The sequence below is a fragment of the Mesorhizobium sp. 1M-11 genome, from assembly GCF_001303895.1.
Lineage (GTDB): Bacteria > Pseudomonadota > Alphaproteobacteria > Rhizobiales > Rhizobiaceae > Mesorhizobium.
The window spans coordinates 112,478-170,148 of the sequence record NZ_LJSD01000017.1 but is presented as its reverse complement, the minus strand read 5'-3'; the positions used below and the strand labels follow the sequence as shown (position 1 = coordinate 170,148).

Annotated in this window: 54 protein-coding genes and 1 pseudogene (2 of these 55 running past the window's edge); 35 read left to right on the top strand and 20 right to left on the bottom strand. The window is 61.6% G+C overall.

Going from position 1 to position 57,671, the window contains the following annotated elements:
- The 5 genes in view from AO692_RS10440 to AO692_RS10425 are tightly spaced (at most 2 nt apart) and all read right to left on the bottom strand, a layout consistent with a single transcriptional unit that may run on beyond the window.
- Nucleotides 1-12 carry the beginning of a ParB/RepB/Spo0J family partition protein gene (locus AO692_RS10440; RefSeq protein WP_054309989.1) on the bottom strand. The gene continues 915 nt to the left of window position 1, outside the view, so the window shows 12 of its 927 coding nt (coding positions 1-12); the start codon lies at nt 10-12; the stop codon falls past the left edge of the window.
- Complete coding sequence (locus tag AO692_RS33120) at nt 5-373, bottom strand: hypothetical protein (RefSeq protein ID WP_054309988.1); 369 nt, start codon at nt 371-373, stop codon at nt 5-7. The genes AO692_RS10440 and AO692_RS33120 overlap by 8 nt, the downstream gene beginning before the upstream one ends.
- A complete protein-coding gene (locus AO692_RS10430; RefSeq protein WP_054309987.1) occupies nt 370-696 on the bottom strand; it encodes a MarR family transcriptional regulator in 327 nt (108 codons plus the stop codon). The genes AO692_RS33120 and AO692_RS10430 overlap by 4 nt, the downstream gene beginning before the upstream one ends.
- Nucleotides 696-854, bottom strand: coding sequence for a hypothetical protein (locus tag AO692_RS33115; protein ID WP_161808060.1), 159 nt, complete (start codon nt 852-854; stop codon nt 696-698). The genes AO692_RS10430 and AO692_RS33115 overlap by 1 nt, the downstream gene beginning before the upstream one ends.
- Before the next feature lie 2 nt (nt 855-856).
- Nucleotides 857-1,147, bottom strand: coding sequence for a helix-turn-helix domain-containing protein (locus AO692_RS10425; RefSeq protein WP_244483314.1), 291 nt, complete (start codon nt 1,145-1,147; stop codon nt 857-859).
- A gap of 234 nt (nt 1,148-1,381) precedes the next feature.
- Between AO692_RS10425 and AO692_RS10420 the strand changes: the two genes are divergently transcribed.
- From AO692_RS10420 to AO692_RS10390, 7 genes are all read left to right on the top strand, one after another.
- Complete coding sequence (locus AO692_RS10420) at nt 1,382-2,062, top strand: S24 family peptidase (RefSeq protein ID WP_054309986.1); 681 nt, start codon at nt 1,382-1,384, stop codon at nt 2,060-2,062.
- 79 nt (nt 2,063-2,141) lie between these two features.
- Nucleotides 2,142-2,396 (top strand): hypothetical protein, encoded by a 255-nt coding sequence (locus AO692_RS10415; RefSeq protein WP_054309985.1) that lies wholly within the window; start codon nt 2,142-2,144, stop codon nt 2,394-2,396.
- 643 nt (nt 2,397-3,039) lie between these two features.
- A complete protein-coding gene (locus AO692_RS10410) occupies nt 3,040-4,242 on the top strand; it encodes an amino acid ABC transporter substrate-binding protein (RefSeq protein ID WP_054309984.1) in 1,203 nt (400 codons plus the stop codon).
- Nucleotides 4,243-4,387: 145 nt separating this feature from the next.
- Nucleotides 4,388-5,125, top strand: coding sequence for an ABC transporter ATP-binding protein (locus AO692_RS10405; RefSeq protein ID WP_054309983.1), 738 nt, complete (start codon nt 4,388-4,390; stop codon nt 5,123-5,125).
- The gene (locus AO692_RS10400) at nt 5,118-5,831 is read left to right on the top strand and encodes an ABC transporter ATP-binding protein (protein ID WP_054310037.1); all 714 of its coding nucleotides are present in this window, start codon (nt 5,118-5,120) and stop codon (nt 5,829-5,831) included. The genes AO692_RS10405 and AO692_RS10400 overlap by 8 nt, the downstream gene beginning before the upstream one ends.
- Nucleotides 5,831-6,721 (top strand): branched-chain amino acid ABC transporter permease, encoded by an 891-nt coding sequence (locus AO692_RS10395; RefSeq protein ID WP_054309982.1) that lies wholly within the window; start codon nt 5,831-5,833, stop codon nt 6,719-6,721. The genes AO692_RS10400 and AO692_RS10395 overlap by 1 nt, the downstream gene beginning before the upstream one ends.
- Nucleotides 6,718-7,701, top strand: coding sequence for a branched-chain amino acid ABC transporter permease (locus tag AO692_RS10390; protein WP_054309981.1), 984 nt, complete (start codon nt 6,718-6,720; stop codon nt 7,699-7,701). Before AO692_RS10395 ends, AO692_RS10390 begins: the two co-directional genes overlap by 4 nt.
- A 127-nt stretch (nt 7,702-7,828) precedes the next feature.
- Here AO692_RS10390 and AO692_RS10385 read toward each other — a convergent pair whose 3' ends face one another.
- Nucleotides 7,829-8,776 (bottom strand): helix-turn-helix domain-containing protein, encoded by a 948-nt coding sequence (locus tag AO692_RS10385; RefSeq protein ID WP_054309980.1) that lies wholly within the window; start codon nt 8,774-8,776, stop codon nt 7,829-7,831.
- Between the two features lie 183 nt (nt 8,777-8,959).
- Nucleotides 8,960-9,733 (bottom strand): IclR family transcriptional regulator, encoded by a 774-nt coding sequence (locus AO692_RS10380; RefSeq protein WP_054309979.1) that lies wholly within the window; start codon nt 9,731-9,733, stop codon nt 8,960-8,962.
- A 157-nt stretch (nt 9,734-9,890) separates the two neighbouring features.
- Between AO692_RS10380 and AO692_RS10375 the strand changes: the two genes are divergently transcribed.
- The 9 genes from AO692_RS10375 to AO692_RS10335 are packed head-to-tail and all read left to right on the top strand — an operon-like array spanning nt 9,891 to nt 20,175.
- Entirely contained in the window at nt 9,891-11,285 is a 1,395-nt protein-coding gene (locus AO692_RS10375; RefSeq protein ID WP_244483313.1) for a transaminase, read from the top strand.
- A 3-nt stretch (nt 11,286-11,288) separates the two neighbouring features.
- Nucleotides 11,289-12,086 (top strand): SDR family oxidoreductase, encoded by a 798-nt coding sequence (locus AO692_RS10370; protein ID WP_054309978.1) that lies wholly within the window; start codon nt 11,289-11,291, stop codon nt 12,084-12,086.
- Complete coding sequence (locus AO692_RS10365; protein WP_200911723.1) at nt 12,083-12,856, top strand: SDR family oxidoreductase; 774 nt, start codon at nt 12,083-12,085, stop codon at nt 12,854-12,856. The genes AO692_RS10370 and AO692_RS10365 overlap by 4 nt, the downstream gene beginning before the upstream one ends.
- A gap of 43 nt (nt 12,857-12,899) precedes the next feature.
- Nucleotides 12,900-14,564, top strand: a complete 1,665-nt coding sequence (locus AO692_RS10360; protein ID WP_054309976.1) for an amidohydrolase — start codon at nt 12,900-12,902, stop codon at nt 14,562-14,564.
- Nucleotides 14,551-15,642 (top strand): GTP-binding protein, encoded by a 1,092-nt coding sequence (locus tag AO692_RS10355; RefSeq protein ID WP_054309975.1) that lies wholly within the window; start codon nt 14,551-14,553, stop codon nt 15,640-15,642. Before AO692_RS10360 ends, AO692_RS10355 begins: the two co-directional genes overlap by 14 nt.
- A 30-nt stretch (nt 15,643-15,672) precedes the next feature.
- Complete coding sequence (locus AO692_RS10350; RefSeq protein WP_054309974.1) at nt 15,673-16,857, top strand: ABC transporter substrate-binding protein; 1,185 nt, start codon at nt 15,673-15,675, stop codon at nt 16,855-16,857.
- Between the two features lie 60 nt (nt 16,858-16,917).
- Nucleotides 16,918-17,787, top strand: a complete 870-nt coding sequence (locus AO692_RS10345) for a branched-chain amino acid ABC transporter permease (RefSeq protein ID WP_054309973.1) — start codon at nt 16,918-16,920, stop codon at nt 17,785-17,787.
- Nucleotides 17,774-19,486 carry an ATP-binding cassette domain-containing protein gene (locus AO692_RS10340; protein ID WP_054309972.1) on the top strand — a complete coding sequence of 571 codons (1,713 nt, stop codon included), beginning with the start codon at nt 17,774-17,776 and terminating at the stop codon, nt 19,484-19,486. Before AO692_RS10345 ends, AO692_RS10340 begins: the two co-directional genes overlap by 14 nt.
- Nucleotides 19,483-20,175, top strand: coding sequence for an ABC transporter ATP-binding protein (locus AO692_RS10335; protein ID WP_054309971.1), 693 nt, complete (start codon nt 19,483-19,485; stop codon nt 20,173-20,175). Before AO692_RS10340 ends, AO692_RS10335 begins: the two co-directional genes overlap by 4 nt.
- 55 nt (nt 20,176-20,230) lie before the next feature.
- Here the strand turns inward: AO692_RS10335 and AO692_RS10330 are convergent, their stop codons facing one another.
- The 10 genes from AO692_RS10330 to AO692_RS10285 all read right to left on the bottom strand — a co-directional run bounded on the left by AO692_RS10330 (nt 20,231) and on the right by AO692_RS10285 (nt 28,885).
- Nucleotides 20,231-20,794 (bottom strand): PRC-barrel domain-containing protein, encoded by a 564-nt coding sequence (locus AO692_RS10330; RefSeq protein ID WP_244483312.1) that lies wholly within the window; start codon nt 20,792-20,794, stop codon nt 20,231-20,233.
- A gap of 86 nt (nt 20,795-20,880) precedes the next feature.
- Nucleotides 20,881-21,921, bottom strand: a complete 1,041-nt coding sequence (locus AO692_RS10325) for an EscU/YscU/HrcU family type III secretion system export apparatus switch protein (RefSeq protein WP_054309970.1) — start codon at nt 21,919-21,921, stop codon at nt 20,881-20,883.
- 27 nt (nt 21,922-21,948) lie between these two features.
- Complete coding sequence (locus AO692_RS10320) at nt 21,949-22,746, bottom strand: tetratricopeptide repeat protein (RefSeq protein WP_082407292.1); 798 nt, start codon at nt 22,744-22,746, stop codon at nt 21,949-21,951.
- Between the two features lie 77 nt (nt 22,747-22,823).
- The gene (locus AO692_RS10315) at nt 22,824-23,258 is read right to left on the bottom strand and encodes a hypothetical protein (RefSeq protein WP_054309968.1); all 435 of its coding nucleotides are present in this window, start codon (nt 23,256-23,258) and stop codon (nt 22,824-22,826) included.
- A 10-nt stretch (nt 23,259-23,268) separates the two neighbouring features.
- On the bottom strand, nt 23,269-24,624 hold the full coding sequence (locus AO692_RS10310; RefSeq protein ID WP_054309967.1) for a type II and III secretion system protein family protein: 1,356 nt from the start codon (nt 24,622-24,624) through the stop codon (nt 23,269-23,271).
- 80 nt (nt 24,625-24,704) lie between these two features.
- Nucleotides 24,705-26,858: a type III secretion system export apparatus subunit SctV gene (gene sctV / locus AO692_RS10305; protein ID WP_054309966.1), complete on the bottom strand. Its 2,154-nt coding sequence runs from the start codon at nt 26,856-26,858 to the stop codon at nt 24,705-24,707.
- Complete coding sequence (locus AO692_RS10300; RefSeq protein ID WP_244483311.1) at nt 26,855-27,094, bottom strand: hypothetical protein; 240 nt, start codon at nt 27,092-27,094, stop codon at nt 26,855-26,857. The genes sctV and AO692_RS10300 overlap by 4 nt, the downstream gene beginning before the upstream one ends.
- Nucleotides 27,095-27,183: 89 nt before the next feature.
- Nucleotides 27,184-27,453 (bottom strand): hypothetical protein, encoded by a 270-nt coding sequence (locus AO692_RS10295; RefSeq protein ID WP_244483310.1) that lies wholly within the window; start codon nt 27,451-27,453, stop codon nt 27,184-27,186.
- 158 nt (nt 27,454-27,611) lie between these two features.
- A complete protein-coding gene (locus tag AO692_RS10290; RefSeq protein ID WP_054309963.1) occupies nt 27,612-28,583 on the bottom strand; it encodes an EscD/YscD/HrpQ family type III secretion system periplasmic domain-containing protein in 972 nt (323 codons plus the stop codon).
- Nucleotides 28,584-28,702: 119 nt separating this feature from the next.
- Complete coding sequence (locus AO692_RS10285) at nt 28,703-28,885, bottom strand: hypothetical protein (RefSeq protein WP_054309962.1); 183 nt, start codon at nt 28,883-28,885, stop codon at nt 28,703-28,705.
- A gap of 214 nt (nt 28,886-29,099) precedes the next feature.
- Here AO692_RS10285 and AO692_RS10280 point away from each other — a divergent pair, with 214 nt between their 5' ends.
- Nucleotides 29,100-29,960, top strand: a complete 861-nt coding sequence (locus tag AO692_RS10280) for a MurR/RpiR family transcriptional regulator (RefSeq protein WP_082407305.1) — start codon at nt 29,100-29,102, stop codon at nt 29,958-29,960.
- Nucleotides 29,961-30,034: 74 nt separating this feature from the next.
- Nucleotides 30,035-40,075 (top strand): LysM peptidoglycan-binding domain-containing protein, encoded by a 10,041-nt coding sequence (locus tag AO692_RS10275; RefSeq protein WP_152979788.1) that lies wholly within the window; start codon nt 30,035-30,037, stop codon nt 40,073-40,075.
- A 16-nt stretch (nt 40,076-40,091) separates the two neighbouring features.
- Here AO692_RS10275 and AO692_RS10270 read toward each other — a convergent pair whose 3' ends face one another.
- Nucleotides 40,092-41,027 carry a LysR family transcriptional regulator gene (locus AO692_RS10270; RefSeq protein ID WP_244483309.1) on the bottom strand — a complete coding sequence of 312 codons (936 nt, stop codon included), beginning with the start codon at nt 41,025-41,027 and terminating at the stop codon, nt 40,092-40,094.
- Between the two features lie 38 nt (nt 41,028-41,065).
- A complete protein-coding gene (locus AO692_RS10265; protein ID WP_244483308.1) occupies nt 41,066-41,737 on the bottom strand; it encodes a L,D-transpeptidase in 672 nt (223 codons plus the stop codon).
- 189 nt (nt 41,738-41,926) lie between these two features.
- Between AO692_RS10265 and AO692_RS10260 the strand changes: the two genes are divergently transcribed.
- The 13 genes and pseudogenes from AO692_RS10260 to AO692_RS10200 all read left to right on the top strand — a co-directional run bounded on the left by AO692_RS10260 (nt 41,927) and on the right by AO692_RS10200 (nt 52,802).
- A complete protein-coding gene (locus AO692_RS10260) occupies nt 41,927-42,589 on the top strand; it encodes a type III secretion protein (RefSeq protein ID WP_244483307.1) in 663 nt (220 codons plus the stop codon).
- Between the two features lie 56 nt (nt 42,590-42,645).
- Nucleotides 42,646-43,209 carry a hypothetical protein gene (locus tag AO692_RS10255; protein WP_210168294.1) on the top strand — a complete coding sequence of 188 codons (564 nt, stop codon included), beginning with the start codon at nt 42,646-42,648 and terminating at the stop codon, nt 43,207-43,209.
- Between the two features lie 9 nt (nt 43,210-43,218).
- Nucleotides 43,219-44,055, top strand: coding sequence for a type III secretion inner membrane ring lipoprotein SctJ (gene sctJ, locus AO692_RS10250; protein ID WP_244483306.1), 837 nt, complete (start codon nt 43,219-43,221; stop codon nt 44,053-44,055).
- Nucleotides 44,052-44,675, top strand: coding sequence for a SctK family type III secretion system sorting platform protein (locus AO692_RS10245; RefSeq protein ID WP_054309957.1), 624 nt, complete (start codon nt 44,052-44,054; stop codon nt 44,673-44,675). The genes sctJ and AO692_RS10245 overlap by 4 nt, the downstream gene beginning before the upstream one ends.
- A 4-nt stretch (nt 44,676-44,679) precedes the next feature.
- Nucleotides 44,680-45,297 (top strand): type III secretion system stator protein SctL, encoded by a 618-nt coding sequence (sctL, locus tag AO692_RS10240; RefSeq protein WP_054309956.1) that lies wholly within the window; start codon nt 44,680-44,682, stop codon nt 45,295-45,297.
- A gap of 41 nt (nt 45,298-45,338) precedes the next feature.
- Nucleotides 45,339-46,643 (top strand): FliI/YscN family ATPase, encoded by a 1,305-nt coding sequence (locus AO692_RS10235; RefSeq protein WP_054310031.1) that lies wholly within the window; start codon nt 45,339-45,341, stop codon nt 46,641-46,643.
- Nucleotides 46,630-47,118: a hypothetical protein gene (locus tag AO692_RS10230; protein WP_152979786.1), complete on the top strand. Its 489-nt coding sequence runs from the start codon at nt 46,630-46,632 to the stop codon at nt 47,116-47,118. The genes AO692_RS10235 and AO692_RS10230 overlap by 14 nt, the downstream gene beginning before the upstream one ends.
- Nucleotides 47,119-47,147: 29 nt before the next feature.
- Complete coding sequence (gene sctQ, locus AO692_RS10225) at nt 47,148-48,239, top strand: type III secretion system cytoplasmic ring protein SctQ (protein WP_161808058.1); 1,092 nt, start codon at nt 47,148-47,150, stop codon at nt 48,237-48,239.
- Nucleotides 48,232-48,887 (top strand): annotated as a pseudogene (gene sctR / locus AO692_RS10220) (type III secretion system export apparatus subunit SctR). The gene sctQ and the pseudogene sctR overlap by 8 nt, the downstream one beginning before the upstream one ends.
- 16 nt (nt 48,888-48,903) lie before the next feature.
- Nucleotides 48,904-49,173, top strand: a complete 270-nt coding sequence (locus AO692_RS10215) for a flagellar biosynthetic protein FliQ (protein ID WP_054309953.1) — start codon at nt 48,904-48,906, stop codon at nt 49,171-49,173.
- A 9-nt stretch (nt 49,174-49,182) separates the two neighbouring features.
- Entirely contained in the window at nt 49,183-49,998 is an 816-nt protein-coding gene (gene sctT, locus AO692_RS10210) for a type III secretion system export apparatus subunit SctT (RefSeq protein ID WP_054309952.1), read from the top strand.
- Between the two features lie 130 nt (nt 49,999-50,128).
- Nucleotides 50,129-50,950, top strand: coding sequence for a DUF1445 domain-containing protein (locus AO692_RS10205; RefSeq protein WP_054309951.1), 822 nt, complete (start codon nt 50,129-50,131; stop codon nt 50,948-50,950).
- Between the two features lie 76 nt (nt 50,951-51,026).
- Nucleotides 51,027-52,802 (top strand): SLC13 family permease, encoded by a 1,776-nt coding sequence (locus tag AO692_RS10200; protein ID WP_054309950.1) that lies wholly within the window; start codon nt 51,027-51,029, stop codon nt 52,800-52,802.
- A 116-nt stretch (nt 52,803-52,918) separates the two neighbouring features.
- Here the strand turns inward: AO692_RS10200 and AO692_RS10195 are convergent, their stop codons facing one another.
- A complete protein-coding gene (locus tag AO692_RS10195; RefSeq protein WP_054309949.1) occupies nt 52,919-53,545 on the bottom strand; it encodes a dihydrofolate reductase family protein in 627 nt (208 codons plus the stop codon).
- Between the two features lie 186 nt (nt 53,546-53,731).
- Here AO692_RS10195 and AO692_RS10190 point away from each other — a divergent pair, with 186 nt between their 5' ends.
- The 4 genes in view from AO692_RS10190 to AO692_RS10175 are tightly spaced (at most 27 nt apart) and all read left to right on the top strand, a layout consistent with a single transcriptional unit that may run on beyond the window.
- Nucleotides 53,732-53,968 carry a hypothetical protein gene (locus AO692_RS10190; RefSeq protein WP_054309948.1) on the top strand — a complete coding sequence of 79 codons (237 nt, stop codon included), beginning with the start codon at nt 53,732-53,734 and terminating at the stop codon, nt 53,966-53,968.
- An 8-nt stretch (nt 53,969-53,976) separates the two neighbouring features.
- Nucleotides 53,977-56,427 (top strand): DNA ligase D, encoded by a 2,451-nt coding sequence (ligD, locus tag AO692_RS10185; protein ID WP_054309947.1) that lies wholly within the window; start codon nt 53,977-53,979, stop codon nt 56,425-56,427.
- A gap of 27 nt (nt 56,428-56,454) precedes the next feature.
- Nucleotides 56,455-57,315 (top strand): Ku protein, encoded by an 861-nt coding sequence (locus AO692_RS10180; protein WP_054309946.1) that lies wholly within the window; start codon nt 56,455-56,457, stop codon nt 57,313-57,315.
- Nucleotides 57,312-57,671, top strand: the 5' end (the start) of a protein-coding gene (locus AO692_RS10175) for a tetratricopeptide repeat protein (protein WP_054309945.1). The gene runs 723 nt beyond the window's last position; 360 of the gene's 1,083 nt are visible here — the first part of the coding sequence; it begins with the start codon at nt 57,312-57,314; its stop codon lies off the right edge, out of view. Before AO692_RS10180 ends, AO692_RS10175 begins: the two co-directional genes overlap by 4 nt.

Sequence of the window (57,671 nt, the reverse complement as noted above, 5' to 3'; positions counted from 1 at the left end):
GAGTTCAGCCATGGACATACTCCGATTTGGAGAAACGGCGTGCGGCATCGGCCGCGATCGCATCGAACCAGTCGGCGAAACGATCGGACTGGCGGCGGCGCTCGATGGAGCGGCAGGCGCTCTTGATCTTCGGCAGGCCGGCGTTGCCCCAGACGGCGAGGCGCTTTTTCGGCAGGCGGAAGGTGTTGACCAGGATGTGCAGGAAGCACTGGCGGGCGAGACCGGCCAAGCAGTTGCCGCGTCGCGGAAACAGGATCTCGGAAAGCTCGAAATACGGAAAGGCAGACCAGACTGCGTTGAACGCCGCATCGATCTGCGCGTTGATACGCGGGTCGCTGGTCATCCAGGGCGAGACGGCGGCAGGCTTGCTCATGCTGACCTGCCGAGAAAACGCGTCGCCTCGTTCGTCGCCCGTGTCATCGCGCGCCAATCATCGGACTGGATGGCATCGACGAGCCGGCGCAGAAGTCGCTCGGCGCCTTCGTTCTCGATGATCTCAAGGCTGCGCTTCAGTCCCTTGCGGCGGCGGATCGCACCCCGAGCCTGCAGCGCATCGACCATGCGATTGACGCTGCTCCTGGTATTGAGGCCGAGGTGTGCGGCGATCTCCGCGTAGCTGGGGCTGAAGCCGTTCGCCGCCTGATAGGCCTTGAGGAACGCGAGCAGCTCCGATTGCCTCCGGGTCAGGCCGGCCATCAGAAAGCCCCCATCAAAGAGAGGCCGACGAGCACGAAACCGGCGATCAGGATGCCGACCAGGACGGAGCCGAGCAGAAAGCGGGGGTCAGGTTCCAGCCGGACGAAAAAGGGGTTGCCGTCGAGGTGACCAGGACGTGAGGATTTGACAGGCGGCATGTCTAAGCGGCCCTGCGGTTTCTACGTTGCGCCATCGTCGGGGGGCGGCGATAGTTTGCGGAGGGTTGAGGCGAAAGCCGCTGGCCGCTGGCGTCGTAGCGCTCGGGCCACAGCTGATGGGGTTCACAAGCGAGAGCAGCGGCGAGCGCCTCTTCCCCGCGCGAGTTCGGTTCGCGCAACGTCGTACGGGCTGTGCCATCGGTCAGCCCGAACCGGCGGTCGACATCGGAAAGGGTAATGCCGCGGACGAAGAGGGCGTCCTTGATCTTGCTCGCCCGTTCGATCGGGTCCATCATCTGCTCCGGTGGTGAAGGGAGGCCCTGCCAGGCCTCCCTTCTTTCGGTGGTGAACGTCCACGAACGTGGAAGCAAAGCGAAAGTAGGACAAATTTGTCCGATCAGCAAGCCAAATCCGTCCATATCGGGCGAGGAAAAAGCTCGAAAGCTCCAGGGATCCCAACGCCGGCCGGAATGCGTGAGCAATTTCGGGAGCTTGCGGAAAGGGGCGAGCTCCCAAAAGGGACAAATTTGTCCGTTCCTGACCGCATTCGGTTCGGGTATTTCAGGGCTCGCTATCTGCTGGGGAATGAAGGTCTAGTCGAATCACTCGGGAAGTCCGTCAAGCAGATCCAACGTTATGTAGAAGGCGACGACTTCCCCTTCGGGTTTGTGCAATCTCTTGCGGAAGCGACGGGTATCCCGGTCGCGTGGTTTGTGGGTGGGGAAACGGCGGATCGCTCGTTGCCGGCGCCCCATTGGGCGAACGGGATCACGGTTCCTCGCTACGATATCCGCGCCTCGGCCGGCGCCGGTGCCTTGGTCGTCTCGGAGAACATCGACGAGTATTTCGCTGTCGGGCGCGACTGGCTTCGGCGCAATCTCCCACCTTGGGCGCCGCCGAACGCCGTTGTCGGGATGCTGGAAGGGATGGGTGATTCAATGGAGCCCACCATCATGGACGGCGACCTGATCATGGTGGTCCAGGATGTGGAGTGGCGCGTCGTCGAGCGCGGCGGCATCTTTGTCTTTTCGCTGGACGTGGACCGGCTGTTGTTGAAGCGCCTGCAGGTGCTCAACAACGGCGACCTGAAGATCATCTCCGACAACAAGGCATATGAGCCCGACCTCGTCCCGTTCGACGATATCCCCAACCGCGTAAGGGTGCATGGTCAGGTGTTCTTCGCCGGCGGCAAGCCGAGAATGCGTTAAGGATTATTTTCCTGCCCTATTGACTTCCCGATTGGCGATGTGAACAAAATGGGAACATTCCAAGGGCAGGGAGCGTTCCATGAAGAGAAGCCAGAAGTTCATCATCATCCCTTTCCGCTCGATCAAGGGGCGGTTTCACGTCGGTGAAATGCGGCCGGCGTCAAGCGAGGGCGGGGCCGTCCGGATCGCCGAGCTGATGGCCGAGCGGTTTGCCGGCGCCGCGGCGTTCGAGGTTCATGTTGACGAGGAAAGCGGGGAGATGTTCTCGCCCAGGCTGATCGCCAGCTTCGGCAAACTGCCGGATCTGGAAGAGGCGATGCGCGACGCGGCATGATGGTGGAGATCTCGCTCTGCAGGAGACCAGTATGGTTGGCTCGTGAGTAGCGACGTGTGCGATCGGGCGAGCATCCAAGTTCGCCCGACCTGCCATGTGATCACTATCCTTTTGTTTTTCCGTCAAAAATCGCCCTTTTTGTCGAACTTGGATGCATCATCCAAGTTCGATTTGACTTTTCGCCCCTTTTTCCGCACCAAAGCGCTGGCGAGGCCGCTTCCGGAAGATGCTCTAAAGGGCGGTTTTCTGCGGGGTCGAGAGTGTTTCGAGGGTTTCTCAAGCGCCCCTCAAGGTTCCGCCTTTCCGGCGGCTCTTTTTGATCGGCGGTCTCTCGCCGCGGCCTTCTTTCTAAAACCGCGCGTCACGACGGACCCCGCTTTCGAGCACAGTCGATTTCTGCTATCATCCTGTTTTTCCGTGGGTATTCGCCCGTTCCCACCTAATCCCGGCTGTTCCCGCTAATTTCCAATACCGTGTGTCAAACTACACGCGTGTTGTTCACGTCTGGGACGTTGAGGACGGCAAGGTGCTGCGGTTCGAGCAATTCACCGACACCAAACTGGTCGCGCAGGCGACCGGCTGACGATTTGGGGCAGGCCCGACCGGTATCCGGCGGGAGTGGAATTGGGAGGAGAACATGGGAATGAGCCTGAAAGGAATGCTGGCAGCGCTCGCGCTGTCCACGGTACTGACCGGCGGCGCAACCGTCATTGCCAATGCCGCGGGTGACGAGATCGTCATCGGCGCGCCGGTTTCGCTGACCGGTCCGTTCGCCGGCGACGGCAAGGAACAGGAATGGGCCTACAAGCAAGCTGTCGCCGATATCAACAAGGCTGGCGGCATCATGGTCAAGGAGGCCGGCAAGAAGCTTCCTGTCAGGCTTGTCATCGCCGACGATGAAAGCACGGAAGCCAAGGTCGCTTCGGCGATCGAGAATCTGGTCAAGGTCCAGAAGGTCGATATCCTGCTTTCGACGCACTCCGGCCCGCTCAATGTCGCCGGTGCGATCGTCGCCGAGAAGTACAAGAAATTCTACATGATCACCGCGGCTTTCCCGTTCGAGTGGCAGCCGCTGAAGATGAAATATTCGGCGCTGTTCTTCTTCCATCCCGGCCCTGGTGCCGAGGTGCCGTTCGAAATCTGGCAGAAGCTGCCGGAGAATGAACGTCCGAAGCGTCCGGCTCTCGTCACAGAAGATTCGCCAGACGGCAAAGGCTTCGGCGGCGCTTTCGAGGCCGCAGCCAAGAAATATGGCTATACCTTCGCCTTCAACGATCCGTGGGCGACCGGCTCGACCGACTATTCGGCGATGATCACCAAGCTGAAGGCTGCCGACGCGGACGCCATGCTGGTGTTCGGCTCTCCGGCAGACACCGTCACGCTGATCCGCCAGATGAAGGAGCTCGGCTTCAGCGTTCCCTATTTCCATGGCTGGAAGGGCACTTGGACCGGCGAATTCCATGACGCGCTGGGCAAGGATTCCGACTACGTGCTGACCGACGGTTTCTGGTCGGCAAGCTATCCCTACAACGGCGCCAAGGAATTGGGCGAGCGCTACGAGGCCGAATACAAGAAGGACTCCGTCACGGTCGGCGCCTTCTACGCCAACGCCCAGGTGCTGTTCCAGGCCATCGAACGCGCCGGGTCGACCGATGCAGCGGCGGTGCACGATGCCATCTTCAACCAGGAATTCAACGATACCGTGGTCGGCCCGCTGAAATTCGACGAGACCGGCTTCGCCTTGATCCCATCGGTCGCCACGCAGTGGTGGGAAGGCAAACACCAGTTGCTCTTCCCGAATGGAACCTGGACCTACAAGCCGGCTCCCGCCTGGGACAAGCGCTAAACGTTGGGGGTGCCGTCGGGACGACGTCTGGCTTTGTGCCGACGCCGTCCCGTCGTGCACGCAGTTACCGACACGCCGTAGTTATGGCCACATAAATCCACGCAATCTTTCCCCTGAAGCCAGCGGGCAAAGGAACCGACCAAGCATGCAGTCAGACGAAACCGTGCTCAGCCTGGAGGCGGTGACCAAACGTTTCGGCGGCCTGGTGGTGCTCGACGGCATCGATCTGGTCGTCGGCCCGGGCGAACTGGTTGGCCTGATTGGTCCCAACGGCGCCGGCAAATCGACGCTTTTCAACGTGATGACGGCCATCTACGCCCCGACACGCGGTAAGGTCCGCTTCAAGGGCAAGGATATCACCGGCGCGGCGCCACATCATATCTGCCGCTTCGGCATCGCCCGCACGTTCCAGCTTGTCCGCACCTTCCTGACCATGACGGCCTTCGAGAACGTCATGGTCGGCGCCGTCTACGGTTCCGGCGGGCGGGTGCGGCATGCGAAGGAAGCGGCTGAAGCCGCGCTCGAGTTGGTCGGCCTCAGCGCAAAACGCGATGTGACGACGGCGCATATGACGTTGTCCGATCGCCGGCTGCTGGAAATCGCGCGCGCGGTAGCGTCAGAGCCATCGCTCCTTCTGCTCGACGAGCCGATGGCCGGCCTCAATCCGACGGAGATCAGGCAGATGGTCGAGGTCATCCGCCGAACACGCTCCGAAAAGGGCATTTCCATCCTGTGGGTGGAACACAAGGTGGATGCCATCATGAAAGTGTGCAGCCGGGTCGTCGTGCTCGACCACGGTGTCAAGATCGCCGACGGCACACCCGCCGAAATCGTCGCCAACCGCAAAGTCATCGAGGCCTATCTTGGCGAACCGGCTGCTTGAAGTAACAGATCTTGAGGTCGCTTATGGCGACGTGCGTGCGCTGTGGGGCGTGTCGATCCATGTCGATGCAGGTTCGGTGGTGGCCATCGTCGGCGCCAATGGTGCAGGCAAGACCACGCTGCTGAAAGCCATATCCGGCCTAGTCCCCGCGAAACGCGGCGAGATCAAGCTTTCGGGCACCTCGCTGCTTGGGCGCGCTCCTGAAGATATCGCCCGCATGGGTATCGCCCACGTGCCGGAGGGGCGAGGGCTGTTCCGCCAGATGACGGTATTGGAAAACCTCGAGCTCGGTGCTTTCCAGCCCAAGGCACGGGCGAACATGAAACATGCGCTGGAAAAGGCCTACGATCTGTTCCCGCGCCTCAAGGAAAGGACAGGCCAGAAGGCCGGCTCACTTTCGGGCGGCGAGCAGCAGATGCTGGCGATTGCGCGTGCCACCATGTCCGAACCGTCGCTGCTCATTCTCGATGAGCCTTCGATCGGCCTGTCGCCGCTGGTGGTGCAGCAGATGTTCCAGCTGATCGAGGCACTGCACAAGCAAGGCGTCACCATCCTGCTTGTCGAGCAGAACATCCACCAGGCGCTGAAGATCGCAGACTACGCGTTCGTGCTGAAGACCGGCGAGCTTGCGATGCAAGGCACGGGTGCAGAACTCATCGCCGACCCCGAAGTCCAGAAAGCCTATATGGGCGTATTGGAGCTGTAATGACCCTGCCATCGCCGGAGATCCTCCTGCAGCTTTCCATCAATGGTGCGCTCGGCGGCGCCATGTACGGCGTTGCCGCCGTCGGCCTCAGCCTCATTTTCGGCACCATGCGACTGATTTTCCTGGCGCAGGGCGCCATGATCATCCTCGCCGCCTATCTGGTGCGCGCGCTGTTCCAGCATCTTGGCATCGATCCGTTCCTGTCGCTCATCATCATGGTGCCGGTCGGGCTGGCAGCCGGCTGGCTGATCTATCAGGGTCTGTTCCGCAAAGCGGCGGCCGAGGAGGATCGCAACATCTCGTTGCTGATCGCCGTCGGCGTCATGTTCCTGGTGCAGAACCTGATGACTGTCATATGGGGCGGCAACACCGCTGCCGTGGTCACCAGTTACACCGCGAGCGGTATCGAATTGCTCGGCGTGCGGGCCTCTTTCACGCGCTCCATGGGATTCCTGATCGCTCTGGCAGGCACCGCCCTCGTTGTGCTCTTTCTGCGCAGGACCCTGGTCGGCAAGGCGGTACGGGCGGCGTCGGAGGACATGACAGCGGCCACCCTGATGGGCATCAGCCCGCACAAGGTCAATGCGATCGCCTTCGCCATCGGCATCGCGCTGGCGGGTGCGGCAGGCGTCGCGGTCGCGACGACCTTTCCCTTCAATCCCTTCGCCGGCTTCATCTTCAGCCTCAAAGCGCTGGTGGCGCTGGCGCTTGGCGGCATCGGCAACGTTGCCGGCGCACTCGCAGGCGGCATTATCCTTGGTCTTATCGAGGCTTACGTTCAGTTCTTCATCTCCGGCGGCTGGACCAACGCCATCGCCTACGGCGTCTTCCTGGCTGTCTTGATGTTCAAGCCGGAAGGGCTGTTCAGCCGGCCCTACAAGAAAGCATGACCGCCATGGCCAATTTTTCCTGGAAATGGGCGGCAGCGCTCCTCACCATCATCCTCGCATTGGTGCCATTCTGGCCGGGTGCGCTCGACAGCTATCTGTTTTCGTTCCTGTTCTTCGTCTTCATCTATGCGGTGATGGCGCAGGGCTGGAACCTCGTCGCCGGCTTTGGCGGACAGATCAGCCTCGGTTCACATGCCTTCTTCGGGCTCGGCGCCTACACCACGGCGATCCTGTGGAGCGGCAACTATCTGTGGGGTTCGCTCTACGAGACGTACCCGCGCATCTACTATTTCGATCCGGTGACCATGGTGCTCAGCGGGCTGGTAGCCGCGCTGGCCGCCGCACTGATCGGCCTGCCGCTGCTCTCCAAGCTGCGTGGCGACTATTTCGCTCTGGGTACTCTGGGATTCGGCGAAATCCTCAAGGTGATTTTCGTCAACGGCGGCGACTTCACCGGTGGTGCATTCGGCCTTGTGACGCCTTCCAGCACCTTCGAAACGCTGATGCCACACTACTGGACAGGGCTTGGCCTCACCGCTGGAACAGCACTGGCGATCGGCTGGCTGATGCGTTCGCGTTACGGGCTGGCGCTCATCGCCGTGCGTGACGATGAGATGGCCGCTTCCGCCAATGGCATCAACACGCTGAAGGTCAAGGTCGCCGCATTCGCAGGCAGTGCGTTCATCGCCGGTATCGCCGGAAGTCTCTACAGCTATTACATCTTCCACGTCGGGCCCGACTCCGTCTTCAACCTCGACTGGATGCTGTTGCCTCTGATGATGACGGTGGTGGGGGGAACCGGCACGGTGCTTGGACCGATCCTCGGTGCCTTCATCATGTATGCGGTGTTCGATATCGCCCGTATCTTCGTGCCGGATTACCACCCCATCATTTCGGGGCTGACCATCATTTTGGCAATGCTGTTCCTGCCGAAAGGCCTGGTGCGCAAGATCCTGCCGATGTCGCTCGCGCGCAACTAGAGGCTGTCGCCAGGGAAGTGGAACCACGAGGCGATCTCACTCGACCTCGCGCCGGTTCTTCCTGCGACCGGAACGGCAACTAGGCCAGCCCCACGCAATCGTCTCCTCCTTTTGGGAGGCAAAACCGTCAATGCAGCCGGCTAAGCACGGTGTCGCGCAATTCGCGTGGCGAGACTTCGTACTTCGCCTTGAAGGCACGTGAGAAGTGCGCGCTGGAATTGAAGCCGCAGGCGAAGGCGATCTCGGAGACCGATACGCCGTTGCCTGCCATCAGCGCTTCACGGCTGCGCTCCAGCCGGCGATCCCAGATAAAACGCTCCAGCGTGATATCCTCGCTTTCGAAAGCACGGTGCAGATAGCGGCGCGAGCAACCCATGTGCCGCGCGATCTCGTCGGCCGAGAGGTCACTGCGTGACAGGTTGGCGTCGATATAGGCAATGATGCGCTCGCGCAGCGCTTCCAGCGGCGAGCGGCGCTGGTCGACGAGTTGAGGCTTGGAGCAGATCAAGCCGTTGACAAGCTGAATAAGGCTTTCGCCAACCCGTCGGCAATTGGCTTCGTCCAATCTGCGACCGTCGTCGATGGCCATGCGCATCAGCCCTGACACGATGTGCGTAAGGCTGTCGTCGTCGCCGGGCAGGGGCAGGGGAGCCGCCAGCCGCGCCAGCGTGTCGTCGCTGAACGTTGATCGCGGCACCTGCAGGATGAGCTGGTCGACGCCGGTCAAATTCTGCAGGGAATAACTGCGCACCGGGTCGTAGATGATGGCCGAACGCGGATTGAGGTCGACGGCCACCGAATGCTGCTCGAAATGGCTGCGGCCGGCGACCTGCACCAGGATCTTGATGGCATCGGGGTCGAAGCTGCGCCAATGGGCGCGGTCGTTGACCACGACATGCGCCTTTGCCCGGATTTCGGAAAGCCGGCACGGGCCGAGATTGACCGAAAGCAGCTTGGGGATCGATTCGACCGAACCGCGCGCGAAACGCTGTGTGATCGGGCCGAACAGCAGGCGGGACGTGGACAGGAAAGCTTCGCCGTCGGCGATGCTGACATGACGGGCGGCATGCTGCATGGGGTTCCTCCTCGGTGGTGCCTCCCGTCTTGGCGCGGGCTGGCATGACAACGCCGCAGTCAGCGGGTGACATATTTTGAAACGGAACTTAACACGCTAATCATTCTTTTCGCAACGCTCATGCAAGCGGTCGCAAGCAAGCCGGTCAAGTGAAATCAGCATCCATCCGCGTCGCCGGAAACTTCAAGCCGACAGTCGTCCCGCCGGTTCGACTGCCTCGCCGATGAGCCGCGTCGTGATCAGCCGTGTAGCTTCGATCAGTATCGCTCCCTGGGTCGCAGCCACGGAATCGTCGGCGCGTGACACCGGCGAGGCAATCGCCACCGTGCCGATCGGGTAGCCGTCGGAACCGAGGATTGGCGCGGCCACCGAGTGAACGCCTTCCTCATAACCCTGTGCGCTGCGTGAATAGCCTCGCTCGGCCGCCAGTCGCACAGCTTGCAGCACCTTGTTCGCGTCGGTCATCGTGTGAGGGGTGAAAGTGGCGAGCGGCGCCTCAAGATAGTCGCGGCGTATCTCTTCGCGCGCGAAGGCGAGCAGCGCGATGCCCGAGGCGGTGCCGTGCAACGGCAGGATCTGGCCGACATTGACATTGACGCGATTGGCCTTGGCCGAGAGCTCGACATGAATGGTGAGCAGGGCGCCGGCGCTGTACTCCGAAAGATGCACGGTCTCGCCGGTCTGCTGTGACAGCTCACGCAGAATAGGCACCGCGACAGGCACCAGAGGCAGTTGCGCGTCGCGGATGCGGGCGAGCCGCGTCAGGCCGGCACCGAGGCGGTAACGGCGGCTCGCCGGCTCCTGTTCGACCAGGCGATGTTCGGCCAGCGCCACCAGCAGGCGACGCGCCGTCGCCTTGTCGAGACCGGCCTTGCGGGCGAGGTCAGAAAGGCCGATTTCCGGCTCTTCCAGCGTAAACAGTTCCAACAGGGACACGGCCTTGCGCACGGTGCTCATGATCAGCTTTCAAAACGATACTTAGCGTGTGAATTAACTTGACAGGGGGCAATCTAGCTTGCAGTTTGTCTACAACAAATAAAACGATGGTTCAAATAATGAACCGATGGGAAGCATGATCATGCCTTTGATGGCATGTACAGGGAGATTTCACGGCTTGACGCTTGCTGCACGAACAGACCGCAACACGGCGACCATCGCGGAATTGCTCGACCAGGAGCAGGAGCGCTTCCGGCTCACCCATCCGCGTTCGGCTGAAGCCTGGGAAGAGGGACAGCGGCATTTCCTCTATGGCGGCCCGTCGCACTGGATGCGGCGCTGGGCGGGCGGTTTTCCAGTCTATGCGGCCGAAGCCAAAGGCGCACATATCCGCGACATCGACGGCCAGGACTATGTCGACTTCGCGCTCGGTGACACCGGCGGGATGTGCGGGCACGCACCGGAAGCGGTGACGTGCGCCGCACTTCGCCAGTTGCAGAACGGCACCACGATGATGCTGCCGACCGAAGACAGCTTGTGGGTCGGTGCGGAACTGACCCGTCGCTTCGGCTTGCCTTACTGGACGCTGACCACGTCGGCCACCGACGCCAATCGCGGCGCTATCCGCATTGCCCGGATGATCACCGGCCGCCCCAAGGTGCTGGTGTTTTCCGGCTGCTATCACGGCGGCGTCGAGGAGGCGCATGTCGAGATCCGCGACGGTCGCGTCGGCCTGCGCAACATGATCCATCCCAATGGCGTCGATCATTCGACCGTGTCTCGGGTGGTCGAGTTCAACGATGTCGAGGCATTGGATCAGGCCCTTTCTGCTGGCGATGTCGCCTGCGTGCTCACCGAACCGCTGATGACCAATTTCGGCATGATCCCGGTTGCCGATGGTTTCCACAAAGCGCTGCGCGAGATCACGCGCCGCACCGGGACGGTGCTGATCATCGACGAGACGCACACCATTTCGAACGGTCCCGGCGGCTACACCGGCCAGCACGGCCTGGAGCCTGATATCCTTGTGGCCGGCAAGGCGATCGCGGGCGGCATTCCGGCCGGTGTCTTCGGCGTGTCGCAGGAAATCGCCGAGCGGCTGTGGGCGATCGTACCCAAGGTCAATCCGCGTGTGCGCCAGTCCGCCCATCTCGGCATCGGCGGGACGCTCGCAGGCAACGCACTGACGGTGGCCACCATGCGCGCGGTACTGGAAGAGGTACTGACGCCTGCGAATTTCGAACTGATGACCGCGAATGCAACCCGGCTTGCCGAAGGTGCACGCGACCTCATCAAGGCCCGTGAATTACCCTGGCATGTCACCCAGATCGGTGCGCGCGCCGAGGTCATGTTCATGCCGAAACCGCCACGCAATGGCGCCGACGTGATCGCCAGCCGGCGTGGTGATCTCGAGACGCTGCTGCACGCCTATTACATGAACGAAGGCATCTTGGTGACGCCGTTCCACACCATGTTCCTGATGTGTCCGGCGACGACCGCCGAACAGGTCGATCGCCACACCGAGGTGTTCGGGCGTTTCGTCGACCTCCTCGCCGACGCCGGAGTATCCTGAGCAATGGGTACGCCGGGCTTCGATCTGACCGGACGGATAGCGTTGGTGACAGGCGGTGGGCGCGGCATCGGTGCCGCGATCGCCACGCGTTTTGCCGAGGCCGGAGCCTCCGTCGTAATCGCCAACCGTACCTTTGATGTGGCGGAGGCGCTTGCTGCGGAGCTCACCGCCCGCAGCCTGTCGGTCCGTGCCGTGCCGCTGCCCGGTCTCGGCCGTTCGGAACTCCACGAGGTCGTCGGCAATGCGGCTTCGGGAGCAGGGCGGCTCGATATCGTCGTGCACAATGCCGGCGGCTGTCCCTGGGCTTCGATCGATGAGCTCGACGAAGACAAGCTGGAGCAAGCGCTGTCGCTGAACCTCAAGGCCTGCTTCTGGCTGGCTCAGGCGGCGGCACCCATCATGCGCGGGCGCAATTTCGGCCGCATCCTGGTAACGTCGTCGGTCTCGGCGCGGGTCGCCATGGCCGGCGGGGCGCATTATTCGGCGGCCAAGGCTGGCGTGAATGCCTTCATCCGTGGCGCCGCCTTCGAATATGCCCGCGACGGCATCACCGTGAACGGCGTCGAGCCTGGCTTCATCGCCAAGGACCGTGGCTCGATGAGCAAGCCCGAAGTGGCAAACAGGCTCAGCCAGTTCATCCCTGTCGGGCGCTACGGCGAGGCCGACGATATCGCCTATGCCATGCTCTATCTGGCGTCCGTCGAGGCCAAGTACACCACGGGGCAGACCATCGTCGTCGACGGCGGCTCCACGCTGCCCGAGACCGGCTTCGCGGTCGAAAAGTATTGGGGGCTGTCGTGAGCGGGCGTTTGCAGGGTCGCAAGGCGCTGATCACCGGAGCCGCTACCGGCATGGGGCGGGCGACGGCGGAGCTCTTCAGCAAGCAGGGCGCTGAAATTGTCCTGTTTGGCCTGGGGGGCGACGCGCTTGACGACGCAGCCAAGGCCAGTCGTGGCAAGGCCGTGCATGGCGACATCACCGACAGTGCCGATGTGACGCGCGCCATCGATGCCTGCGGCGGCCAGGTCGATATCCTCGTCAATGCAGCCGGATTGCTGATTCCGGACGAACCGGAAACCGTGTCCAACGAGGTCTGGGAGAAGACCTTTGCCGTCAACGTCACCGGCACGATGATGATGTGCCGGGCCGCGCTGCCGTTGTTGAAGAAAAAAGGCGGTTCTGTCGTCAACATCGCCTCGGTCGGCGCCTTCAATGCCAGCGCACAGAACGCCGCCTACTCGGCGAGCAAGGCGGCGCTGGTGTCCTACACACGCTCACTTGCCTACTCGCATGGACCTGATGGCATCCGCGCCAACGCGCTGGCGCCAGGCTGGGTGCGCACGCCGATGAGCGAGGAGGAGATGGAGGCTGCGGCAACCGCCAACGGTTCGACGCCGGAGCAGGAATTCGCGGCGCTGACCGGCCGCATTGCTTTGCGGCGCATCGCCGAGCCAGCCGAGATCGCGTCCTGCTGTCTGTTCCTGGCTTCCGACGAGGCGTCGTTCGTGACGGGCGCGGTTTTGGTTGCTGACGGCGGAGGGCGGGCACCGACCCAGAATAGGGCGGTGTGAGAGGAATACGGCAGCGGCCGAATGAATGGGTGGAGGAAATAGAATGCCTGACAAAAGTGCCGATCTGGTTCTCGGGAACGGCCGCATCTACACGATGAACCGCAAACAGGCCTGGGCATCGCATGTGGCGGTGAAGGGCGGCCGCATCGTAGCGGTCGGCGATGCGGCGAGCGTCGCAGCTTTTACCGGAAGCAGCACGCGCTCTATCGACCTCAAGGGTGCGATGCTGATGCCGGGCGTCGTCGACGTTCACGCCCATCTGATGATGGGTGGCCAGGCGGAGCTGTTCGAATTGCGCTATGCCTCGACGTCCAGCTTCGAGACCATTGTCGAGAAGGTGCGCGAGAAAGCGGCTTCCACAGCGCCGGCCAGCTGGATCATCGGCGGCCAGTGGGGCAGTGACCTGCATGGGAAGCTGAACAGCCTGGAAGCGCTCGCCAAGCTGGATGCCGCGGCTCAAGGCCGGCCGGTGATGCTACGCGACGACAGCTACCACAACCGCTGGGTCAATTCGGAGGCGATGCGGCTGGCAGGCGTCACCAGGGACACACCCGATCCCGACCAGGGTTCCATCGGCCGAGACCCGACAACCGGTGCGCCGACAGGCCTGATGATCGAATCCGCCTCCGGTCTGGTTGAAAGCGTGATCGCCAATTCCGGCTACTACACCGAGGAAATGGACCGGTCCGCTATGGCGCAGTCCATCTCCACTCTGAATTCCTATGGCGTGACGGCGTTCCTCGACGCGGCCGCCATGCAGCCGATCCTGGCTGCCCTCAAAGGGCTGGACGATCGCGGTGAACTGACGGCCTGGTCGGTCTCGGCGATGCCGGCCGTCGAGCCATCCTTCATGTTCGGCATTGCCGGCGACGAGCTGATCGCCTTGAAGGATCAGTATCGCAGCGCCCATGCCAAGCCGGATTTCGTCAAGGTCTTCCTGGACGGCGTGCCGGGCGCCAAGACCGCCGCCTTCCACGAGCCTTACGTCGCCGATCCGATCCTCGGCTGCTGCTTCCGCGGCTCGACCATCGTTACGGTGCCGGACCTGATCCGCTGGGTTGGCAAGTGCGAAAAGCTCGGGCTTGCGGTGAAGATCCATTGCGCCGGCGATGCCGCCGTCTCCCAGGCGCTGGATGCCATCGATGTCGTGCGCTCCTTCAACGGCCCGACCAGGCTGATCCATCACATCGCGCATGCCAGCTATATCGCACCTGGCGACATTCCGCGCTTCGCTGAACTTGGCGTCGCCGCCGACCTTTCGCCGTTCCTCTGGTATCCGACCAGCTTCCTGGAGGGCCATAAGCAGGCAATGGGCGTGGAGCGTGCACTGCGCTTCTGGCCGAACAAGCAGCTGCTGGCTGCCGGGGCGCTGCTGGCAGGCGGCTCCGACTGGCCGGTCATGCCCAATCCCGACCCATGGAACGGCATCGAAGGCCTGGTCACCCGCCAGAACCCGAACGGCGAATTCGCCGGTGAGGCACTTTGGCCGGAAGAGGCGATCGACGTTGCCACCGCGCTGGAGATCTTCACCATCAATTCGGCCCGCGCCATCGGGCTTGGCGAGACGATCGGCTCGATCGAGGTCGGCAAGTCGGCGGACTTCATCGAACTTGACCGTAACGTGCTTGAAATCCCGGCCGACGAGATCGCCGACATCAAGGTCATGACGACCTGGTTCGAGGGAAGGGTGGTGTATGAGCGAACCTGATCCTGCCCACCGGCTTGTCCCGGTCACCATCCTCACCGGCTTCCTCGGCTCCGGCAAGACGACGCTGCTCAACCGGCTGCTCAAGGAACCGTCGCTCGCGGGTGCGGCCGTCATCGTCAACGAGTTCGGCGAGATCGGGCTCGACCACCTGCTGATCGAAGCCAGCGAAGAACAGTTCCAACTGCTCGACAATGGCTGCGTGTGCTGCACGGTGCGCGGTGATCTGGTCGAGACGCTGAAGGCATTGCACCGGCGCGCCGCCGATGGCGAATTGCCTCAGCTCAGCCGTGTCGTAATCGAGACGACCGGTCTGGCTGATCCGGCACCGATCCTGCACACGCTGATTGCGGAACCGGAACTCGCCGGTCGCTACCGGATCGCAGGCGTGGTCACCACGGTTGATGCCGTCAACGGCCCGGCGACGCTGGAGCGTCACGCCGAGGCCGCCAAGCAGGTGGCCGTGGCAGACCGCCTGATCATCACCAAGGCCGATCTTGTCGACGGCTGGACGGTGGATGCGCTTCAGCACAGGCTTGCAGCGCTTGCACCGGCAGCAGAGCGCTGTCTCGCGGCGGACGCGGCGCTGGAAACCCTTCTCGATGCCGAAACGCCAGGTTCTGAGGCGCGCGCCGATCAGGTCGCTGCCTGGTTCGACAGAGCCGCGCAGTCGATCCACGATCATGAATGCGGGCCGGACTGCGATCACCATGATCACCACCACCATCATGATCAGGGTCTCCATCACGGTATCCAGTCCTACAGCTTTGTCATTGACGAACCGGTGGAATGGGCAGCCTTCGCAACATGGTTGGACTACATCGCGGCATTGAAGGGAGAGGACCTTCTTCGCCTCAAAGGCCTGGTCTGCGTCGCCGACGACCTCGATCGGCCGCTGGTGCTGCATGGCGTGCAGCATGTGTTTCATCCGCCGGCCAGGCTGGAGTCATGGCCGTCGCCGGATCGCCGCACCCGGCTTGTCTTCATCGTGCGCGATATCGCGTACGAAACCATTGAACGGACGCTTGTGAAATTCGCCGGAGTTCGCCCCGCCAAAGGGCCCGAAAGGCATGCAGCGTAACAATCAACCAAACCAAGGGGAGAGAGAAAAATGCATTGGAAATCAGCTTTGCTTTCTGGCGTCTTTGCCGCGATCGGTATCGGCGCACTGACGGGAGGCGCCGCGGCCGCAGGCCCGACCTGCGCCAATGGCACCATCAAGGTCGGCGCGGTTTCGACCATCACCGGCCCTGCCGATTTCAGCGAGGTACCAAAGGCGACACAGGCTGCGTTCGATGCCGTCAACGCTGCCGGCGGCATCAACGGCTGCAAGATTGAATACACCATTGCCGACGACAAGGCCGACCCCGCCGTTGCCGCCCAAGCCGCACGCGACCTGATCGACAACAAGGAGGCCGTCGCCCTTGTCGGTTCGGGAAGCCTGCTCGATTGCGCCGTCAACGCCGTCAACTACAACCGCAAGAAAATATCTTCAGTTCAGGGTCTTGGCGTCGATGCTGCATGTTTTTCTTCACCCAGCGTTGCACCCGTCAATGTCGGCCCGTTCACACTGTCGACCGCCATGGGCTACTACGCAACCAATGTGCTGAAGAGCCAGAAGTTCTGCGCTTTCTTCATCATCATCGGCGGCACCCAGGAAGCCTACAAGAAGGGCATCGAGGACTGGGAGAAGATCAGCGGTCAGAAGGTGCATCTGCTTGACCTCACCTTGCCATTCCAGGGCGATCTCACGCCGTATGTCATCAAGGCGCGTGATGCAGGCTGCGACACCGTGCTGACCAACCAGGTCGAGCCGCAGGTGGTACAGCTGATCAAGACGGTGGATGCCCAGAAGATCACCGGCATCAATTGGCTGTTCCTGGCGCCGGGCTACACGGTGCAGGTGGCCAAGGCACTCGCCGACACGAAGCAGCCGATCTATGTCGGCACCGAGTGGGAGCCTTTCACCGAAACCGGTTCGGCCGCCAACGCGCAGTGGATTGCCGACATGAACAAGGCCGGCCGGCCGCTGACCGCTTTCTCGCAGGGCGGTTATCTGGCCGCCAAGATGTTCCTCAAGGTCATCGAGGGCATCGACGGTGAGGTGACACGCGAAAGCGTGACCAAGGCGCTTCTGGAAATGAAGCCGATCTCCGATCCGCTCGCCGGCTCGCCTTACGTATTCGGTGAAGCAAAGACCCATTCGCCGATGCGCGCTACCAAGGTCATGAAGCTCGAAAGCGGGGCTTGGAAGGTGGAAACACCGGAATGGGTCGTGCTTCCTGACGCAAAGTAGCCGCTGACTAGAGGACGGCAGACATGTTCTGCCGTCCTCTTTTCTCATTCGGGATCATCGATGAATTCGTTTCTCACACCCGCCATTGCGGGGCTGACAGCCGGCGGCACCTATGCGCTGCTCGGCGTCTGCGCCGTCTTCACCTACCGGCTTGTCGCGGTGGTCAATTTCACCGGCGCTGCGATCGGTTCGGCCGGCACCTTCGCTCTGATTGCCTTGACCGAGTCCGGCTATCCGACCTTTCCGTCGGTGATTGCCGGCATCCTGGTCGGTGCTGCGGTTGGCGTGCTGATTGGTTTCATCATGACGCGCTGGTTCGCGGAAGCAAACCCGTCCACCAAGGCGGCGGTGACGGCGGCGCTTCTGGTCGGCCTGATCGCGATCGGCCTCAGATTGACCGGTGGCCAGCATCCTCGTGTCATGCCGGACCTGTTTCCGGGTTCCGCGTTTCGCATGGCGGGCGTCGAAGTGACTATCGCCTCCGTGCTCACCATCGGCCTTGCCGTGCTCTTCACCGTGCTGTCCGATCTGTTTCTCAACCGTACCCGCATCGGCCTGCATCTGCGCGCGCTGTCGGACCGGCCGCTGGCCGCCGAACTGATCGGCGTGAAGGTGAGGCTGCTGTCGCTGCTGGTATGGGGCGCGACCGGCGCCTTCACCACCTTCGCGCTGATGATCATCGCGCCGCAGCGCTCGCCGAATTTCATGACGCTCAGCCTGCTCGTCGTGCCGGCGCTCGCCGCCGCGCTGGTCGGGCTGTTCCGCAGCTTCTGGCTGACGCTGGCCGGCGGCATCCTGCTTGGCGTCGTCGAAGGCCTGGCGAGTTCGGTCGACTCGATCAGCCAATACCGCAGCGCCATTCCATTCCTGGTCATCCTGGCCGTGCTTCTGTGGTCGCAAAGGGAGGCTCGCTGGGATGACGCGCGCTAGTATCCGGGCCTCGCTCACAATCATCATCGCCGCCGTGGTTCTCGGCAGTGTCATCGCCGGGCTCCTGCCGTCCTATTGGGTGTTCCTGGCGACATCCGTCCTGATCACCGGCGTGGCGCTGCAAAGCCTTGGACTGGTGGCCGGCCGCACCGGCATGATCGCGCTCTGCCAGATGTCCTTCGCCGGTGTCGGCGCCTGGACTGTGGGATATTTGAACATCGCCGAAGCGCCGGGCGGACTGGCGACCTGGATCCTGCTCGGCGGTCTTGCTGCTGTGCCGCTGGGGGTGGCCATCGGCCTGCCGGCCTTAAGGCTGCGCGGCATCAATCTCGCCATCATCACTTTGTCTTTTGCTGCCGCCTTCGACGTCATCCTGGCGACCATGACATTTCCCGGCCAGACCGCCTTCATCCAGGTGCCGCGGCCGACACTGTTCGACAGCGACGAAGGCTACTTCGTCTTCGCTCTGATCTTCTATGTGGCCATCGCCGTTGCACTCGAATTCCTGGCACGCTCCCGGCTGGGCGCGTCCTGGCTTGCAGTGCGCCATTCCGAACGCGCCGCTGCGGCGCACGGCGTCAGTGTCGCCAAGGCGAAGCTGTCGGCTTTCGCCATCAGCGCCTTTATTGCCGGCATCTCGGGTGGTCTGCTCGCCGGCTATCTCGGCACGCTGGTTGCCGAGAATTTCTCCATGATGCAATCGCTCAGCCTCTATGCCGTCGCTGTCATGACCGGCGCGCATTTCGCCGAAGGCGCCATCATTGGTGGTATCCTCGTCGTCATGTTCCCGGAAATCCTGCGCCGGTTCGATCTGCCGCAGGATATCGGCAACGTGCTGTTCGCGCTCGGCGCCACACAGGCATTGTCGACCGGCGAGACGATGAGCGAGACTTATCGTCGTCTGCTGCGCAAGTTGGCGCCACAGCGCAAGGCGGCCGGCAGCACCTTATTCGAGGGCGATCTGCCGGCGCCTGTCGAGCATGCGAAGGGGGCTGCACTCACCGTCGAAAAGCTCACCGTGCGTTATGGCGCGGTGTTGGCGCTCGATGGTGTCGATCTGACCATCCCAGCCGGTTCGGTCGCTGGCCTGATCGGGCCGAACGGGGCCGGCAAATCGACCTTCATCGACGCAGTCTCGGGGTTCCTCGCTAGATATGAAGGTTCGATCAAGCTGGGAAAGACACCGCTGGAGGGGCAGGCAGCGCATGTCAGGGCCAGGGCTGGTGTGCGCCGCACATGGCAGACCAACCGCATCGCCCCGGAACTGACGGTGGGCGGTTATCTGCGCCTTGCCGCCGGTAACCTGAGCGAAGCTGAAGTTCGCGCCATGCTGGATTGGCTGGACTGCCCGGACCCGGAAACGCCCGTGGTGGCGGTCGATGCCGGGACGCGTCGCCTGCTCGACGTTGCCGGCGTGGTTGCGGCAAGACCTACCGTCATCCTCCTCGATGAACCGGCAGCCGGACAGTCGCACGAGGAGACACTGAGGCTCGGCAGGCGCATCGCGGAGATTCCCACACGTTTCGGGTCTTCCGTACTGCTGGTAGAACACGACATGGATCTTGTCCGTGCTGCCTGCAGCCAGGTCACTGTGCTCGATTTCGGCCGCGTCATCGCATCCGGGCCACCCGCCGTGGTGCTGGATCAGGGGCCCGTCAAACGAGCCTATCTCGGCATTGAGGAGAGTGTCGCAGCATGAGTGAACTTGTCATTTCCTCGCTGTCGATCAGCCGCTCCGAACTGCCGGTCGTTACCGAGATCAATGCCCGTGTCGAAAGCGGTTCGATCAGCGTTGTGCTGGGCGCCAACGGCGCCGGCAAGACGACACTGCTCGAAGGGCTCTCCGGTATCATTCCGGTGTCAGGCGGAACCATCGCCATCGATGGTTCCGAAATCCAGAAGGCCCGGCCCGGCCAGCGCTCGCGCGAAGGCCTGGCGCATGTGGAGCAGGGCCGCACCATCTTCAGCCAGTTGACCACAGAAGAGAATATGAAGGTGGCGCTGCGCGACGGCAGCGATCTTTCCGAAGCATATGGCCTGTTCCCGGAGCTGATGCAGCGTCGCACCATTCGCGCCGGACTTCTGTCAGGCGGCGAACAGCAGATGCTGGTCATTGCACGCGCGCTGCTGACCCGCCCGAAGGTGCTGATGATCGACGAAATGTCAGCGGGGCTCGCCCCGGTCATCGTCTCTCGGCTGATGGCAGCGGTGCGCAAGCTGGCGGATGCTGGCCTCGCCGTCCTCTTGGTCGAGCAGTTCGCAGCCCTTGCCCTCGGTATCGGCAACCGCGCCTATGTGCTGCGACGCGGCCGGGTCGTGTATGACGGCGACTGCAAGACACTGCTGCGTTCGCCCGACGAGCTGCATAGATTGTATCTTGGAGGGTAGGGCACCCGCAAGAAACCCGGCCCGGAGAACCGGGCCGGGCGAATGGGTCACGCTCTTACTGCGCCGGTGGTGACGCCGTACCGCCTCCTGCCGGAGCCGTTGTACCGCTATCGGATGCGCCCGGACTTGCCACGCCTTCGGCCAGTTTGTTCCGGTCAAAGGCAGGCGCGCTGTTGAGCTGATCCTTGGTGGCCTTCATCACCAGCCAAGTCTTGCCATCGCTGCGCGTGGCCATCTGCAACTGGTCAGGGCTGACGGCGACGTCCTTTTCGCCGACGCCAAGGAACCCGCCGACGCCAACGACCGCGGCCTCGATCTTGCCGTCAGGCGTCAGGATCAGGTCGTTGACCTTGCCGACGGTAGCAGCATCAGCCTTGTCGCTTTCATAGACGCTCTGGCCGATGAAATTGGTCACCAGCACTTGTCCGTCCTTCGGCTGGATGGAGCCGACGGTATTGGCGTCCGTACCAGCAGGAGGCGCTGCAAAGACGTCCTTCGTCGACACCGACATTTCGGTTTCAGCCGAACCGCCGGCCCCCGGTGTTGCGGTTTGCGCGAGCGCCGAGCCGCTGATCAGCAGCGCGCATGTCGCGCCCAAAAGTGCCGTTTTCATCATCATGGCTGATCTCCTTTGCTGCAGGGGATGCACAGAGACCCAACGGCACGCTGATGGGATCGTTCCGAAAAACTTGAGGGTGGCCGGGACTAAGTCAGCCCATGCCGGACGAGATGACGCACGACCGGCGAGAACATGTTCTGGCCGATGTAGTTTCCGGTATTGGTCTTTTCGAACAGATCCCGAGCCAGGACGGTGTCGCGCACGATGGGAATGCCAGCTGCCTGCGATTGCGCGATCATGTCCACGGCGGCGCGGCCCTGACCCTTGGCCACGACGGTCGGCACCGGCGTTTCGTCCTTGACGTAGCGCAACCCTACCGCGAGCTCGTCTCCGGCAAAAACGATGACAGCGTTTTGCACACCCAGCCGCGCCGGCTGTTGCACGGCCTCGCGTCGCTGGCGTCGCTGCTCCTGGCGGATGAGCGGATCGCCCTCCATGTCCTTCTGCTCGCGCTTGTACTCGGTCGTGGTCATGCGCATGTCGCGCAGGAACAGCCAGCGCTGCAGCGGCATATCCAGAATGCCGATGGCGAGGAAGGCGAGGGCGGCCGAGACGCCGACTGGAACCAGCACGCCCCACAGCATCGGCGTCATGCAGGACATGCCGCATGCAGGTGCATCGAAAAGCGGTTGCAGCCACTGCACCAGGATCACGACGAAGAGAGCGGACAGGAACACCAGCTTGATCAGGCCCTTCACGAACTCCACGACATTGCGCAGAGACATGATCTTCTGCAGGCCTTTGGCCGGGTTGATATGATCGAATTGCGGTTTGATGGTCTCGAAGGAAAAGACCGGGCCTAGCGTCGCCAGCATGCCGAAGACGAGGGTGACCGCGACGACGATCGCGACCATCGGTACGGTGATGTACATCAGCAGGAAAAATGCGTGACGGCCGCTGCGCAGCAAAATCTCGCTGAACGGAACGTTGTAGTCGGTTATCGTGTCGATCAGCCCTGAAAAATGCGCCAAGGCGGCCGGCCAGACGAGATAGATATAGGCCAGAACCGCGCACAGGCCGAAACCCGAAACGAAATCGCGGCTTTGCGAAGCCTGGCCTTTGCGTTTGGCATCGCGCAGCTTCTTGTCGGATGCCGGTAGCCTTTTTTCCTCAGCTTCTTCGGCCATGCCGCCAGCCTCTCGGGCCCGCCTTCGCTAACCGAGGACGGAACCCAGGGCCTGGGCCCTGGCTTGTGTGCTGCCCTTGGCGCGAATGGATTGAGCCTGCGCCAGCAGCTTGTTGATTTCCTGCGTCGGCAGGCCGACCGGAGGCGCAGCCCTGACCTGATCGCCCTGACCCAGCAGGCCGTAGACGATGACGGCATTGCGTTTGTGATGCAGCTGAGCGTTGGATGCGCTCACAAGCTTTTGCGCCAATGGCAATGCCACGCCGGCATTGCCTTCGAGTCCGGCTGCGAGAGCCATGTTGGTTTCGATGTCGAGGTCGCCCGGCGCCATCTTGAGCGCCTGGCCGAAGGTGACCTGCGCTTCCTGCGTGTGGCCGGAAAGCGTCTGTGCCACACCGAGGCGATTGTAGGAACTGCTGGTGTTGACCAGCGGTGCCGCCTGGGCCAGCGCCCGCATTCCGGCGTTGTAGTCGCCGGCATCCATCATCGCCGAGCCCAGGCCAAGCATGGCTTCGCCGTTGTTCGGCGACTTGGCGAGCGCCGCTTCATAGGCCTTGGCTGCCTGGTCCGGATCGCCGGCGCGCATATAGGCGTCGCCGGTTTTGACATAGGCGCTTGGGCGCGCGTCGGGCAGGGCCGCCGCCTTCTGGTAGAGCGCGATCGCTGTATCGCTGTCGCCGCGCTTCGCAATGTCGTCGGCGAGCTTGATGAGGCGTTCGGACGGTGAGGCCGGGGCCGTTGCCTTCGGGTTGACGGCGCTGTGGGTTCCGGTCTGGCAACCCGCCAGTGTCAGGATTGCCAAAGCCGGCAGGAAAACGACACGCATATCCATCTCTCCCCATTTACCCTCTATCGTCGGTTGCGAATTCGCCCCGACCGTTCGTCCGGAACCCGCATCGTCGACTAGTTCGTCGTCAGATTAGGTGTCTCGGCAGCCGGTTCCGGCTGCTCGCCATCGAGATAACGCCGTGCTGCACGTGCCGTCGGGCCAGCCGCGGCTGGTCCCATGCGGCGACCTTCGACCAGGTCGCGCTGGCTCTCGACCATGCGCTGCAGATTGTACGCGTTGGCACAGCCCGGCGGCAGGTGCGAGCCGACGCCGGAAATCTGTGTCAGGCTGGCCGATGAGGCCGACGGAGGGTTATCGTCGTCGACCGGATCATTCAGACACGCATTCGGTGCAAGCACCGAGCCGGACGCGCTCTTGTCCGAGCCGCCGGGGCCTGTGGCCACATAGCTGTAGCCCGGCGAATAGTCCTGCTCCGGCTTGGTGTTGCCGACACAGCCGCACAACAGGATGGCCGGGACGATAGCGAATAAGGCGCTCGACAGTCTCATCGCGGTTCTCCTACTTGACGATCAAGCCGACGGACGAACCGCCTTTTTTGCGCTTGGCGCGTTTCGCTGGCCTGTCCTGCGGAGTGGCAAGGCTGTCGCGCACCGGCTCGACGAGATAGGGCGTGATCAGGATAACCAGTTCGGTTTCCTCCCGCTGGAAACGCTGCGACTGAAAAAGCGGTCCGAGCACCGGCACGTCGCCCAGCACCGGGAACTTCTCGACATTGCGTGAGGTGCGTTGCTGGAACAGCCCGGCGATAGCGAAAGTCTGCCCGCTTGCCACTTCAACGGTGGTGTCGGCGCGGCGCACCACGAAGCTCGGCAGCGAGAAACCGTTGGCACCAATCGTGGCGCCGCTGTCGGACAGCGAGCTGACCTCCGGCTGTACGTTGAGAGCGATCCGATTGCGGCCGATCAGCGTCGGCGTGAACCCCAGTGACACGCCGAACTGCTTGTATTGGACTGTGACGACATCGTTGCCCTGCGGAATGGGAATGGGGATTTCGCCGCCGGCCAGGAATTTCGCCGTCTGGCCGGTTACGGCCGTCAGGTTCGGCTCAGCCAGGATCTTGACGATGCCGTTACGCTGGAGCGCTTCGATGAGGATATCGAAGTTTATGCCGTGTTCCTGACCCAGGTTGAGGCCGAAGTTTCCACTGTTGCCGCTTGGCACACCGTTGTTCTGGAACATGTTGAATTCGAAGCCGGCGCTCTTGTAGCCGACGTTCCAATCCACGCCGTAGGATTGCAGTTCCGTGCGCGAAACTTCAGCGAAGCGCACGCGGATGTTGACCTGCTGCGAGCCGCTCACCGTCATGTTGTTGATCGGCGGCTGTTCGGGCGGAGAGAAGGTGCGCGCGATGTTGTCCATGTCCGTGGCTTCGTCGACGCCACGGGCTTCTCCCGTCGTCACGATGCGATTGCCGAAAATGGCGAGATTGGTCGCCGAATTCGGTCGCATGGCCTTTTTGGCCTGATTGGCCGAAGAGATGTCGGCGGTCACGCGAAACTGGGCAGTCGCCTTGATGCGTTCGTCGGAAGTGATTGCGATCAGGTTGGTCAGGCCGGGCTTCAGGCCGAAGACATAGACCACACCCGGCGAGACGACCTGCAGGTCAGCGATCGTCGTATCGGCGATCAGCACGGATTCGACTGGTTCGTTGAAACGCAGCAGGCGTCCCTGACCGACAGGCAGATCCACCATCGGTTGCGCTGACAGGTCTGAAATCTCTTGCGCCCTGAGGCCGGTCAGTGACGAAACAAGGCTCAGCAGGAAAACGGCAAGTGCGAGCACCAGCCACGGTGCCTTCATCCGGGCCGAACAGTCATGCCATCGTTCGGCTCTCGCGTAGTGGCAGCTAGGCATGCAGTCCCTCTCTCACGCATTCCCGGCATTCGTTGGTCCCCGATGCCGTTGCTATTCGTCCCCAGTTCATCCGGCCCAGTTCACCCGGCAGTGTTTTGCCCACCCAGCGCGCCGGCGGAAGGCAGCGATGGGGGCCTGGATCTCCCGGAGTTTCCCGAAATCGTCGCCAGCGGCTGGACATTGAATTCGGGCGCAAGCTCCTGGAATGAAAGAACCGGCATTTCGATGCCGTTCTGCACCAACAGCGCGCGCATATGGCGGCGCACGTCGGCCGCCGTCACAACGACCGGTGAAACGCTGGCAGCGGCGCGCGAAAAATTACGCTCGATCTCGGCGGCCAGGACCTGCACGCGCGAATCCGCCGTGTTGAGGAAATCTCCGGTCGGTGTCGTCTGCACGGCTTCGCGCAGGATATCTTCTGCGGAGCGCTGCAGCACATAGGCGGAGATGATGTTGTTGCGGTCGGCGACGCGGAAGCTGATCTGACGCCTTAGCGCCGTCCTCACATGTTCGGTGAGCGGAACGACATCCTGCTCACGCTGCCCGGCCTCGACCAACGCTTCCAGAACAAGACGCAGATTGCGGATCGGCACGTTTTCGGCAACCAGCCGCCTGAGCACTTCGGCGATCTTCTGCAAGGGGACGATCTCGGCGGTCTGCCGGACCAGATCGGCATAATCGGTTTCCATTTCGGAGAGCAGCTTGCGTGTCTCCTGGATGCCGACGAAGTGGCCGCAATAGAGCTGAAGTGCGTGCGCGGTCCATTTGGAAGCGATCTCGATCGGCTCGGAATAGGGTAGTTGCGCCTCTTCGAGCGCAGAAATGCCGTCGCGGTCGACCCATGAGAATCTGCGCTGGCCCACGAGGGCGGCACCTTCCTCATAGGTGAGGCTTAGCAGTTCAAGATGACTCACCTCGGTTTCGACAAGCACCCGGTCTGCCGGAATCTCGGCCTCCAGAATCGGCACGCCTTCGAGATCGATGCGGATGTTGCGCGGCGCGATCGTTTCATTGATGTCGACGCCGATGGCAGGAATCTCGACGCCAAGGTCGTCGAATATGCTCCGGCGCATCACATCGGTGCGTTGGCTAAGTTGCGACTGGGTCACTTCGGCCGCCAATTCCGTTCCGAGCCTGACCACGATGCGGCTGGACCCGAGCAACGGCGTGGCGTTGCCTTCGAGCGCAGCCGCGCCCTCAGGCGCCTGCCGTGTCGTCGTGGGTAGAGTTTCCGCCGGTTCGTCATCACGCCGGGATCGCCGATGGATCATGAAGGCGCTGGCACCGAAGGCGATGCCCAGGGCAACGAAGACAAGGCTGGGAAATCCTGGCACGAGTGCCAGTCCCATCATGATCACAGCGGCAAGGCCGAGGGCGCGTGGGTCGCGCAGCAACTGGAAGCTGATTTGTTTGCCGAGATCATCGGTGCCGTCCGCACCGCCGACGCGCGTTACCATCGTGCCGGCGGCGATCGCGACGAGCAGAGCGGGGATCTGCGCCACGAGACCGTCGCCGACCGTGAGTAGCGAATAGGTCGAAGCGGCCTGACTGATCGACATGCCATGCTGCAGGGTGCCGACTGTGAAGCCCCCTATGAGGTTCACGAGGATGATGACGATGCCGGCGATCACATCACCTTTGACAAACTTCATGGCGCCGTCCATCGCGCCGAAGAGCTGGCTTTCGCGTTCGAGCTGCCTGCGCAGATGTCTTGCTTCGGCCTGGTCGATATCGCCGTTCCTGAGCTCCGCATCGATGCTCATCTGTTTGCCGGGCAGCGCGTCCAAGGTGAAGCGGGCTGCCACCTCGGCGACACGTTCGGCTCCGCGTGCGATGACGATGAACTGCGCCACGGTGATGATCAGGAAGACCACCAGGCCCACCGCGATACTGCCGCCGACGACGAAGTTGCCGAAGGCGGTGATGATCTCGCCGGCGTCGGCTTGTAGCAGGATCAGGCGGGTGGTCGTGATGGTGATCGCCAACCGGAACAGCGTGGCGAGCAGGATGACGGACGGCATCGAGGAAAACTCGAGCGGATGCGAGACATAAAAAGCAACCAGCAGGATGAGGACGCTGAGCGCGATGTTCGCGGTGATCAGTGCGTCGACCAGGAAGGTCGGCAGCGGGATCAGCATCATCACCACCGCCACCAGCATCAGCACGGCAATGACCAGGTCGCCGCGCTGCGAGGCCTTTCCGAGCAGTTGCAGAAGCCTTTGCGAAATGGTCATTGCGCCTGCCTCTTTGCCAGAAAACGCCGGAAGGACTCGCGCGCTTCGGTCTTACGCCCGGCCACGAGCAAGGCACGGCTCTTCAAAAGATGAAGGGTGGGGTGTTGCATTCCTTCCAGTGTCTCCAGCCTGGCGATCGTGGCGAGCGCCTTGTCGGCTTCTCCGTCCAGGATGAGCAGGTGTGCCAATGTCCTCAGTATGCCGGCGTCCTCCGGCGAAAGCTGTGCCGCAATCAACAGGTAGACCGCGCCCCGTCTGGCCTGACCGTGACATCCGTAGAGATGGCCAAGGACATGCAGCAGATGCGCAGCCTCGCGTGGCCCGGTCAGATTCCAGTCCCTCCCTGCAAACGCCCGAGCAGTTCGCGATGGCGCTCGATCTCGTCTTCCATCAACGTCCTGGCAAGCGCTCTCAGCGGCTCTCCGCCATCGAGATCCGGCACAACCTCCCTGATGAAATGATGCAGGATGGGCACCGAACGCCGCAGGATCGCCGGCTCGGGGATTTCCGGCATGACGAATTCGGCGAGGATCTCATCGAGCGACTTGCCGGTCGTACCCGCCGATGGCCTGGCGAAGGTCTCGGCTTCCAGCACCTCCGTCCCCGAGGCAGAATTCGTGCCCCTGGCGCTGGCCCGTTTGATGCCGTTTAAGCGCCGTCGTTCGATCGGTTGGGTGTGCGAAGCATTCGCATGCCCATCTCTGCCGATCGAGTCCGGTCGTGCGTCGAAACGTGGCCCGTCGACGCGGCGGCTCACTGGTACTTCAGCGCGACAGTGGCGCCGCCCTTTGTCAGCACGAGCGCGGTCTGGCCAATCTCCTTGATCGTCCAGCCATCGTTCGTGAAAGCGCCTTCGTGATAACGCGCTCCATCGCCCGCAATCACATAGGGCCTCTCTCCGTACCAGATTGCCTGCAAGGTGAGGCGCGGCGGCTGGGCCGCATCACCCACAGCGATGTTCGACACCAGCGGCACCTGTCCGAACTTCTGGTCGAACCACGAGCGGACGTCGGTCCAGGTGCCGGATTGCGCATTGGGTATCGTACCTGACACAACCAGGCGTTCCGACGAACGTCCGACCGCAACGGTCTCCAAGCCCGATTGCGCGAGCCGCGCTGTCAGTTCCGCCTGCGCTGCCGCGAGGTGTTCGGCGTCGGCTCCGCCCGGAATGCTTCCCGTCACCTGGCCGTCGGCGAGCCCGAGCTTGGCCGATTTGTCGTCAGTCTTTGCGACGGACAAGCCGTTGGCGGCCACGGAAATCGCGAAAACCGCCGCAATGAGAACGCCGCCTGCGAGCAGCGGACGCTGCGACAAAGACCAGCGGCTCTTGATCGGTTCGGGTCCAGTGAGTTGCAACTGGGCATCGCCCAGCGAAATGCCGAGCGGCAGGCGGCGCCGGCAGCCCTGGCCTTTGCGGATTGTTTCGCCGCTGGCGAGTTTGAGGTCGCCGCCGACGGCTTCGATTTCGACTTGGCTGCCTTTGCGGTGAAGTCGAGCATGGAGGGATTCGATGCCCGGATCCCTGAGAACGATGTCCGAATCGCCATCTGAGCCGATCGTATAGGAGGGCTTCGTGAGCTCCAGGCTCGCACCGCTGTGAAAGCCCTGAATGACGGCCAGTGTCGTGGGCTTGTCGGGGATAAGGCTCGCAGCACCGCTGGTCAGAGCGCGCAGTGCGAGCTTGCCCGTGCCACTTTCAAGCTTTCCGGTCGAGTGAGCGCTCATGCCTTTCAACCTCCCGCCATAACGATTTCAGACATCGGTCGACGCGATAGTCCTGCGCCGAGAATGCGGCACGCCGCCGGTAACGTCCGGCGGCGCAGAATATTTGATAACCCTGCGCCTCAGGCCTTTTCAGCCGACTGGCCAAGCGTCCTTGCGGTGCTCATCAACATGTCATGCTTGGACTTGGCGATCTCTTTCGTGATCTCCAGGCCGAACATCCGCTCCTGGTGCTTGATCATCTTGTCCAGGTTTTGTTCCGGACTGCCACCACTGCCGGTGGGAGGGATAGTAGTGTCACCCATGACTGTCTCCTTGAGGAACCATTCCACGCAATCGTGACAGCCCAACACAATGGACTCCCTTTAGATTGCTATTCGAACTTAGTGCAGTGCCGCAGAAATAGAAAGTCCATTTGGAATATAGAAAACATGAAAATTCCAACTGTTGCATTGCCGGCTGGCAGCAGGTAAATTCGAACCGGGCAAATTGGGGTTTATGGAAATGGAAAAAGGTCCTTTGTCGGAACTGCTCGTGGAGCGATTCGAGACGATGCCGCCGCAGTTGCAGGTTGCGGCGCGTTTTGTGCTCGACCATCCTCAGGACGTCGCCTTGATGTCCATGCGCGAGCAGGCCAGTCAGGCAGGCGTGTCGCACAGCACCATGATGCGGTTGGCGCGTTGGCTAGGCCTCGATGGCTATGAAGACATGCGCAGCCTGTACGCGCGCGCTCTGCGTGACCGCGGTGCGGGCGAGGCGATTCGGCCCGGCCTGCCGCCGCAGCAAGAGCAGGATTATCCAGCAGCCGGTATCGCGGCGGACACGCTCGCCGCTCAGGTCGCCAGTCTCGGCGAATATGGCAACGCGATGCAGTTTCTGGCGGCCGCCAGGCTGATTGCTGACTCGAAGACCATTTTCGGTCTGGGCTTCGGAGCCTCGCGTTCGGTCGTCGGCCATTTTGTACAGACGGTTTCGCCGCTCCTCAACGAGGGCCGCAGGACCGTGTTCGTGGCGGATTCCTGCGGCACTGGCGCCGAGGCGCTGCTGGATGCCAAGACCGGCGACGTCGTGCTTGTCGTCGGAGCCGCGCCTTACGAGCGCGCAACCATCGATTTTGCCCGTCAGTCCGCCAGTCAGGGCGCGGCGGTGCTGGCCATCACCGACAGCAGCGTTTCGCCGCTGGCGCGCCTGGCGCGCGAAACGATCGTGGTGACGTCGAATTCAGGTTCGTTCTTCCCAAGCATGGTGCCGGCATTCGCCGCGGTTGAAATCCTGGTCGCTCTGGCCGCGCCGCTGTCCGATGTCGATGCTGTCGAGAAACTCAAACAGTCGCAAGAGCAGCTCGCTGCCTTCGGCGTTTATTGGAAGGCCGCTCGCTAGCATCTTTCCGGGTGCTTATCGGACGGACCTTCGGCCAGCCCCAAGGGGCAAAGCACATTGCGGAGGTCGTTCACGTGGTCCGTCCGATTATGCCGAAGCTGAACCCGGCGCCGAGAGTCGACCCTAAAGCCAATGCTGCGCAGATCGCGCATCTGGAAGCCCAGGCTGCTCAGTTGAGGGAACAGATCAGGCTCGCCAACAAGATGGGCGAGCGTGAGTGGGCGACGACGGCACACAAGGAACTTTCTGAGATCACTGGCAAGCTCGACGCCTTGCAGCAACCCACAGCGGCGCCTGTGAACGGAAGCGTTCCCGCCAACGCCGGGACACCGAACAATGGCGGGGGCATTCAACCAGCGCTGTACACTCCACCAGCGACCTTGACCTTCGCTCCTGTCAAGTTGAACACCGGCACGCCCGACAAGGATTCCGCCACCGAGACAACCGCTCGCAGCATTGCCGACGATGTGGCGAAGGGCAAAACCATCGACAAGATCGCCACTGAACGAGGGATGAAACCCGAGGATGTTGTTGCGGCCATCAATGCGGGTAAAACCCTAGAAGTCACTGTCACCGCTCCGTCGAGCGACAACGGCAATACCCAAACGACGGTGATCAAGGACACCAGCGATCCCAACAACATAAAGACCACGACGAGCCGCGACAATCGCGATACGGGGGCCATAACGACCCGTTCGGAGGAAGCCGGCAGTCCCAGCAACACCGAACGAACCTTGCTGCCGAACGGCACCACCGTGGAAACGGTGACGTCGAAGGGCGGACCTTCCATTCCCAAGGTTACGGTAACGGCTTCCGACGGGAAAAAAACCGTTCTCGATCCTTCACAACGTCCTGGCGGCTCGACGACGGAAGGCATCCAGAAAGATCTCGCCGATGGCAAGAGTGTCGACCAAATCGCGCAGGACCGGCACCTGTCCAAGGAACAGGTGATCGCCGAATTGCAGGCGGCCGGCTATCAGGTCAAGAACACGGAGCCGCCACGCGGCAACGGCGTCCAGACGGTCGAGCTCGACAATCCGCATACCAAGGAAAAGACCGTCTATACCCACAACCGCCAGTCCGGCGAGCGCAAGGTGGTCACCACCAAGGGCGATACCGAGACCACCGTTGCGCGCGACGGCAACGGCAATACCACCACCATCAACCGCAACATCAAAACGAACGAGAAGACCGAAATCGTTGTAGACGCCAAGACCGGAACCGAGGTCAAAACCGTCACCGACAAGGATGGTCGGATCACCAAGACGACCACCGAAAAACTCAACGGTGGCAAGCCGATCGATTACGAAGTTAAACCGAACGATAACCTGACCATCATTGCCGAAGCGCACGGCGTTACGCTGGATGAGTTGAGGAAGACGAACCCCGAGCTTTTCGAAAAGCGCAATCCGAACATTATCAACTCCGGTGAAAAGATCAGGATCGAGAACGGGACGCGTGTCACCGTCGAAGTCACCGCCAACGGCTATACGCTGACCACCAAGCCGGATGGCAAGATAACGCTGCACAACAACAACACCGGCGCAAACCTCGATATCAAGAGTGGTACGGCGCAAGAGCCGTTGGCCGCGCTGCTCTTGTCGATCAACCCCGAAAGCAAGGACCCGAAGACAGCCAAGGCAGATACGGTCCTTAAAACCACTCTGGAAGGCATCCTCGGCGGAGCAAGCCCCGAGTTGCTCAAGGACGTCGCAGACAAGCAACAGGCGGTAAAGGAAGCGATCAAGAACTACGACGGCGGAAAACCCGGACAGCCCAAGCTCGATGGCTCCACCACGACCGTTGGCCCGTTTGGCGACCCGCCGAAGGAACCAACCAAATCCGGCGGCAAGTGGGTGCCGCTCATGGTCGACGGAAATTGGCAATGGTTCGATCCGGAAGTGGCAAAGGCGATCGCCGCGGAGAACGCGGCCGTTGCACGTCTCGGCGAGGCGCAGGCCAAGCCCGTTCAAAGCCAGGCGCAGCTGGACGTCTACGCGCTGGACCCTGCCTATAAGGAAGCCATGAACTCCGCCAAGTCGACGCTCGACAAGGCATTGGCCCCCTACGGTCTGGAATGGAAGGCACCGACCCCGAAAGGCACACTCGCCCAGGCGCAAGAGCGACTGACCCTCGCCAACGATGTGCTTGAAAAGGCCGCGACTGCCAAGACCGAATACGCGCAGGCCGAGAAAGACCTTCTCGCGGCCATCAGCAAACAGGCAACTTTGCCGGCTATCAACGACCCGAAACAGCCTGCAGCAGGCAATGTCGGCGGGCCGAGCAACGTGGAGATCAACCTAGACGCCAAAGCCAAACACTCGGAAGTCTCCAACCTCTTCATCCAATCAAGCTTGCACACCGCCAACGGTAACAAGGCTACCGTCGACCAGATGGTCAGTGCGACCGAATTGGAGTTGAAACTTACTGACGCCAAGCCGGGAAGCCCGGAACATACGGCGATTACGGAACGGCTCAACGGTCTAAAAACGCTGCAAAAGGCGGCGGGCAGCCAGGTGACCCTGGCTGAAGCCTATGCGCAGTACGGAGTTGCGCAAAAAGAGGGTGCGAATCTGGCCGTTCGTGTCGAGCCGATCAAGCAGCAAATCATCGCGCAGGCGAGGGAGAGGAATCCGCATCATTTCGACGAGAAAGGGTACACCAACGCCAAGGGCGAGTTCACCGGCAAGCTCCTGAAACAGGAGTTCAAGGAGGAAAATGGCCAGCTTTATATGGTCAATACCTACGAGAACGACAACTTTCTGGATGAAAACAACAACGACACCAACGTTCTGAAGGTTCAGCTAACCTACGATCTCAACGACGGGAAGATCAGGGATGATTTCCGCAACAACTCCCTGAACAAGCAGTACCAGGAAGTGATGTCGTCGACGCGGAGCACGCCGACTTCGGCGCCGGTTTGTACCCCGGGCGGCACGGGTTCAGTATCGGCGTTGGAGGCGGCCAAAGCCAAGATAATCGGCACACAGGTCGAGCTGCTTGATGCCGGGTTGAAAGATGCGAAGACCAAACTCGTCAACGCAGACACGGCTCTCGAGAAGGCGATTAAAGAACACGGCGGCGGTACCATTGAAGCACCCGCGGGCACGCTGAAGCCAGGCGAGCAACCGGTGAAGATCACGGTCAACGGTCGCGACATATGGGTCGCGCCGGAAGTCGCGGCGGCCTACGGAAAACAGGGGCCGAGTGCGATTGGCGACAGCGGCAAGGCTGTCCAGATCGAGATGAACGGCCAGAAGCTGTGGGTCCGTCCCGAAGTCGCCGCTGCCGAAATCGATCGTGGCAGGGCCGAGGATGAAAAGAAACAACTGGAGAAGTGGGAGACCGAGTCCCGGCCTGCGATGGTAGTGGCGCGTGACTGGTACAGCTTCTCGGCCGGCCACTTCAAACTTTTCGATGACGGCGGCATGGCGCAGCGTGAATCGAAACTCAAGAACGAATATTTCCAGGAGCACAGAGACAAAGCACTTGCCGGATATCAGGTCCAGTTCGAGAACCTCTACGACAAGGGATTCACCGGCGAATACAAGCAATATAAGGCCGATGAGCTGACCGGCGCCGTCGCAAAGACGCTCGGGCTCGACCCCTCCAGCGAGGGAGTCGAGAAAGTTACTGACGAGATCCATGATCGTGCCGGCGACGACGCCCAGGTGAAGATCGTTCCGATCTTCTCGCTGGACGGCGGGATGGAGTCTATGACGGCGCTGTTTGCCATCAAGGATGGTGGCGGCAAGGAAGTTGGCTACGTCGACACCTCCGGCAAATATTACAGCAGCTTCGATGAATTCCAGCACGAGAACCGCATCTTCAGCGACAAGGGCAAGCTGGTCATGGCGAAAGGCGGCAACATGTCGCTTGGCGCCGACGGAAAGTTCACGCTCGACGAGTTGGAGGTCGCCGACGGACGCAAGGTAGATTTCTTGGACAAGGCCACGGATATAGGCCTTGGCATCGTAGCGGGTGCCGCCACCATTGTGTCCTTCATCCCTGGTGGTCAGTGGGCAATACCGATCGCACTTACTTCCGGTGCGGCCCTTGGTGGCAAGACCCTGTACAAGGAAGGCGAGCACCTGCTGCAGGGCGGCGAATTCGACGGCCAGTCCGCGTGGAACATCGCGACCGGCGTCGTTTCATTCCTGCCAGTTGGCGCAGGTTCGTTGCGAACCATCGGACTGGCAAAGTCCAGTTCGTCCTTATCCACGTTCCAGGCTTTCAAGGGTGGATTTGGCATGACACGCATGGCCGATGCCAGCTGGGGCATCGGCAAATTCAAGGTGAATGTGCCCCAATCGTCCTATGCCGGCGAAGTGAGCAACTTCATGCAGAGTGGCAGCAGGCTCAATACTGCCGCCTGGGGCCTCGATGCCGCGGGCCTGACCACCGGCGTGCCGATACTGATGCGGTCTGTGGAGGACCTTGCACTGCACGGCGGTGAGATGTCGTTTGCCGAACTCGCCAATGCCATCGTGGGCATAGGCACAGGGGCCGTCGGCACTGGCCTCGGTGGCCGTGGACTGCTGAACAACATGCCCGGAGCATCAGGGCCACGTGGTGGCGACGGTCCCTCATCCGGCGACATACCGCCAATTGATACGCCGCCTCCGCCGCCTGCAGGCGACTCGGGTTCGGAGCCTCGGCCGCGCCACGTTTATGAAGCCGGTTCCGACGGCGTTTACAGGCCGACAGGCAGATATGTCATGCCGAGCCCGGATGAAATCGTCATCCAGGGCGAGGTGGTCAGTGAAAAGCTTGGCGGATCGGGGACCAACTTTGGCACTCGGAATGGTCCCGATGGCACGCCGGAAGGTACCAATCCCACCGGTCCGCGCGCTCTGCCGGCCGGACACGAACAGACCACTGGCGGTAAGAGCGATCCATCAGGTGACGGGGAGGCCCCTGTCGTGACGCCCGCCCGCGTCGCGGGCAGCCCCGTCAAGGGGAATGCCGGCAAGCCGAGCGACAGCGACCCCATCATCGTACCGGACAAGCCGGTCACGGGAGATGATCCCGTGCGTCTCGTTTGGGATCCGACGACACGTACCTTCACCGGCATGCGGGAAAGGGACACCAGCGGCTACGTGTACACCAGCGGCAAGGACGAAGGGACGCCGTCGGCCTATCTTGAAAAGGGACCCGATGGAGAGGTCTTGAAACTTACTCCTGAGCAATTGCTGGCTCGATACGAAAAGGAAAAAAGCTACTATTCGAGTCGCGAAATGGCCGAACGCTACGGACCGGATGGCGTCCAGGTACCGCGGACTCCCATCCGCGAGGTCTTGCCGGACTTTCGTGTCGGCGTGACATTCCGGGTGCGCCTCAACACCGGGCAGGCCTTCGACATCGGTTCGCCGACTCTGGCTGCCGTCGGTTTTGGTGTCGGTACCAAGACCGATTTCGGTCTCATCGGATGGTCTGTCGTCGACAGCTTCAGCCAACGCAGCATCACGCCGTTCAAGGATGCGTTGAGCACGCAGGGCGTCGTTTCCTACCGCGCTCGCGAATACAGGAATATCACCGCGCTGCAGGCCGGCGTCTGGCCGGTCTCGGAGCAGACGGCTCTGCCGGTCCGCGCCAAAGACCTGTCGAGAGAGGCAAGCGCGGGCATTTTCAGCGACAAGGCTGGCTATGACGCCAAGCCGTTGGATGCCGTCATTGTCGGAAAAACACCGGACGGCGAGGGCACGGTGATCGAGTTGACCTATTCCCCCTCGCTCAAGGGAACAAAGGCTACGCTCAAGCCCGGCCAGCATGATTTCTTTGGCGTGCCTGCCGAAAACAAGGCCGGCCATGTCGAATTGGAAGGCGCGCTGCCCTTCGATCGCGTCATGACGGAGACCAAGGCTGGCCTGCGGCTGCCGATCGTCGCCAACCATGTCGACGCGATCGACGCACTTCCACGCGTGGGCGTAGAGATGCGTCCGGAGTTGCCTGTCAAGGATACGCTGCAGCCAGGCGATGTCGTCTCCAAACAGACCTACGACCAGATCCAGTCCAGTCTCGGCTCGACGGTCCTGAAGGTCCAGTTCGTGGTCAAGGATCCGGCGAAAGCTGCCGAGGTTGTTGCAGCGGTTGGGCAGGGCAACGGCATTCGGTCGATCCGCGACTTGGTCGGGGCCGGCCAAATCGATCCGTCCAACACGGTGTTATACGCCGACGAACCGACGATCAGCGGATTGCGGCTCTCTGCCGTTCCGGGCAAGACGCCGAGCACCGACATCGTTCTTCTGACCGGAGAGAAGGTGCGCGTCCTCAATCCCGAAGCGATGCTGGTCGATGTCATCTTCAACGATCGCAATGGATTGCCAGGCGTACTCGGCACGAACCCGGACAAGATCACGACGTCACTGACCTACAAGGTGAAGTCGACAGTCAAATCATGGCTCCCGGCTCGCTTCCAGTCCGATGGCGCCCCGCAGTCGCGCTACATGCCGAACGCGGGCAATATCTACAAGAACCTCTATGGGGCGGACGGCACGCCGGCGACGCGCTACACCGCCTCGCTTTCGACGCCGCCGCTGCCTGGAGGAGCGTTCGCATACAGCGCTGAAGTCAGGGTTCAGTTCAAGTCGAAGGCACCCACGGCCGCGCGCTCCATCGCGAAGGACGAAACGGCCCAGGTGACATTCAAAACATCCGATGGGCAAAGCGAGGGACTGTCTGTTCCGGCCTGGATTGCGCGCGCTGTCGAGCCTTCGCGCGATGGCGCCGCCACTGGCATCCCGAAGGGTGGAGAGAAGTCCCTCGATCAGTTCCTCGCTCAACTGGAAACGACGGCGCGGCCCGATCAACTGGCGGCGATAGCGCAGTTCCGTAGCGAATTCGGCTCCGCGATCGTCGATGGCGGCTTCATGCGCCAGAACGTCGCCGACGGCGTCATGACGCTGCTCTCGTCGCAAGTCGGGCGCCGCAACAGTGGACCGATGCAGATCAGGGACGAGAATGGGCACTTCGTCACGGCAACCCGCTTCGGGCCGCTGCCAAAGAGTGCCGAGAGCGTCTATGTGCCGTCGGCGGATGGTCCGCAGGCTCGCGGCGACGAACCCGACTTGATGCACAAGTCGCATATCTTCTTCCGCGATCCGGAAACAGGCGAGGCCTATGTCCTGCCCTGGACGCGCGGCGCTTCGGAGGACCATGTTCCGGGTGGCACAGGAAAGCCGGACGACGGGGCTATACCCGCGGGCGAGAAGGCAGTGGAGGCCGCGCCCGTCAGGAAGGCGCTGGAGGCGGCACCGCCGACCACTTTCTCGTTGCAGCAGATCCGCAACATGCGGCAGCCGGAGAAATGGAAGGCCGGTGAGGTCTACACCCGCGAACTCAACGGCTCGCTCGGCGAGGCACATTTCCCTGTCCAGGCCAATCCAACCGGGCCGCACCCCGTCTTCGGCGAAGGTGGTCGTTATGTGGATGCGCCTGTTTTCAAGAGCAAGAATGACATCGAGGCAATCGAGGTCAAAACGTATCACCGCTGGACTACCATCAACGGCGTCGCGCAGATGCGCGAGGTTCCTTTGACGCCGAAACTTCAGGAACAGATCAATAAGGACGTTGCGCTGCACAACGAGAATCCGAAATATCAGCCACGCTGGGTTTTCCTGGATGCGCCGCCTTCCGCGGAACTCCAGGGAGCGCTGGATCAGGCGGGAATCATCGGCAACATCTTCGGCCACAACAAGCCGGCAGCGGTCAAAGCGCCTCGAACCATCGCGCTCAAAGACAAGGACGGCGAGGTCATCGTTGCCGCTATGCTGGGAACCGACCCCAGAGGGCCGGAACAGGTCTACATACCGCCGTCCGACGGACCGCGACTGGCGGCGGATGCCCCTGAGACAGCCACCAAGACGCATATCCTGGTCTACGACCCCGACAGTGGCGAACCGACTGTCCTTCCCTGGATACGCGGTGCATCTGAAGGTCATGTGCCGGATGGCGCTCCGCCACCGAACCCCGACGAGGCGACGCCGGCCCAAGGACCGCAGGCCGCTTCGAACAACGGGGCGCTTACCCGAGACGGTGTCAGAGCGATCCCGCTTGACCAGGTCCAGAATCTCAACATGGGAGATTTCCAGTCGAAGCAGATCCCATGGTTGAAGCGTGAACAGGTGGCAGAGTTCACGGAGCCACAGTTCCAAGACATGGATCAGGCTGGCTTGCTTCCGTACCTGACCAAAAGCCAGTTGCGGGGAATTCCGAAATCGAAGACGGGTTTCGTGAATATCGCGGGCCTCGACGCGAGGCAGATCCCGTGGGTAACCAAGGGCCAGGTCAGCAACATGACCGGACAGCAGTTCGTGGATCTCGGCACCGCCGGCCTTACGCGCTACCTGATCAAGCCACAGGTGCAGGCGATTAAGGGAGACAAGATCGAATTCGTGGACGTGTCGACACTGGAGGGCCGACAGATTCCTTGGTTCAAGCCAGGCCAGGTCGCGAAATTCACGTCGCCGCAATTCGAGAAACTGGGAGAAGTGGGGCTGTTAAAGCACCTTGGCGAACGCCAGGTCCAGGCGGTTCCCGAGACGATGGTCGGCTCCCTGGACATGACGAAATTCGATCCGCGTCAGGTGCCATGGCTGACCGACAAGCAAATTCCGGTGCTGACCCGCGATCAGTGGGGTGATTTCACCATTCATCACACCGAAGCATTGACGCAGCCGCAGATAGAAGCGGTGACCCGCAAGCAGTTCGAGGAAATGAGCCCTGGTCAGTTCCGGAAGTTCACCCTCGAGCAGTTCGAGTGGATGGGCGTTGACCAGACCAATGGGCTCTCGGTCCTGCAACTGACGACGTTCCGGGCGACCCACAAGAAGTCGATGACGGCGGACCAGCGGGTCCTTGTCGACGGTGCTCTGGCCTATGCACGAACCAAGGAATATCAGGCTGCTCTCGATACCTTCGGCGCGATGGCCAGCACGTCCTACACGTTGTGGAGCACGTTGCCACCGACCTGGACCGCGACGGCTGGAGCTGTCTCATTCGGCGTGCGCGGCCTGGTTTTCGGGGCGCAGGCCGTGTTCCCCAACGCGACCGCGGCCCACAAGCCATTCGGACGGTTCCTCAATGCGCTGGGCGGAGCCACATTCATTGCCGCAGCGCCGGGCGCAGCGACAGGCGTGGTGCAGGGCAAGGATCTTATCGTCAACAGCACTTTCACGCTGGGCAATGTCGTCTATGGCACCAAGTCGATGCTGCAGTCCTTCACCGGCAGGCCGGTGATCCGTAACCTGGCCGAATATCTGGCCGGTCCGGGATATGTGCTGGGCTGCGCCGTCTATACGGTGAACTCATGGCCAGCGCCGATCGCCACGGTGGCAGGAGCGATGTTCACCTTCGGCTGCGCCGAATTCTGGGCGTCGGCGATCAGGACAGATCGCGTCAACAGCCGTTCGGTGCCACGCACTGATGCCGATATCGCTGCGGCGGAAAAATCCGACAAGAAATGGGCCGCGTGGGACCGGTGGACCCTTGGCATCACCTTCGGCGTCGGCATGCTGCTCTTCTCGATTGACGCTCTGCTTGGCGAACCGTGGAAAGCCGCGAAACCCGTTCCGGTGCCCGAACCGAAAAAGCCGGACGACAAATCTGGTGCGGACGGAACGCAGCCCAATGACGGCACGGACAAGCCAGATCCGGAAACGAAACCGGATGACTTCCCGCAACTCGTCGTTCTCGCCGATGATGGCCTGAACCTGCGCACTGGCCCCGATGGCGACTCGACCGTCGTCACGGTTCTGCAGCCCGGCACCTTCATTGAGCAGACTGACAAGCCATCGACCGATGGTTCAGGAAAGGTCTGGCTTCCGGTCGAAGGTTACGGGCCAGACGGGAAGGCTCATCATGGCTGGGTTTCCGCAGACCTTGTGGAGCCTCATCCCGGCGGTTCCAGCAATCCCGATGGCCGCACCAATCCCAAGCTGGAGCAGAACGGCTACCGGTGGGTGGAAGTGAAGAACGGCGACAGCATCCGGCTCATCGCAACGGCCAATTCTGCCGATGTGGCCGATACGGTGGTGCTCAACATGGATCATATCTTGAGCCCCGACGTAGTCTTTGCCGGGGACCGCATCTATCTGCCGAGCGTCGCGGTGGGTTGATCGAGACCGGTTGTAATTATTGGGTTCGCGCTCTGCCGGCGCTGACCGCATAGGAATGGGCAGTGCAGGCTGCCAGCTGGGCAGCCTGCTCCGCCAGCGGATTGGACGGTTCGGACGAGTAGGAGGCCGTGAATTCCAGCTCGGACGGATGCCAATCACAATCGACGATGCGCAATTTCCCAGCCATCGTATGCTCCAGGACGACATCGTGCGGGAGCGAAGCGATGCCAATTCCGCTCATCGCCATCTTAAGCGCGGCCGCGATCGAATTGGCGGGAAAGATGCGCGGCATCTCTTCAAGATCGCGGCTGAACTTTCGGTAGATCTCGGTATATGGGCGCGTGGTGCGGGCATAGCTGATGACGGGGAAGCGGGTCAGCTCGCACAAAGTCAACTTTCGGCCCTTCGGAAGCTCTAGATTTGGAGCGCAGACCCAGACGAGTGGGAAGGGCGGCATATTGATGTTCTCGATCGCATATTCCGAGACCGGACCCATAAGAAACGCAAGATCGATGCGGTGAGACATCAGCTCGCTGCGCAACGTTGCCGATGAATCGACGAGGATGTCGGCATCGACGAGTGGACAGTTAGCCTGCAATTGCTTGAGAAAATCGGGCAACCATGTGTGGACGATGGTTTCGGACACGCCAAGTCGCAGCACGCCGGTGGTTTCCGAGAGCGATTTGGCCGTCAGTTGCAGCCGTTCGGCTACTTTCAGCACGCTCTGCGCAGACGGAAGCAACTGCTGTCCCTGCACGGTCAGGCGCACAGTGCTGGCCTGACGTTCGAACAGCTTGGCACCCAGCGCCTCCTCGAGACCAGCAATGCGCGTGGACACTGCGGGCTGGGTGGTGTTCAGCCGTTCTGCGGCTTTGCGGAAACTGCCAAAGGCGGCAACCAGAAGAAATGTCTCTAATTGCTTGATATTAAAGGGGATCATTGTGTCATTCAAACATTTCTCTGCTGCTGAAAAGTATTTTTAGCGAGGCTTCATTGCCTCACGATAACCTGGGCTCCAACTTGCACACGGGTGTAAAGATCGATGACGTCTTCATTGGTCAGGCGGATGCATCCCGAGGAATTCGCCTTGCCTACAGTCCAAGGCTGGTTCGTACCATGGATACGGTAGAGTGTATTGCCGATGTAAAGGGCCCTTGCACCGAGGGGATTGTTCGGACCGCCGGCAACATGAACAGGTAGCGATTTTCCGGTAGCGGCGACGCGGCTGCGCATCTCCTGCGGCGGCCGCCAGTCCGGCCACTCTTTCTTGTCCGAGATATTGTCGCGGCCCGCCCACTCGAAGCCTTCCTTGCCGACGCCGATGGCATAGCGAAGCGCCTTGCCGTTGCCGAGCACATAGTAGAGTCGCCGCTCGCCGGTGTTGACGATGACCGAGCCGGCAGGCTGTGCATCGTTGAAACTCACGACCTGCTTCGGAATGGGCGACCATGACGGAGGCGGACCTTCGTCCTCCGCGGGCTCATCAGCCTGGCCGAGCGACGATGGCGGGATTACCGCATTGGTGGCCTCATCATAAGCCCAACTGCGTGGATCGTAGCCTGAATTGGTCTGCGCGTCGGTCGGGGTCGCCGTGACTGCGAAGGCCGCAAACAGTGCGGACAGATACAATCGTGTCGTCATCGAGATATCCGTTGTGGTCACGATCACCATCCCGTGATCACGATTGAAGCGCACCATATCGCTTTCATGAGTGTGCGCAACATTTGGAACTGATTTTGCATTCGCAATCCAATTGGACTTCCCATTTCAGCATGTGCGCGATAGAGTGAATCGGCGGGTGAATGTTGCATGGCCAGCTTGGCGAAAAGCCGGTCTTTCTCGATAGGATCAATGTTGACGGGACTTGTTTCCTGCAATTCGGATCGACTGTCTTTCACCGCCGCTGCTTTGAAATCAGCCGGTGTCGCAGGCCTTTGCATCCTCGGCATTTCGACCCTTTCCGTATCGGCAGCTGAGCCGCGCTGGCCGGACGGCCCGTATAAATACATCACGGTCGACCAGTCGGTGCGCGATGCGCTGATCGAACTGGGGCGCAACATGGGTGTGACCGTGCGGGTCAGCGATCAGGTGAAGGGGCGCTTGAGCGGCACGATGCCGGTTGGCACCGCAAAGACATTTCTCGATGAGCTGTGCAATCGCTACGGCCTTGTCTGGCATTTCGATGGCCTTGTGCTGAACGTCGCGACTGAAGCCGAAGTTCGCAATGAGGCGATCCCGCTCGATGCCAACGCCGCTGCCGGAGCAGAGGAAAAACTCACCCGGCTTGGTGTGATCGATCCGCGCTTTTCACTGAAGGTCTCGCAGCAGGACGATGTGGTCCAGGTGGCCGGTCCACCATCCTACATCGACCTGGTCAAGAAGACGCTCGGCATCTCGAACCACACGAAACAAAGCACACAAAAGGCTGTTCCGGTTAGAGTTTTTCGGGGCAGGCAGGCGGAATCCCAGGTCTTTCCCGCCGAAAAGCCGAAACAGGGGCAGGAGGCACGCTGATGCAAGTTGCACCAATCGGAGCGCTGGAAGTCGCGCTTTCAAACATGTCCACCGGGATGGCGTTGCAGCAGCAGGTGGCGGCCGGCTCGGCCACACAGCCCGGCAATGGCACGAATGCAGCCGACCCGAAATCGCAAGTCCTCAATGCGAAGAAACCCGAGCAAACGAGCGCTGCTACCGGTGCCAGCCAGCAGGTGGCACAGGATGCTCCACAGACCGCCCCTTCCACCGCTGCGCAGCGGCAAAACCTGGACCCTGTCGATGCGACAAGCGAGCACAAGCTGTTCGAATATCTGACACAGGTAGAAAAATCTGGAGGCGGTCAGGCTTCCGATACATCCGCTCTTCTGGGCTCGGCCGTGAAATCATTGGAAGGGACGATGCAGAAGGTGCAGGCGGCCCTCAAAGAGGCCGGCGTCCAGTCGGATGCCAGGACGAATGGCAATCAGGATGTGGCTGGTGCCACGGAAGGTGAGGAAACCAGTTCGCCGGCCCAAAATGCCGAACAGCTTCTCAACCGTTCGATCTCGGTCATGTGGGCCGCAGCCAATCTCGAAGTGGTGACCAGCAGCGTGACCGCCGTCACGTCATCCACGAGCACCCTCATCAAGCAGCAATAGGCACTCGCAGTGGTGGGGAAGCTGATATCGTCGCTGTTGCGCCCGTTCGCGCCGCTTCATTTCGGACGGTGGCTGCGTGCGATGCTGGCCGTGTCGGCCATGCTCGTGTTGCAAGCCTGTTCCGTCGAACTCTATTCCGGCCTCAACCAGCGTCAGGCCAACGAGATTGTCGCCACCTTGATCCGTCACGGCATTCCGGCTCAGCGCGAGGCCGGCAAGGACGGAACAATGACGGTCTTCGTCGAGAAGGATCGTTTTGCCGAGGCGATGGCGATCCTCGATGAAAGCGGGCTGCCGAAGCAGGAATTCCAGACGCTCGGCGAGGTCTTCAAGCGCAGCGGCATCGTCTCGTCGCCGGCCGAAGAGCGGGCGACCATGATCTACGGTCTCAGCCAGGAGCTCTCGCGCACGATATCCGAGATCGATGGGGTGCTGTCGGCACGGGTTCATCTGGTGCTGCCCGAAAACGATCCGCTGAAGCAGGGGCTGGTGCCGTCTTCGGCATCGGTTTTCATCCGTCATCGGGCTTCGGTTTCGATGAACGAACTGATCCCGCAGGTGAAGATGCTTGTGGCCAAGGGTGTCGCCGGATTGACCTATGACAACGTGTCTGTGACGCTCGTACCGGTGGCGGCAACGCCAGAACCGGCGACCGGCGAGGCAGGCTTTACGTCGTTCCTGGGACTGTGGCTACACCCCGACAGCGTGGCGGCCGCGCAGTGGCTGTTCTACGGGCTGGTGGCGGTCATCGCGGTTCTTGCAGGATGGTTGGCCTATTTGCGCTGGTACCGGCGACCGAGCGTCTATGCGCTTGAGGTGCCGGCGGTGCCGGTGAAGAAGGCATGACACAGTTGGCCGGCCAAGAGGAAGCCGTCCATTCGGACTGGCAGGAATTCTGGTCGAATCCCGCCGGCTATGCCGATGCGGGATGGCTGTCCGACTGTTTCGACGGCAAGGTCGGATTCGAGGCATGCGAGCGCATGCTGGAGACACCTCGCTTGCAGCCGAGACTGTCGAAACTCCTCGCCGAACGTCACGAATTGACGACCGACGATCCGCCTCAGCCGCCCGATCACATCGACCGGCAGATCGCGCTTGTTTCCGGTGAGGACCTCGAAAGACTGGCATTGCGGGCCGGCGCCATCTATTGGGCGAACAGCCTCGCCGCTGTTATCGATGGGCGTCAGGCTGGCGCCATCCAGACCGCCCTGGGGCCCGAGCTTTGTGCATTTGCGGTGGCCAACAGGGACATTTCCGGTCCAGTCAGACCGTTGGAGCCGCTGGATGGCTTGAGCGGCCGGATCTTTGCCGATGGCTTGAACTGCCTTGAATCGTGGCTACAGGACATGCCGCCTCAACTCGGCAAACGGGTGCGATTGAGACTGGCGAACGGACTGCCCGGCCTTGGCGACGCCACGCAGGTCGCGGAGCTCGGCGCACGCATCCTGCGCCGTGCCATGGAATAGCAAGATGGCAAGCGCGGACGCCACCCAGACCAGATTGCCGCGTCCGCGTGCGCGCATTGTGCGTGCGGATGAGGTGCGCGCGTGGCAGGACGGCTACACGTTTATCGAAGAGGCCAAGGCGGAAGCGCAGAAGCTGAACGACGCAGCCAGGCGTGCCTACGCAGCCGAGTACGCGCAGGGCTACAAGGACGGCAAGGCACAGGGCGAAATCGATGCCGCGCGTCTTGTCACCGACACATCCGCCAAGGTCGACCACTATCTGGTGGGCCTTGAGGCAGAGGTAGCCGGTCTTGCACTCGATGTGGTACGCCGCGTGCTTGGGCAATTCGATGTCGGAACCTTGGTCGCCAAGGCGGCGAGGCAAGCTATTTCCGAAGTCCGACGCGCCAAATATCTGAAGTTTCGCGTGCATCCGCAGAATGTCGCCAGGCTGCGCGACGAATTGAACGTCGCCTTGCAGGACAGCGATCTCGGCATGTCGGTGGAAATCGACGCCGACGAGACGCTGGGGCCCGAGGCCTGCATTCTCTCGACTGATATGGCCGTGATCGACGCTGGCATCGAAGCGCAGCTTGCGGCTATCGCCGCGGCGATAGCCAACAAATCGCGGGAGGCTCCGTGACAGGAGAGCGTGCAGCACTCGAAGACCGTTTGGCTTCGATCATGCCCGGCTTGCGTTCCGGGCTGAGCGATGATGCGAGCCGACCGAAAAAGGGGCGCGTGCGGCGTGTCGTCGGCACTGTCATCCACGCCTCTGTCGAAGAGGCCAGGATTGGCGAGATCTGCGAATTGATCGACCGGAGAACGGGCCGAACCATGAAAGCGGAAGTGGTCGGTCTGCTGGAAGAGGCCGCCATTCTGGTGCCGCTCGGTGATCTGACGGGCCTGTCCGGCATGACCGAGGTCGTTCCCACTCGGAAGGACCAGCAGGTGCCGGTGGGGCCTGGCTTGCTGGGCAGGGTCATCAACGCGCTCGGCGAACCGCTCGATGGCAAGGAATTGGCACTGGATGGTGCTTATCCCGTTCATGCCTACCCGCCATCACCGCTGCAGCGCCGACTTATATCGGAGCCGATCCAGCTGGGCATCCGCGCTATCGACGGTTTGCTGACTTGCGCCAGAGGGCAGCGTATCGGCATTTTCGGGGAGCCCGGCGTTGGCAAGTCGATCCTGTTGTCGAATATCGTCACCGCCACCGATGCCGATGTCGCCGTCGTTGCCCTTGTCGGCGAGCGCGGGCGCGAGGTTCGCGAATTCGTCGAGCGGCAGCTTGGAGCGGAAGGGTTGGCGCGTGCCGTTGTTGTCGTGGCGACATCCGATCGTCCGGCCATCGAGCGTGTCAAGGCGGCCTATGTCGCCACAACCATCGCCGAATATTTCCGCGACCAGGGCAAGCATGTATTGCTCGCCATGGACAACATCACCCGTTTTGCCCGAGCCCAGCGCGAGATCGGATTGGCGTCAGGCGAACCACCGACACGCCGTGGCTTTCCATCGTCGCTCTTTGCTGCATTGCCGCGTCTGCTTGAGCGATCCGGCCCAGGAGCGGTCGGCTCCATTACCGGCCTCTACAGTGTTCTTCTGGAGGGCGATGGAACCTTCGATCCCGTAGCCGAGGAAGTGCAGGCCCTGCTTGACGGTCACATTTTCCTGTCCAGCGAGCTTGCGCAACGCAACCATTTTCCAGCGGTCGACGTGCTGCGCAGCCGTAGCCGGCTCATGGAGACGGTCGCGCCCGTTCAGCACCGGGAGGATGCCGCACGTCTCAGGAAATTGCTCGCGCGCTACGCCGACATCGAATTGCTGGTGCAGGTTGGCGAGTACAAGGCCGGCAGCGATCCGCTGGCTGACGAGGCCATCACCAAGATCGACGCCATCAATGTTTTCCTGCAGCAGGCCTCGATCGCGAGCGAAAGCATGGAGGGAACGCGTCAGCGCATGAGGGAGATCGCCGGTGAACAAAAATGACATGATCGCCCAGTTGCGGAAGCTCAGGAAACGCCGTGAGGAGCATGCGCGTGAGGTCGTTGCCGTTCATAAAGCTGGCGTCAGCGAAGCCAGACAAGATGTTGATACAAAATCGAAAGCGCTCGCCGACCACACGCGACAGGCGGTGGAGGAACAGAACGCGGTGGTCTCAGGACTTGTCGATCGCGTCGTGAGGGCCTCCGAATTCCATTTGGCGCAGAGCCGGTACGAGGCGTCATCCGCCAAAGCCGGGCAGATCAAGGCTCAAAATGAGGCGGCTTTGCTTGTCCAGAAGCAACGCGAGGCCGGGTTGGCGGCCGCGCAGCAACAGCATCTGCAAAGCAGGAAAGCTCTGATGAAAGTGGAAAGGCTGACGGATCGGCTTGAGAAGCGAATGGCCCCACGCCGCGCTGCTGCGGCCGAACTCCTCGACGAGGAAGGGCGTTCGCATGCCACTTTTCCGCACAAGCAATGAGCTTCGATGATCGTGCAGGTGGCAGTTCGATGTCTCGAGCCCTGACGCCAGCGAAAGTCGCAACGCGGCGTAAATCTGCTCGCCGGCGATTCAACGGTGCATCGGTTGCCGATGTCCTGGAGCTGGAAGCAATTCCGCCGGATCATGTAGCGGCACTGAACACGTTTTACAGGAATCGTCTTCCGGCCGAGATAACGTTCGCCGGACAGCCCGCGAAGATCGCCACGACCTGGCATGCTGCTCGAGCCGACGACCGGCCATCCTGTTCGCTGCGCGTAAGACTTGGAGATCGTTCCGCCGAGCTCTGTGTGCCGCTTTCCCTGATCGAGCAATTGCTGGCGACAGTGGACAAGACGGCCAGGCTGGAAAACCTTCCGCCTCGGCACGCGGCTCTCGTGCTGGAAGCTGCCATTGCCGACGAACTCGACCGGCTCGAAGTCCAACTGCAGGCGCCGATAGAGCTCGCGGCCATTGAGAAGAAAAAATCTTCAGCCGGAATGCCATCCTTCGGATTTGTCCTGTCCGCGGGCGGGCAACAGATGCATTGCACGCTGCGACTGGACGATGGCGCACTGCTTGCAAGATTGGGCACGCTGCTCGACACAGCCAGTTCCGGCGAACCTTCATTGCCGGCGGCATTTCCTTTGCCGGTTCGCCTGTGGCGCGACGTTCTCACCCTCAGTCTGGGCGAGGTGAGGGGGTTGCTGCAGGGAGACGTCGTGCTGCTCGCCGAGCAGGCAGCAGCGGTGCTGGTCATCGGCGACCGTCTGATCGCCCCTGCAGGCATGACGTCGTCAGGGCCTCAGCTGCTTGCCGCGCCAGTCGCAATTGCCGGATCGAAATGGGAGTGGACGATGGGTCAGGATACTGCAGCCGCAGGACAGGCGCTGGACGATGCAACGCTTGAGGATCTGCCGGTTGCGCTCGCTTTCGAGGTCGGGCGCAAGGCAATGCCGCTTGGTGAGATCAGGCAACTGACGGCCGGCGCCATCGTGCAGTTGGATACGACCGGACAGGCCGTGGACATCCTCGCCAACGGCAAACGGGTCGGGCAGGGTGAAATGGTCAGGATCGGCGAAAGCCTTGGCGTGCGGGTCATCCGCATGTTCGATAATGCTTGAAGCGTCGCCCAATCTCCTCGGCATTCTGATCGCGGTCGGCTTTGTCGGACTGCTGCCGCTCGCGGTCGTCACCATGACCGGTTTTCTCAAGATCTCGGTGGTGCTGTTTCTCATCCGCAACGCGCTTGGTGTGCAGCAGATGCCGCCGAACCTCGTGCTTTACGGAATTGCACTGGTTTTGACCGTCTATGTCACCACGCCGCTGATCAGCGAAATGGGAACAAGGCTGCAGGAAGGGCAGGTTCAATTCCAGACGACCGATGACCTGGCCCGGGCCGCGCAAATCGTGAAACAGCCGTTGCAGCAACATCTGATCAAGTTCACACACCCGCGCGAACGCCAGTTCTTTCTCGACGGAACCACGCGCGCCTGTGGCCAGAGCAGGCGCGTCAGAACGTCAAGGATGATGACCTTTCCATCCTGGTTCCGGCCTTTGTCGCCTCGGAGCTCACCCGCGCATTCGAGATCGGCTTCCTGCTCTACATTCCCTTCCTGATCATCGACATCGTCGTCGCCAACATCCTGATGACGCTCGGCATGATCATGGTTTCACCGGTGCTGATCTCGATCCCGCTGAAACTGTTGCTTTTCGTTGCCATAGACGGCTGGTCGCGGCTGATGCACGGCCTCATCCTCAGTTACAGCTGAAGCAGAGGCGGTAAGCGTGAACAGCGATTTCATCCTCGCGAAAGTCCAGAATGCGCTGATAACGATACTGCTCGCCTCCAGTCCGGCCATCATCGCAGCGTTGGCAGTCGGGCTTCTGGTGGGGCTTGCCCAGGCGCTGACGCAGATCCAGGATCAGTCGCTGCCGCAGACGATCAAGCTGGTCGTGATCCTCGTGGTCATCATCATTGTCGGCCCGCTGATTGCCCAGCAGATCGCTGAACAGGCTTCGGCGGTATTTGACGAATTTCCCTCCGCGACCCGCTGAGGCCGCACCATGCAGGTCGAACCGCTCTTCGCATCGCTCAGGGACCTGCAACTCTACCTTCTGGCGGGAGCCTTCGTGTTGGCGCGCCTGGGGGGCTTCATGCTGATGATGCCGCTGTTCTCGCGTGTTCCTTTGTCGGGGCTATTGCGCAACGGGGTTGCGCTTGCGCTAGCGGTTCCGATCCTGCCGATGCTCATGCACACGCTGGCGGGCCAGCAGATCGCCGGCGCGATGATCGTTGTCTACATCCTCAAGGAACTCCTGGTTGGCATTGCCCTTGGATTGGCGATGGGCGTGCCGTTCTGGGCTGCTGAAGCAGCAGGCGACATCCTCGATCTGCAGCGCGGTTCGAGCATGGGAAGCTTGATCGACCCGATGATGACGCATGAAACCAGCGCAACCGGAACGCTGCTTGCCATCGTCATGATCGCCATCTATCTCGCGGCAGGCGGGCTGGAGCTGTCGTTGAACGCCGTCTACGACAGCTATGGACTCTGGCCGGTCGGGCAGTTGACGCCGGTATTCAGCAGGGACGCCGCCGGGATTTTCCTGGAACTGTTGAACCAGCTGCTGAAAATGGCGCTGACGCTGGTATTTCCGCTTATTGTCAGCATGTTGCTGTCCGATATCGTGCTTGCTTTCCTGGCCCGCGCCTCGCCGCATTTCAACGTCTTCAGCTTGTCGCTGATCGTAAAGACCTTTGTCTTCAGCTTCGTCTTCGTTCTCTACGCCGCTTTTCTCCTCTCCTACATGAGCCGCGATCTCGGCTTTCTGCATGAAGCGATACGGCAGATCAAATTGCTCAGCTGTTCGGAATGCCGGTGAGGTCGAACTGCGTCGGCCAATAAATACAATTTATTGTCAGGAGAAAATTCTGGTGATTTGACAAGCGGTGCCGCCGACTTCGATTTTACCGGTTCCTGAAAAGTCTAAGCAACGCGGACTGCTTCGAAGCATGGGACCTCAGACCAGTTCAATTGTCGAAGATTTGCGTCTGGTCGAGCCTGGCCGGTTGCGCCGGCTGGTCAGGACCGGAGCCTACAAGGGGGCTACCGGCGGCTTGGCCCGCGGCAAGTTGCAGGCGAATGTGGTGATCGTGCCGCAGCGTTTCGCCGCCGATTTTCACAAATTCTGCCTAGCCAATCCCAAGGCGTGCCCGCTGGTCGGGCTCGGTCGCGCCGGCAGTCCCTTTGTTCCTGCGCTGGGTAACATCGACATCCGCACGGATGCGTCGCAGTACAGTATCTACTGCTACGGCGAGTTCGTGCATCGCACCTCCCATATCGTTGATCTGTGGCGTCAGGATTTCTCCGCTTTCGCGCTCGGCAGTTCATTGAGTTTCGAGCCTGCGTTGATGGAGAAGGGCGTCGGCCTGCACGGCCGTGTCAGCGGGACGGTGCCGAAGTACCGCACCCAGATCAGAAGCCGCGCGTTCGGTCCCTTCGGCGGCAATCTGGTCGTCGCAATGCGTGCCATCAAGCGCTGCGACGTCGACAAGGTCCGGGCGATTACCGCGCGCTTTCCGAACGCCCATGGTTCGCCCTTTCATGTTGGGGACCCTTCCATCATCGGCATTGCCGATCTCGGCCGTCCAGATTGGGGAGAGGCGGTCGATGTCGGGGAGGGGGAAGTCCCCGTATTCTGGGCAAGCAGCGTGACGGCCCAGGAAGCTCTCGTGCATGCGGAGCTGGCAATCGCAATCACCGCTTCTCCTGGTCACCTCCTGATCACCGATGTGGACGCGATGGTCTGCGAAGGCATTGCCAGAGTTGCCTAGACGAACTCCCGGCGGAACCAGCAGCCGCTTGAGCAAGGACGTTGACAAATGAGCCCGGAGAAGGAACGTCCTCTCCATGGCAATCAATCAGCTCCTCTCCATTGCCGTCATCATCTTGATGATGGTGGCCTTCGTTTGGGGACGCCTGCGTTACGATCTCGTCGCCTGCATTGCGTTGATCATTGCGCTTGCGGTCGGCGTCGTCCCTTACGACCACGCGTTTTCAGGCTTTAGCGACGACATCGTCATCATTGTGGGAAGTGCATTGCTGGTCAGCGCCGGCGTGGCCCGCTCCGGGGTCATGGAATTCGCGATCCAGCGCTTCGCACCCAATGTGACGAGCATTCGGGCGCAATTGGTGCTGCTGGTTGTCGTCGTCACGATCCTGTCGGCTTTCGTTAAAAACATCGGTGCGCTGGCAATCATGATCCCGATTGCCTTTCAGTTCGCTCGAAAGTCCAACAGCTCGCCGTCTGTCTTTCTGATGCCGATGGCCTTCGGTTCGCTGCTCGGCGGCCTGATGACGCAGATCGGCACCTCGCCCAACGTCGTGGTGTCGCGCATTCGCGAGGAGATCACCGGCACTTCCTTCACCATGTTCGACTTCACTCCGGTGGGAGCGGCGCTCGCTGCCGCGGGCATCGTCTTTTTGTCATTGTTCTACTGGCTTGTGCCGGTTCGTGTTCGCGAAACCGGCTCCGTTCAGGATGCGCTGGATGTCAACAACTACGTCACCGAGGCATTGGTCGTGTCCAGTTCTACGGTGAACGAAAAAACTGTCGCCGAGTTGATGAATTACGCAGGCGGCGAGGTGGTGGTTACGTCGATCCTGCGCTCGCGCACGTTCCACATCGCACCCTTGCCGGACGCGAAGCTGCGTCAAGGCGACATCGTCCTGCTCGAAGGCTCGCCGGAAGCGCTCGACCGCGTCGTCGCCCAGGCCAAGCTCGATCTGACCGACGGCCGCCAGGCTTCCGAAGAAGGCAGTAGTGAAGCCTACATGACAGTCGAAGCGGTTCTGGGGGAAAGTTCGCCTTTGATCGGCTGGTCCGCTCAACGGCTGGCGCTCTACGACCGGTACAAGATCAATCTGTTGGCCGTCAGCCGCACAGGCGAACGTATCAGCGAACGTCTTGGAACACTTACGCTGCGATTGGGCGACGTGCTGCTGCTGCAGGGCAATCGGACACGGTTGCCGGATATCCTGCGTGAGCTCGGTGCGCTGCCGCTCGCGGAACGACCGATCCTGCTCGGCAGCGTGCGGGGCGGCAGTATACCGATCCTGATCCTGGCCGCGGCAATGCTTGCCACGACCACGGGATTGGTTCCCATCCCGGTCGCCTTCTTCACTGCGGCGGTCGCCATGGTGCTCTTCCGCGTGGTTCCGATACGCGACATCTACAACGCCATCGACGGTCCGATCCTTGTCATGCTCGCCGCATTGATCCCTGTCTCGGACTCACTGCGGCGCAGCGGCGCGACCGACGTGATCGCGATGTGGTTGGCCGAAATAGGTTCGAAATTGCCGCCGGCAGGCGCGTTGGGGCTCATTCTCGTTGTCGCGATGGCGGTCACCCCATTTCTCAACAACGCAGCAACAGTGTTGGTGGTGGCGCCAGTGGCTGCGGGTTTCGCAACATCTCTTGGCTATCATCCGGAAGCGTTTCTCATGGCTGTCGCCATTGGTGCCGGCTGTGACTTCCTGACCCCGATCGGTCATCAATGCAACACGCTCGTGATGGGGCCGGGCGGCTACCGGTTCAGCGATTATCCCCGTCTCGGCCTTCCGCTCTCCATTCTGGTGATAGCGGTAGCGGTTCCGATGCTGATGCTGGTCTGGCCGCTACGATAAACCTGAAGATCGACGCCGTGTAGGGAAACCCGCTCACTCTCACGGACAAGTTTTTCCGTTTCAGTTCGACGTCTGCATATCCTCACGGCAGCCGGGACAGTGCATTCTTTCGCGGATTAACGCCATGCTGCAGACGCGTCGTAGGTCACGAATGCCGGTGCGTCAGCCCTTTGGTAGACATGCACGGCCAAGCCGCCCGGCGTCGCATCGACACTGAGCAGCTTGAAGCCCGCAGGCATGGCGCCGTCCAGGAACAGCTTGCGGCCTTGCCCCAGAACAACCGGAGCGACCACAAGCCGGAATTCGTCGATCAATCCTGCAGCCAGCAGCGAATGGGCCAGGCGTCCACTACCGTGGATCTGGAGTTCTCGCCCGGGCTTTTCTTTCAACCCGGCGACCCGGCCAGCTATATCTCCCGACAGGATCGTTGCAGGCGCCCAGGGCGCATCTTTCAAAGAATTTGATGTAACATATTTCGGCAAGCCATTCATCTTGCTAGCGATTGGATCATTTGGATCGTCCATCTTCGGCCAATCGCGCGCGAAACTTTCATACGTCCGGCGGCCGAACAGGAACGCATCCGCATTTCCCACCCAGGCCGTGACGGTCTGCATGAAGTTCTGCTCCAAATAGGGAACGAACCAGCCGCCTCGCGTAAAACCATCGGTCGTGTCCTCATCCGGCGCTCCTGGACCTTGGCACACGCCGTCGAGCGACAGGAATTCCATCAAGACCAGCTTCATATCGAGCCCCTGTTTTCATGTGATTGCGCATGTAGTCGTGCGCTTTGATAATCAGTTATCCAAAAGGCTAACTAATGGAGGAAATCACTTAGCGCAAGGGCTAACTATAAACCACCGAAACCAACCCCGGTTGATCGCGGCGTCACAATGGAAGATAGTCTCTGACGCAAGCAGCGGAGCAGGCCTATGAGCACGCCCACGTCTCGCCAGGTCAAGCAGCGCAAGGCGGTTGCCGAAGCGCTCGGCCGTCATAAGATCTTCGTCAGTTCCCGCCGCTTCAAAGCTGGCGAGGAACCGACCTATCGTGTCATCGTCGCCAACGAAGCCTATCTCGTCGGGCAGCGCACGCTCGATGAGCTCTACAAAGGCTATCGTCCCGCAGAACTCGGCCTAGAGCCCCTGCACGAGGAAGCAGGCGAATAAGCGCTTCCATGGCGGGTTCCCCCAAGCTCCAGTCCTACCGCGCCAAGCGCAATTTCGCGAAGACGCCTGAACCCTCGGGTTTGGTAACCCAGCACGAAGGCAACCGCTTCGTCGTGCACAAGCATCATGCCACCGCGGATCATTATGACCTGCGCCTGGAGATCGACGGCGTGCTGAAGAGCTGGGCAGTGCCGAGGGGGCCGTCGCTCAATCCCGCCGACAAGCGGCTCGCCGTCCAGACCGAAGATCATCCGCTCGACTATATCGACTTCGAAGGGCTCATTCCCGAGGGAGAGTATGGCGGCGGCCCGATGATCGTGTGGGATACTGGCATCTGGGCGCCGATGGAGGATATCGAGACCTCCCTGGAAAAAGGTGCCTTCAAATTCCGCCTGTCGGGCGAGAAGCTCAAAGGCGGCTGGATGCTGGCCAGACTGAAGGCCAAGGAGGATGACAACAAGGTCAACTGGCTGCTGTTCAAGGAGCGCGATCAGGCCGCCGATACCAAGGTCGATATCCTCGCCAAGCGCCCGGAAAGCGTGAAGTCGGGGCGCCGTATCGAAGAGCTGGTCGAGAAACCGAAGCCGATCAAGAAGGCCGTTGCGCCGAAGCCCGCCAAGGTCAAGGGCGCCGTGCAGGGGCCGATGCCGGCCCGCCTCGAACCGCAGCTCGCCACCGTCGTTGCCACCCCGCCTTCGGGCGAAAGCTGGCTGCACGAAATCAAGTTCGACGGTTATCGCACGGCGGCACATGTGAACGAGGGAACCGTCACCTTCATTACCCGCAGCGGCCTCGACTGGTCGAAGCGTTATGGTCGTCTGAAGACGGCTTTCGAGACGCTACCCTGCGCCAGCGCCATCATCGATGGCGAAATCGTCGTCACCGACGACAAGGGCATCAGCCGCTTTTCCGCGCTCCAGGATGCGCTGGCCGCCGGCGAAACCCACAAGCTTACCTTCTATGCCTTCGACCTGCTTTATCTCGACGGCTGGAACCTGACCGACGTTGCGCTGGAAAAACGCAAGGAGCTGCTTGCGCAACTGCTCGGCGGCGTCACGGCAAAAAGCGCTCTGCAGCTCAGCGATCATGTGGCCTCCGACGGCGACGCGCTCTACGAGCAGGCATCGGAGCTTGGCCTTGAAGGAATCGTCTCCAAGCAGGCTTCGTCGACATATGCGCCCGGCCGTTCCAAGAGCTGGGCGAAAGTAAAGGCGCGCGCCGTCGGCGATTTCGTCATCGCCGGCTACACGGTCTCCGAAGCGGCCGAGGGCCTGGCGGCGCTGGCGCTCGCCGAATGGGTCGACGGCGAGCTGGAATACCGCGGCAAATGCGGCTCGGGTTTCGATGCCGAAACACTGCCCATGCTGCTTTCACGCCTGCAGCCACTGCAGGCCGACGCAGTCAGGCTGGAGGGCATGCCGCGCGAGGTCATCGCAGTCCGCCCGGTGCTGACGGCCCATGTCCACTATGCCAACCGAACCGCCGACAACGCGCTGCGCCATGCCGTCTTCAAGGGCCTGCGCGAGGCCGAGCTTTCGGCTCGCACCGCCGCACCGCGCAAGCGGCTGATTTCCGACGCCGATCTCGCCGGCATCTTCGTTACCAACCCGACACGCCGCATCTTCGGCAAGACCGGGCCGACCAAGCTCGACATCGCCGTCTATTATGCCGCCGTCGGCGATTTCATGCTGCCGCACATCCTCGGCCGCCCAGTGTCGCTGGTGCGCTGCCCGACCGGCAAGCCAGCGGATTGTTTCTTCCAGCGTCACGCCTTCACCGGCATGCCTGCAACCATGGTATCGTTCGAGACGCAGAATTTCGATGGTGAAGCCCGCAGCTACATCGCTGTCGAGGATGCCAAGGCCTATCTTGCATTGGCGCAGTTCGGCGTCGTCGAATTCCACACCTGGGGCGCGCATCGCCTCAGCATCGACAAGCCTGACCGCGCCGTCTTCGACCTCGACCCGGGCGAAGGCATCGGCTGGCGCGAGGTCGTCGAGGCCGCCGTCCATGTGCGCGGCGAGCTGGAAGGCATCGGTTTGGTGCCGTTCGTCAAGACGTCCGGCGGCAAGGGCATCCATGTCGTGGTGCCGGTCAAGAAGAAACTCGGCTGGCGGCAGTTCCATCAAGCCTGCAGCGATATCTCGTCCCGCATCGCCGCCACTGCACCCGAAACCTTCACCACCACCATGGGCGCGGAGAACCGCCGCAAGCGCATTTTCATCGACTTCCATCGCAATGCGCGCAGCCATACGGCGGCGGCCCCTTACACGCTGCGCGGGCGTCCGAACATGCCGGCTTCGACGCCGCTGGAATGGAATGATCTGGAATCCATCGACGCTGCGGAGGATTTGAACTATTCTTCGCTCCCAGGCCTGTTGGCCGCATCTGGTGATCCCTGGGCGGATATGGATGATTTTGCCAGGGAATTGCCGGCGCCTGCCAAGGCGAAAAGGTAGTGTGTTGTCGTCGCGTAGGAGGCGGAATTGGCACCCAGGGCAAGTTGGAAGGGTTATCTGAAACTCAGTCTGGTTAGCTGCCCGGTGCGGCTTTACCCGGCGACCAGCACGAAGGAGCGCATCTCCTTCAACCAGCTGCACAAGAAGACCCACAACCGCATCAACATGAAGCCCGTCGACCCCGAACTCGGCCTGGTCGACCGCGCCGATCTGGTCAAGGGCTACGAATACGAGGACAAGCAATACGTCATTATCGACGATGCCGACCTTGAAAGCGTGCGCATCGAATCCAACCACACCATGAACATCGAAGCCTTCGTCGACGAGAAGGATGTCGACGTCATCTACCAGGACACGCCCTATTACCTCGCGCCCGACGGAGCGATGGCCGAGGAGACCTTCGTCGTCCTGCGCGAGGCCATGCGCAAGTCCGGCAAGCTGGCGGTGGCGCGCCTTGTGCTGTCCAGCCGCGAGCGTGTCGTCACCATCGGTGCGCGTGAGAAGGGCATGTTCGTCTGCACGCTGCGCAATCCGCATGAGGTGCGTGGCACCGCCGAATATTTCGACAACATCCCGCAGGGCAAACCCGACCGCGAGATGCTGCAACTCGCCGAAGCGCTGATCCAGCAGAAGTTGACCAAGTTCGATCCGAAGAATTACGAGGATCGCTACGAGGCCGCCTTGATGAACATGATCAAGGAGAAGCTCAAAGGCCACAAGCCGATCGTCGCGGCAGCACCTGAACGCGGCAATGTCGTCAACCTGATGGATGCGCTGAAGGCCAGCCTTGGACAATCCAAGCCGCCGGCCAGGAGCAAGCCCAAGGCCGTGCCTGCTGAAAAACCGGCCAAGGTTGCCGCGAGCGGCGGCGCCAAGAGCAAGAAGTGACCTCGGCGAGAGGCAGGACGTTCGGTCTCATCGGCGGGCTTGCGGCATTCCCGCGCCGTTTGGCGGTGCGGGAGGTCGGTGCCCAGGGCGGCGAATTGCAACGCGGCGCCACGCGGCGCACCACGCATGTCATCTTTGGCCGCAAGTTGCTCGACAGGACCGATGCCGCCAGGATCGCGACCCGCTACCGTGAGGAGAGGGCGAAAGGCCGCCAGCCTCTGAGCGAAAACGGCTTCCTCAGGCTGCTGGGGTTGATCGAGGCGCCGGCCGGCTCAACGCTGAGCCGCCAGTCCATCCTCGACCAGTCGAAGCTCGGCGCTGAGGATTTCGACCTGCTCGCGCTTTTCGACGCGTTC

Bases quoted from the DNA above. Each gene is read 5' to 3' on its own strand.
- AO692_RS33120 (WP_054309988.1), bottom strand. From the start codon at position 373: ATGAGCAAGCCTGCCGCCGTCTCGCCCTGGATGACCAGCGACCCGCGT.
- AO692_RS10430 (WP_054309987.1), bottom strand. From the start codon at position 696: ATGGCCGGCCTGACCCGGAGGCAATCGGAGCTGCTCGCGTTCCTCAAG.
- AO692_RS33115 (WP_161808060.1), bottom strand. From the start codon at position 854: ATGCCGCCTGTCAAATCCTCACGTCCTGGTCACCTCGACGGCAACCCC.
- AO692_RS10425 (WP_244483314.1), bottom strand. From the start codon at position 1,147: ATGGACCCGATCGAACGGGCGAGCAAGATCAAGGACGCCCTCTTCGTC.
- AO692_RS10415 (WP_054309985.1), top strand. From the start codon at position 2,142: ATGAAGAGAAGCCAGAAGTTCATCATCATCCCTTTCCGCTCGATCAAG.
- AO692_RS10410 (WP_054309984.1), top strand. From the start codon at position 3,040: ATGAGCCTGAAAGGAATGCTGGCAGCGCTCGCGCTGTCCACGGTACTG.
- AO692_RS10405 (WP_054309983.1), top strand. From the start codon at position 4,388: ATGCAGTCAGACGAAACCGTGCTCAGCCTGGAGGCGGTGACCAAACGT.
- AO692_RS10395 (WP_054309982.1), top strand. From the start codon at position 5,831: ATGACCCTGCCATCGCCGGAGATCCTCCTGCAGCTTTCCATCAATGGT.
- AO692_RS10390 (WP_054309981.1), top strand. From the start codon at position 6,718: ATGACCGCCATGGCCAATTTTTCCTGGAAATGGGCGGCAGCGCTCCTC.
- AO692_RS10385 (WP_054309980.1), bottom strand. From the start codon at position 8,776: ATGCAGCATGCCGCCCGTCATGTCAGCATCGCCGACGGCGAAGCTTTC.
- AO692_RS10380 (WP_054309979.1), bottom strand. From the start codon at position 9,733: ATGAGCACCGTGCGCAAGGCCGTGTCCCTGTTGGAACTGTTTACGCTG.
- AO692_RS10370 (WP_054309978.1), top strand. From the start codon at position 11,289: ATGGGTACGCCGGGCTTCGATCTGACCGGACGGATAGCGTTGGTGACA.
- AO692_RS10360 (WP_054309976.1), top strand. From the start codon at position 12,900: ATGCCTGACAAAAGTGCCGATCTGGTTCTCGGGAACGGCCGCATCTAC.
- AO692_RS10355 (WP_054309975.1), top strand. From the start codon at position 14,551: ATGAGCGAACCTGATCCTGCCCACCGGCTTGTCCCGGTCACCATCCTC.
- AO692_RS10350 (WP_054309974.1), top strand. From the start codon at position 15,673: ATGCATTGGAAATCAGCTTTGCTTTCTGGCGTCTTTGCCGCGATCGGT.
- AO692_RS10345 (WP_054309973.1), top strand. From the start codon at position 16,918: ATGAATTCGTTTCTCACACCCGCCATTGCGGGGCTGACAGCCGGCGGC.
- AO692_RS10340 (WP_054309972.1), top strand. From the start codon at position 17,774: ATGACGCGCGCTAGTATCCGGGCCTCGCTCACAATCATCATCGCCGCC.
- AO692_RS10335 (WP_054309971.1), top strand. From the start codon at position 19,483: ATGAGTGAACTTGTCATTTCCTCGCTGTCGATCAGCCGCTCCGAACTG.
- AO692_RS10330 (WP_244483312.1), bottom strand. From the start codon at position 20,794: ATGATGATGAAAACGGCACTTTTGGGCGCGACATGCGCGCTGCTGATC.
- AO692_RS10325 (WP_054309970.1), bottom strand. From the start codon at position 21,921: ATGGCCGAAGAAGCTGAGGAAAAAAGGCTACCGGCATCCGACAAGAAG.
- AO692_RS10320 (WP_082407292.1), bottom strand. From the start codon at position 22,746: ATGCGTGTCGTTTTCCTGCCGGCTTTGGCAATCCTGACACTGGCGGGT.
- AO692_RS10315 (WP_054309968.1), bottom strand. From the start codon at position 23,258: ATGAGACTGTCGAGCGCCTTATTCGCTATCGTCCCGGCCATCCTGTTG.
- AO692_RS10310 (WP_054309967.1), bottom strand. From the start codon at position 24,624: ATGCCTAGCTGCCACTACGCGAGAGCCGAACGATGGCATGACTGTTCG.
- sctV (WP_054309966.1), bottom strand. From the start codon at position 26,858: ATGACCATTTCGCAAAGGCTTCTGCAACTGCTCGGAAAGGCCTCGCAG.
- AO692_RS10290 (WP_054309963.1), bottom strand. From the start codon at position 28,583: ATGAGCGCTCACTCGACCGGAAAGCTTGAAAGTGGCACGGGCAAGCTC.
- AO692_RS10285 (WP_054309962.1), bottom strand. From the start codon at position 28,885: ATGGGTGACACTACTATCCCTCCCACCGGCAGTGGTGGCAGTCCGGAA.
- AO692_RS10260 (WP_244483307.1), top strand. From the start codon at position 41,927: ATGTTGACGGGACTTGTTTCCTGCAATTCGGATCGACTGTCTTTCACC.
- AO692_RS10255 (WP_210168294.1), top strand. From the start codon at position 42,646: ATGGCGTTGCAGCAGCAGGTGGCGGCCGGCTCGGCCACACAGCCCGGC.
- AO692_RS10245 (WP_054309957.1), top strand. From the start codon at position 44,052: ATGACACAGTTGGCCGGCCAAGAGGAAGCCGTCCATTCGGACTGGCAG.
- sctL (WP_054309956.1), top strand. From the start codon at position 44,680: ATGGCAAGCGCGGACGCCACCCAGACCAGATTGCCGCGTCCGCGTGCG.
- AO692_RS10235 (WP_054310031.1), top strand. From the start codon at position 45,339: ATGCCCGGCTTGCGTTCCGGGCTGAGCGATGATGCGAGCCGACCGAAA.
- sctQ (WP_161808058.1), top strand. From the start codon at position 47,148: ATGTCTCGAGCCCTGACGCCAGCGAAAGTCGCAACGCGGCGTAAATCT.
- sctT (WP_054309952.1), top strand. From the start codon at position 49,183: ATGCAGGTCGAACCGCTCTTCGCATCGCTCAGGGACCTGCAACTCTAC.
- AO692_RS10205 (WP_054309951.1), top strand. From the start codon at position 50,129: ATGGGACCTCAGACCAGTTCAATTGTCGAAGATTTGCGTCTGGTCGAG.
- AO692_RS10200 (WP_054309950.1), top strand. From the start codon at position 51,027: ATGGCAATCAATCAGCTCCTCTCCATTGCCGTCATCATCTTGATGATG.
- AO692_RS10195 (WP_054309949.1), bottom strand. From the start codon at position 53,545: ATGAAGCTGGTCTTGATGGAATTCCTGTCGCTCGACGGCGTGTGCCAA.
- AO692_RS10190 (WP_054309948.1), top strand. From the start codon at position 53,732: ATGAGCACGCCCACGTCTCGCCAGGTCAAGCAGCGCAAGGCGGTTGCC.
- ligD (WP_054309947.1), top strand. From the start codon at position 53,977: ATGGCGGGTTCCCCCAAGCTCCAGTCCTACCGCGCCAAGCGCAATTTC.